Annotated in this window: 33 protein-coding genes and 1 riboswitch (1 of these 34 cut by a window edge); of the genes, 12 read left to right on the top strand and 21 right to left on the bottom strand. The window is 56.4% G+C overall.

What is annotated here, in order from left to right; all coding sequences use genetic code 11:
* The 7 genes from J2D75_RS04595 to ribD form a co-directional block, all read right to left on the bottom strand.
* Positions 1-386, bottom strand: partial view of a universal stress protein gene (locus J2D75_RS04595; protein WP_207853279.1) — the start only. The gene continues 451 nt to the left of window position 1, outside the view; only the first 386 of its 837 coding nucleotides appear in the window; the start codon lies at positions 384-386; the stop codon falls past the left edge of the window.
* Between the two features lie 18 nt (positions 387-404).
* Positions 405-2,999 (bottom strand): MMPL family transporter, encoded by a 2,595-nt coding sequence (locus J2D75_RS04600; protein ID WP_207853281.1) that lies wholly within the window; start codon positions 2,997-2,999, stop codon positions 405-407.
* Between the two features lie 120 nt (positions 3,000-3,119).
* Complete coding sequence (locus tag J2D75_RS04605; protein ID WP_207853283.1) at positions 3,120-4,130, bottom strand: flippase-like domain-containing protein; 1,011 nt, start codon at positions 4,128-4,130, stop codon at positions 3,120-3,122.
* Positions 4,131-4,185: 55 nt separating this feature from the next.
* A complete protein-coding gene (gene ribH / locus J2D75_RS04610; RefSeq protein WP_207853285.1) occupies positions 4,186-4,674 on the bottom strand; it encodes a 6,7-dimethyl-8-ribityllumazine synthase in 489 nt (162 codons plus the stop codon).
* A 31-nt stretch (positions 4,675-4,705) separates the two neighbouring features.
* Entirely contained in the window at positions 4,706-6,052 is a 1,347-nt protein-coding gene (gene ribB, locus J2D75_RS04615) for a 3,4-dihydroxy-2-butanone-4-phosphate synthase (RefSeq protein ID WP_408736739.1), read from the bottom strand.
* The gene (locus J2D75_RS04620; RefSeq protein WP_207853289.1) at positions 6,049-6,651 is read right to left on the bottom strand and encodes a riboflavin synthase; all 603 of its coding nucleotides are present in this window, start codon (positions 6,649-6,651) and stop codon (positions 6,049-6,051) included. The genes ribB and J2D75_RS04620 overlap by 4 nt, the downstream gene beginning before the upstream one ends.
* Positions 6,636-7,652, bottom strand: coding sequence for a bifunctional diaminohydroxyphosphoribosylaminopyrimidine deaminase/5-amino-6-(5-phosphoribosylamino)uracil reductase RibD (gene ribD, locus J2D75_RS04625; RefSeq protein WP_207853384.1), 1,017 nt, complete (start codon positions 7,650-7,652; stop codon positions 6,636-6,638). Before ribD ends, J2D75_RS04620 begins: the two co-directional genes overlap by 16 nt.
* Before the next feature lie 139 nt (positions 7,653-7,791).
* A riboswitch (FMN riboswitch) is annotated at positions 7,792-7,940 on the bottom strand.
* Positions 7,941-8,391: 451 nt separating this feature from the next.
* Here ribD and J2D75_RS04630 point away from each other — a divergent pair.
* The 3 genes from J2D75_RS04630 (at position 8,392) to J2D75_RS04640 (ending at position 12,015) form a co-directional block, all read left to right on the top strand.
* Entirely contained in the window at positions 8,392-9,735 is a 1,344-nt protein-coding gene (locus tag J2D75_RS04630) for an outer membrane beta-barrel protein (protein ID WP_207853291.1), read from the top strand.
* A gap of 276 nt (positions 9,736-10,011) precedes the next feature.
* Positions 10,012-10,683 (top strand): hypothetical protein, encoded by a 672-nt coding sequence (locus J2D75_RS04635; RefSeq protein WP_207853293.1) that lies wholly within the window; start codon positions 10,012-10,014, stop codon positions 10,681-10,683.
* Positions 10,684-10,848: 165 nt separating this feature from the next.
* A complete protein-coding gene (locus tag J2D75_RS04640) occupies positions 10,849-12,015 on the top strand; it encodes a nucleotide sugar dehydrogenase (RefSeq protein WP_207853295.1) in 1,167 nt (388 codons plus the stop codon).
* 58 nt (positions 12,016-12,073) lie between these two features.
* On the opposite strand, the gene J2D75_RS04645 is transcribed toward J2D75_RS04640, so the two are convergent.
* From J2D75_RS04645 to J2D75_RS04655, 3 genes are all read right to left on the bottom strand, one after another.
* Entirely contained in the window at positions 12,074-13,405 is a 1,332-nt protein-coding gene (locus J2D75_RS04645) for a lipopolysaccharide biosynthesis protein (RefSeq protein ID WP_207853297.1), read from the bottom strand.
* Entirely contained in the window at positions 13,402-14,259 is an 858-nt protein-coding gene (locus tag J2D75_RS04650; RefSeq protein ID WP_207853299.1) for a hypothetical protein, read from the bottom strand. The genes J2D75_RS04645 and J2D75_RS04650 overlap by 4 nt, the downstream gene beginning before the upstream one ends.
* A gap of 83 nt (positions 14,260-14,342) precedes the next feature.
* The gene (locus J2D75_RS04655; protein ID WP_243428488.1) at positions 14,343-15,170 is read right to left on the bottom strand and encodes a nucleoside/nucleotide kinase family protein; all 828 of its coding nucleotides are present in this window, start codon (positions 15,168-15,170) and stop codon (positions 14,343-14,345) included.
* A 71-nt stretch (positions 15,171-15,241) separates the two neighbouring features.
* Between J2D75_RS04655 and J2D75_RS04660 the strand changes: the two genes are divergently transcribed.
* From J2D75_RS04660 to J2D75_RS04670, 3 genes are all read left to right on the top strand, one after another.
* A complete protein-coding gene (locus tag J2D75_RS04660; protein ID WP_207853301.1) occupies positions 15,242-16,327 on the top strand; it encodes a glycosyltransferase in 1,086 nt (361 codons plus the stop codon).
* Positions 16,328-16,441: 114 nt separating this feature from the next.
* Positions 16,442-17,431: an aldo/keto reductase gene (locus J2D75_RS04665; protein WP_207853303.1), complete on the top strand. Its 990-nt coding sequence runs from the start codon at positions 16,442-16,444 to the stop codon at positions 17,429-17,431.
* A gap of 14 nt (positions 17,432-17,445) precedes the next feature.
* On the top strand, positions 17,446-18,186 hold the full coding sequence (locus J2D75_RS04670) for an SDR family oxidoreductase (RefSeq protein ID WP_207853304.1): 741 nt from the start codon (positions 17,446-17,448) through the stop codon (positions 18,184-18,186).
* A gap of 66 nt (positions 18,187-18,252) precedes the next feature.
* Here J2D75_RS04670 and J2D75_RS04675 read toward each other — a convergent pair whose 3' ends face one another.
* Both J2D75_RS04675 and J2D75_RS04680 read right to left on the bottom strand, forming a co-directional pair.
* A complete protein-coding gene (locus J2D75_RS04675; RefSeq protein ID WP_207853306.1) occupies positions 18,253-19,302 on the bottom strand; it encodes an NAD(P)-dependent alcohol dehydrogenase in 1,050 nt (349 codons plus the stop codon).
* Entirely contained in the window at positions 19,302-19,655 is a 354-nt protein-coding gene (locus J2D75_RS04680; protein ID WP_207853308.1) for a carboxymuconolactone decarboxylase family protein, read from the bottom strand. The genes J2D75_RS04675 and J2D75_RS04680 overlap by 1 nt, the downstream gene beginning before the upstream one ends.
* Positions 19,656-19,851: 196 nt before the next feature.
* Between J2D75_RS04680 and J2D75_RS04685 the strand changes: the two genes are divergently transcribed.
* Complete coding sequence (locus J2D75_RS04685) at positions 19,852-20,754, top strand: LysR family transcriptional regulator (RefSeq protein ID WP_207853310.1); 903 nt, start codon at positions 19,852-19,854, stop codon at positions 20,752-20,754.
* Between the two features lie 30 nt (positions 20,755-20,784).
* Here the strand turns inward: J2D75_RS04685 and J2D75_RS04690 are convergent, their stop codons facing one another.
* From J2D75_RS04690 to J2D75_RS04715, 6 genes are all read right to left on the bottom strand, one after another.
* Positions 20,785-21,735, bottom strand: coding sequence for an NAD-dependent epimerase/dehydratase family protein (locus J2D75_RS04690; RefSeq protein WP_207853312.1), 951 nt, complete (start codon positions 21,733-21,735; stop codon positions 20,785-20,787).
* Between the two features lie 4 nt (positions 21,736-21,739).
* The gene (locus J2D75_RS04695) at positions 21,740-23,401 is read right to left on the bottom strand and encodes an FAD-dependent oxidoreductase (RefSeq protein ID WP_207853314.1); all 1,662 of its coding nucleotides are present in this window, start codon (positions 23,399-23,401) and stop codon (positions 21,740-21,742) included.
* Positions 23,402-23,532: 131 nt separating this feature from the next.
* Positions 23,533-24,600: a linear amide C-N hydrolase gene (locus tag J2D75_RS04700; protein ID WP_243428489.1), complete on the bottom strand. Its 1,068-nt coding sequence runs from the start codon at positions 24,598-24,600 to the stop codon at positions 23,533-23,535.
* Between the two features lie 220 nt (positions 24,601-24,820).
* Positions 24,821-26,224: a carbohydrate porin gene (locus J2D75_RS04705; RefSeq protein WP_207853389.1), complete on the bottom strand. Its 1,404-nt coding sequence runs from the start codon at positions 26,222-26,224 to the stop codon at positions 24,821-24,823.
* Between the two features lie 664 nt (positions 26,225-26,888).
* The gene (locus J2D75_RS04710; protein ID WP_207853316.1) at positions 26,889-27,539 is read right to left on the bottom strand and encodes a TetR family transcriptional regulator; all 651 of its coding nucleotides are present in this window, start codon (positions 27,537-27,539) and stop codon (positions 26,889-26,891) included.
* A gap of 83 nt (positions 27,540-27,622) precedes the next feature.
* Positions 27,623-28,837 (bottom strand): DUF2075 domain-containing protein, encoded by a 1,215-nt coding sequence (locus tag J2D75_RS04715; protein ID WP_207853317.1) that lies wholly within the window; start codon positions 28,835-28,837, stop codon positions 27,623-27,625.
* A 132-nt stretch (positions 28,838-28,969) separates the two neighbouring features.
* Here J2D75_RS04715 and J2D75_RS04720 point away from each other — a divergent pair, with 132 nt between their 5' ends.
* A complete protein-coding gene (locus J2D75_RS04720; RefSeq protein ID WP_207853320.1) occupies positions 28,970-31,507 on the top strand; it encodes an excinuclease ABC subunit UvrA in 2,538 nt (845 codons plus the stop codon).
* Here J2D75_RS04720 and J2D75_RS04725 read toward each other — a convergent pair.
* On the bottom strand, positions 31,470-32,681 hold the full coding sequence (locus J2D75_RS04725; protein WP_207853321.1) for an acyl-CoA dehydrogenase family protein: 1,212 nt from the start codon (positions 32,679-32,681) through the stop codon (positions 31,470-31,472). The genes J2D75_RS04720 and J2D75_RS04725 overlap by 38 nt on opposite strands.
* Before the next feature lie 112 nt (positions 32,682-32,793).
* Here J2D75_RS04725 and J2D75_RS04730 point away from each other — a divergent pair, with 112 nt between their 5' ends.
* Together J2D75_RS04730 and J2D75_RS04735 are read left to right on the top strand one after the other, a co-directional pair.
* The gene (locus tag J2D75_RS04730; protein WP_207853323.1) at positions 32,794-33,165 is read left to right on the top strand and encodes a hypothetical protein; all 372 of its coding nucleotides are present in this window, start codon (positions 32,794-32,796) and stop codon (positions 33,163-33,165) included.
* A 123-nt stretch (positions 33,166-33,288) separates the two neighbouring features.
* Positions 33,289-33,648, top strand: coding sequence for a hypothetical protein (locus J2D75_RS04735; protein WP_207853325.1), 360 nt, complete (start codon positions 33,289-33,291; stop codon positions 33,646-33,648).
* Positions 33,649-33,738: 90 nt separating this feature from the next.
* Here J2D75_RS04735 and J2D75_RS04740 read toward each other — a convergent pair whose 3' ends face one another.
* Complete coding sequence (locus J2D75_RS04740) at positions 33,739-34,368, bottom strand: LysE family translocator (RefSeq protein ID WP_207853327.1); 630 nt, start codon at positions 34,366-34,368, stop codon at positions 33,739-33,741.
* Between the two features lie 351 nt (positions 34,369-34,719).
* Between J2D75_RS04740 and J2D75_RS04745 the strand changes: the two genes are divergently transcribed.
* Positions 34,720-38,073 carry an autotransporter outer membrane beta-barrel domain-containing protein gene (locus J2D75_RS04745; RefSeq protein WP_207853329.1) on the top strand — a complete coding sequence of 1,118 codons (3,354 nt, stop codon included), beginning with the start codon at positions 34,720-34,722 and terminating at the stop codon, positions 38,071-38,073.
* A 47-nt stretch (positions 38,074-38,120) separates the two neighbouring features.
* Here J2D75_RS04745 and J2D75_RS04750 read toward each other — a convergent pair whose 3' ends face one another.
* Positions 38,121-39,002, bottom strand: a complete 882-nt coding sequence (locus tag J2D75_RS04750) for a hypothetical protein (protein ID WP_207853331.1) — start codon at positions 39,000-39,002, stop codon at positions 38,121-38,123.
* A gap of 335 nt (positions 39,003-39,337) precedes the next feature.
* Here J2D75_RS04750 and J2D75_RS04755 point away from each other — a divergent pair.
* Positions 39,338-44,821 (top strand): MBG domain-containing protein (locus J2D75_RS04755; RefSeq protein WP_207853333.1); only part of this gene is annotated, 5,484 nt, incomplete at its 3' end.

Raw genomic sequence — 44,821 nt, forward strand, 5'->3', positions numbered from 1 at the left:
AACGCTTCGGCCACGGCGGCTTCATCTTTGGGGCGGGGACGGCTCAGCACCGTTATATCCGCCTCACTGGCCCCACGCGCGACAAGACTGCGCACATCTCCCACCTGTTCCGTCCAGAGGGTCTCCCGATTGGGAGTGACCGCCTGTGTCCACTCCCGCACGCTCTGGCGCAGGGTATCGGCCTGTGCCGACACAGTATGAGTGAAACGCTCATGCTCCGCCACACCGGGCATGCCTTCATCGGGCGAAAGATAATCCGGGTCACGCGCTGGCTGAACATGCAGGATACGGCTTTCAGCCGGGCCAAGTCGCTCTAAAAGCCCGGCCAGCGCCTCAAGTGTAAAAGGCGCTGTATCCACTCGATCCAGAACAGCCAGCAGGCGCATGGTAACCTCTCTGCAGTGTCAGACCTCGTCGCTGTCTCTCTTGGGCAGCAAGGCTGGCACGAAAACGAGTGTCGCAATGAGCGTACAGCCAAGCGAAAGCAACAGCAGGCGTCCCATACTGGCCGTGCCGGGGTGGTGCGACATGGCCAAAGACCCGAACGCCGTGCCGGTTGTCAGGGCGGAAAACAAGACAGCCCGGGCTGTAGGCGAAGCCAGCGGGAAATGCACGCCATCGCGCCAGTTCATGACAAAGTAGATATTGAACGAAACCCCCACCCCCAACAGCAGCGGCAGCGCAATGATATTGGCGAAGTTCAGTGTTTCAGGCAGCACCACAACAAGCACGACCGTCATCAGCGCGGAAAGCATCAGCGGAGCAAGCACAAGCCCCATATCCTTCACCCGGCGCAGGGCCAGCAGCAGGATGACGGCAATCATCGCCACAGCGGCCACAGCCGCCTGCTCGAAGGCACGGACAATGGAATTAGCGCTCTCGACAATATCCACCGCAGGCCCGGCAATTGCAGGTTCGAGTGTTTGCACGGCGGAAACAAAATGGTGCAGCGCCTCAGAGCTGGTCATCAACCCATTAGGATGCACCTCAACAAGCGCGCGTCCGTCTGGCAGCAGGTAATCATCAGCAATATCATGAGGAATATCGCTAATTTTGACTGGTGTCGCCTGCAACATGGTGCGGAGCTGATCCAACTCCGCAGGCAGGAAGCGCACCAGCGCCTGATTGGCGGCCAGAACAGAGTCATCCGACGCCTGAGACAGTTTAAGCAGTGCGGACTGGATACGGCGCAACGGGTCCTGTGCGGGCAGGCTGTCCAGCACCCCCGCCAGCGCTTTGGCCGTTGCCGCTGCTGAGGCCCGCAGCGCCTCGGCATCAGGCGCGGGTTTGGTCTGCTCCACCATAAGGGTAGGCAGCAGCATGGAAGCCGCATCCTGAATAAGCGGTAGTTTCTGATCCTGATCGACCGGCACGAACGACCCCAGCCACATGGCGTCATGCACCTGCGGCAGTTCCGCCAGCCTGTCGGCCTGCTGATGCGCATCATCCAGCGAAGCCGTCAGCAGTTCGGCGCTGTAAGGCGATGTCTGCGGATTGTCGATCAGCAACCGCAGCGCGCGCATGCCTTCGGAATGCGGGTTTTTGGTATGAAGCGGATCACCATCAAACTGTAGCCGCGGCACAAGAGCCAGCCCGATTACGGCAATAACCGCAAACGCAGCCAACAACACCTTGCGAAAGCGGCGGATCGCCACATCAACCGGCCGCATAAAAGTGTAGCCCATGCTCGGGCAGTTCAGCGGCGGGCGGCAGATTTTAAGCAAAGCAGGCAGCAGGCTGGTGGTACAGACAAACGCCACCATCATGCCTACACCGGCAATCAGGCCAAGCTGGGCCACGCCAAGAAAGGCTGTCGGGGTAAAGGCCAGAAACCCGGCCGAGGTGGCCAGAGCCGCCACCAGAATCTGGTGCCCGGTTTCCTCGCCTGTCATCCGCAGGGCTTCGAACATCCCCTGTGCGCCCGGTTCAGACGGATTTTGCGCCCGAAACCGCACCGAGAACTGGATGGCAAAATCAACGGCGATCCCGACGAACAGAATGGCAAACGCCACAGAAATGAGGTTGAGGGTACCCACGGCAACAGCAGCAAAACCAGTCGTGAGCAGCAGCCCCACCACCAGCGTAATGACAATCGGCACCACAACCCGCCATGAGCGCACAGCAAGCGTAAGCCACAGTGTTACCAGTGCCAGAGAACCAACCAGCCCTGCGACCATACCTTCCGCCACGGTGGCGAATTCTTCGTCATTAAGCTGAACATCGCCGGTCATCTGCACATGGGCATGACCGTTACGAACAAATTCAAGAGAGTTGATAGCCGCACGCATGGCATCGCTGGCCTCGCCCCCCGGCTGGAAGGAGCCGAAATCCAGATTCGGCTTGGTCACCACAAACTGGTAACGCCCGGCCAGATCGGACAACTGACCGCCCAGAAGCCTTTCCCATGACAGGGGAGACGGATGCCCGGCGGCCGCCTGCTCCAGCGTATTGGCAAAACCGGTCAGCGGAGCCTGAAACCCCGTAAGGTTGGCCTGCCCCTGCTTGATCCCTTCCGCAATCAGCGAAAGGGCGCCAAACAGCCCTCGGGCTGAAGGGTCCTGTGCCAGAGCCGCCAGAAAAGGCTGGGCTGCGATCGTATCATCCAGAATGGACGTAAGCGGTTTGACATCAAGGAACATCAGACCGTTACGAATCAGATAGGGATTGGCGTCCGGCCTGTGCGCAAAGGCAAAATGCTTGTGATCGGCCGAGAGTTTTTCCGCCAGAGCGCGGGCTGTCTCTGCCCCTTCCTCCGGCAGATCGGCCTCGATCACTGCAACCAGAAGGTTCTCCTTCTGCGGGAACAGGCGGCCCATCTCATCGGAACGCTGCTTCCACGCCAGCCGTGGAGAGAGCATTTTGCTGGTGTCGGTTGTAACACCCAGGCTGGTCATGCCCGCGTAAACGCTCGCACCCGAGAGAACAACAAACAACGCTACCACCGCCCAGGCGTGGCGGGCGCATAGCGTAATGAAACGGCCTATGAATGCGAACAGCATGATAAACGACGGAACCCTGTTCTAGATCTGGAGTGCAGGCTGTCGGGGCAGACACCGGAAACTGCTCTGGTTTGCCCAACCCCCTCGCCAGACGCAAGAGAGGATATGCACCGGCATGCTCTAAGAGCCTGATCGGGAGAGGCGTGAGCCGCCTGATCGGGCAGGCCGGGCCGACCAGGCATGCTCCAGCCATTGCCACAGAACGAGAGAAGGAAGCCCCCAGGCAATTTCGCGCAGACGCTTGATGAGAGAGAGCGCTATGGCCACCGGTGGCGCAATGCCAAACAGGCTACCCACAACAATATACCCCCCTTCGGACACACCCAGCCCGCCAGGCACGGCAAAACCGGCTGACTTGGCCGCCTGCCCCACGCCTTCAATCACAAAAGCCTGTGCCAGCGTGCATCCATGCCCCATGAAATGCAGGATAAGCCAAACCTCGAACGTACCCAGCACCCACGCCATAAGCTGCAGAATGATACCGGTAAAAGCGTTGTGCCCGCTTTTATAGAGGGACATGACCTCTGTATGCAGGCCGCGAATGCCATCCACGCCATTCCAGCCCAGATGGGCGGCAATCCGCACCAGGAGTTTTTCAATGAGGGCGACGGCCCCCAGCCACTGGCTGGCAAACACGCCCACGCCGATCACCAGCAGAACCACCGCACTTTCCATGAGGTGATCCGTCACGCTGGAGCGGTGCACAAGAAACAGGAGCAGGGTCAGCCCCGCACAGGTGAACAAGACCTGACTAAGCAGTTCGAGCGTCAGATCGCAGATAGTCGCAGCCGCCGCTCTGCGGCCCCCTATACTGCGCCGGGCCAGCAGGCGGCTGGACATGACCTCGCCCCCAACCTGCGCAACAGGCAGCAGGTTGTTAATGCCTTCACGCACGCAACGGAGCAGAAAAAAATCCTTCAGATGCAGGGCCGGGCCTGATGCCCCACCACACAGCACCCGCCATGCCTGAGCCGACAGGCCCACCTGCACCGCATGAAAGACAATAACGGCAACAATACCCCAGCCACAGCTGACAACCAGCGTCAGTATGGCCTGTGCGCCAAACTGAACCAGCATCCACACGGTAAGAGCCAGCCCGATCACACCAGCGGCACATGTTACCCGCTTCATGTCCTTCCCCTGCTCATCTGCCGCTTTTCAGCCGCCCAGCCTGACGCTGGAAACATTAACCCGCGCGAATGCTCCGCAGCAGGGCCAGAGACTCCACACAGGCGGCGGCGGCTTCACGGCCTTTATTGTGCACATCATCGGATGAACGAATCGTTGCCTGTTCTTCCGTATAGGTTGTCAGCACCCCAAACGCGATGGGCACTTCCGTGGCCAAGGACGCCTGCATAATACCCACTGTCGTGCCAAGGCTGATAAACTCGAAATGCGCCGTATCACCCTTAACAACACAGCCGAGGCAGATCACACCTTCATAACGTCCGCTTTTGGCCAGTGCCTGCGCCAGCAACGGCATTTCAAACGCGCCGGGCGCTGCCAGAATATCCGCATCCGCGATGGCAATATTATGTTCGGCCAGCCAGGCCACAGCACCATCGCGCAGGCCACCCGTAACGGGCTCATTAAACCGGCTGACAATCAGCGCCAGACGCGGTGCGGGAGAAAGTGCCGCCAGATCAGGCAGGGAAACAGGAGAACGGGTGCCCATTGTACTATCGTATCCTTAAAAACAAAAAACTTCAGACCAGCGCATCCTGATCGACAGATGTCGCGGCAAAACCATCCAGATGGTGGCCCATACGCTGCCGTTTGGCGCGCAGATACGCCTGATTGAACGCATTGGCCGGGATTTCCAGCCCGATTCTTTCGCGCACGACAAAGCCCCGCGCTTCCAGCGCACGCACCTTGGCTGGATTATTGGTCAGCAGGTTCAGCTCGCCAATCCCCAGACTACGCAAGATACCCGAAGCGGCATGCCAGTCCCGCGCATCCGTTGCAAAACCAAGGCGATGATTGGCATCAACCGTGTCCAGCCCGGCATCCTGCAATTCATAGGCGCGGATTTTATTGACAAGGCCAATGCCCCGCCCTTCATGCCCGCGCACATACACCAGAACCCCGCATTCCGCCTGCCCGATCGCACGCAGCGCCGCCTGAAGCTGGGAGCCGCAATCACACCGCAGCGAACCAAAGGCATCGCCCGTCACGCATTCCGAATGCAGGCGCACCATCGGCACGCTTCCGGTGCTGACATCGCCCTTAACAAGGGCCACGTGCTCCATGCCGTTCTTGTCACGAAACGCATGAATGCGCAGCTCATCACCACCATAGGCACTGGGCAGGGCAGCCTGAGCGAGATCAGGCAAGGCAGGCTCCACCACGCCAGCCGGGCTGCCCGGCAAAGGCGCCTGTGCAACCGGGTTGATACCCTGTGCACCAATCCATGCCGCCAGTTCCGCAATAGAAATAATGGGCATGTCGTGCAGACGCCCAAAAACCTCAAGCTGGGGACGGCGGGCCATCGTGCCGTCTTCGTTCAGGATTTCGCAGATAACGGCGGCAGGCTTCAGCCCCGCCAGCCGCAGCAGGTCGATCGAACCCTCGGTATGGCCAATGCGTTCCAGCACACCACCGGGGGCCGCACGCAGCGGAAAGATATGGCCGGGTGTCGCAATATCCTGTGCGCTGGCCGTCTCCGAGGCCGCCACCCTCACCGTATGGGAACGGTCTGCGGCGGAAATGCCGGTGCTCACCCCTTCGCGCGCCTCGATCGACACCGTAAAGGCCGTGCCGTGGCGGGCCGTGTTGTCATCCTGACGCACCATCATGGACAGGCCCAGACGTTCCACCTGCTCAGGCACAAGCGGCAGGCAGACCAGACCACGCGCATGGGTGATCATGAAGTTCATGGCTTCAGGCGTCATGAACTCCGCCGCCATAACCAGATCGCCTTCGTTCTCGCGATCCTCATCATCCACCATGATCACCATGCGCCCGTTACGCACCGCATCCAGCGCGCGCAACAGGGCCGCGGATGGCTGCCCTGCAACGGGCAGCGTGGCACGTTCGCCCGACTGGGCTGTCATTTTGTCCGGCATTGTGCCTCCACGTATTTTGCAATCACATCTACTTCGACATTCACACGATCCCCGTCAGACAGGGTGCCAAGTGTCGTATGTGTCCAGGTATGCGGGATGATCATCAGCCCGATATCAAACACGCCATCATGCTCCGCCCCCAGCGTGTTGAGGGTCAGGCTGATACCGTCCAGCGCGACAGAGCCTTTTTCCACCATGTAGCGGCGCAGGCTGGCGGGCACTTCAAACACGACCCGCCGCCCCTCGCCTTCGGGGGTGCTGCCTTTATAACGGGCCACGGCATCCACATGCCCCTGCACGATATGCCCCGAAAGCCGGGTGGAGGGTGTCACTGCCCGTTCCAGATTGACCCGGCTACCAGCTTCAAGCGCACCCAGCGTGGTACAGCCAAGTGTTTCCGCACTGACAAAAAACCGCACCGGGCCTGACTGTACTGCCGCAAGTGCAGTCAGGCAGACACCATTGAGCGCAATGCTTTCGCCCTCGGCCACGTTGGTCAGATCGCTTTCGACCTCCAGCACCAGCGCATGAGGCTGGCGCTCAAGCCCGACAACACGCCCGAGCGATTCGATTATACCAGAGAACATGCAGCCTCCTGCGTGCAGCGCGCCCACTCCGCAAACAGCGAAAGCGGCGTAACATCCTGCCGGGTTGAAACGGAAAAATGATCCTGCCCCTGCGTATCCTGACGAATGGTCAGCCAGTCATCCCACAGAGCGCTCCGGCGCAGGGTTTCAAGCAGGGTCGGGCCAGCCTCTACCAGAAGCCACAAAGCCTCGGTGCGGGCGAGCAGGTCTGGCAGGGCGGCACTGTCCGGGCAGAACTGCACATCAAATACCTGCTCACGACTGGCAAGCCAGTCTGCTGGCACATTGGCCTGTTGGCCGCACACCACCAGCAACCGCCGACGTTCAGGGTGATCTTCCACATGCCGGACTGTCAGATCGGGCCTGTCCGCCCGTGCTGTGCCTGTTCCGGTTATGATACCATCGGTCACACGCCGCAGGGCATGAGCGAACCGCAGGGAGTCCGGTGAAGTAAAGGTTGTCCGCCCAGCCGGGGGCAACATGGACCCCGCACTATCGAGCGCCTGTTTGACCGTAATCCACGGCCGCCCGCGCACGGCCTTGCTGACAAATGGCGCCAGCAACGCACGGCAGCGGTTCAACACACTTTCAGCATGCGCACTCTGGGCAAGCCAACGGACATCCAGCCCACGCTCCGCCAGAAAAGCCGCACCACCGCCCTGCACATGAGGATTGGGGTCCGCGCAGCCAATCCACACCGTGCGCACCGGCGTGGAAAGCAGAGCCTGCGTACAGGGAGGGGTACGGCCGGTGTGATTGCAGGGCTCAAGCGTAACAACAGCGGTATGAATACGCTCGACCACACCGAGTTGCCGGGCCTGTTCAACCGCCAGACGCTCGGCATGGGCCGCCCCTGCACGGTGGTGCGCGGCAATAACCAGCACCGTGCCGTTTGCATCCAGCAGCACGCAGCCTACCGCCGGGTTAGGGGCTGTACGCCCCATAAAGCGCCAGGCTTCAGACACGGCGAGGTCGAACGCGGCGCCTATAGCCGCCGGCATTTCATACGCCCATGAATGTTGAGTGCTGCTCACCCTGATTTCTCTCATCCATCCCATACACCGGACGGACTCAGGGCTTAACGAGAAAACACGCCCCCACCTCTCCCACGCAGGACGCGGGTCAGCCGGGAGAAATCCCTCGCGTTCTCTTTCATCCGGACTATCACCGTCGGCCCCGGAATTACACCGGATCTGCTGACCCCGCCGAAACGGGCGCTCGCGGGCTTACAACCTGATAAAAGGCTGCTTACCGCCGGTAGGGAGTTACACCCTGCCCTGAGAACGTCACCACCACCTTTGCAGTGATGCTGTTAATCAAGATGGGGGTAAGCGTCTTTCGTTGCAAGAGCTAAAATGACTGCGCTGTCAGCCCGCACCCGTGGCTGCCCCTCACGTTTTGGTGGGGCACGCCCCCCGACTGTTACTTGCATGCAATAGCCGGGCACTTTTTTACTTCAGCAACACAATACAGGATTTCTGTCGCATGATTGTCGCATTTCCGACACGATCTGACGCAGAAACAAAATAGACTGAAAAATTATTTTTCCTTTATATATAAACATTATTTCCGTTTTTTATTTGATTATAAACGCACTGAAAAACCATTCCCAACCGCGAAAACAGCCGTTCCGGCCGCTCATTTAATTGCACTTCGTAACAAAGCATATTACCGAATAATTACATTACCCAGCGTAATTAAACAGACATTCAATAAGTAATTATGAAGGATACTGACCGTATGGCCCTTACCCGCAGAAAACTGGCCGGTTTTTCCGCGCTTACCCTCGCATCCTTCGTCGCTTCACAGGCCGCCACACCGGCTCACGCCGAATGGCACCCGTTTGCGACAACCGCAACCAAGAGCAAGGGCTTTTCACACTGGCTGTCCGATATTACCCTGACCGGACTGATTGATGGTGGCATTATGGCCAACCCGGCCCGCCCCACTGATGGTTATAACTACGGCAACTTCTTTGCTGATCACGCCAATCAGGCACAGCTTAATCAGGTGGTGCTGACGCTGCAGAAAGCCAACACTGGCGATGCCAGCGAATATCAGGTTGGCTTCACCCTGCAGGGCATCTACGGTTCGGACTCGCGTTATTACCACCTTGTTGGCATCAGCGATCAGGAATGGAACGCCCGTTACCAGCTCATCCCCGCGCAGGCCCATGTTGATGTGCATCTGCCTTGGGCCACGGATGGCGGCCTGGACATGCAGGTCGGTATCCTTCAGGCCCCCATGGGCGTGGAAGTCATGGACCCGACGGCACGCCCCTTCTATACGCTGGCGTATACATCCCAGTATTCCGTGCCTTTCGAGCATGTGGGGGCCATGTTCAACTGGCATGTCAACAAGACTGTGGATGTCACCTTCGGGATCGATACCGGCAATCAGGTCACGTTTGGCTCATCTGACAACAACTCCCGTCCTGCCGGGTATTTCGGTATCAACCTCAACAACCTTCTGGGCGGCAAGCTGAAGATTGTTGAACTGAGCCGTGTCGGCCCGGAAAACCCCACGAGCACGGTAGCTGGTTATGGCTATACAGGCCGCGTGTCCAATCAGGCTGAACGCTTCTGGAACGACATCAACGCAACGCTGCAGGTCAATGACCGCCTGAGTGTAACGGCGGAGTTCAACTACCTGCATGATCAGGGCACGCGCACACCGTATGGTTCCAGCGGCCCCTTCAAATCGGCTGATGCCTGGAGCGTTGTAACCTTCCTGAGCTATGTCGTCAGCCCAAGCGTGACTTTCAACTATCGTGGCGAAATCTACCGCGATAACAACAACCTGATGGTCACGACCTTTACTGGCAACAACTCATATATGAACGCCATCGCGGGCCGTGGTTACACAACATACTCAAATGGTGGTCAGGCCAGTGATCGTGGCACCACTTATGGCGAACTAACGCTGGGCATCAACTACCACCCCGATCTGGGCAAGCATGTGCGCGTGTTCGCCCTACGGCCTGAAATCCGCTTTGACCGCTCACTCAACAATACCCACGTTTTCAACGGCGGTCGTAACAACGGCATGTTCACCTTTGGTGGCGATGCCATGATCGGCTTCTGATCTAACGCTCCCCGCCCTCTCTTTTCCTACCTTCACGGGTAAAGGCAAAGAGAGGGTGGCCATTTCAAACAGCGAAATCATTTAAAACAGCCTCTTGGGTTGCTATTACATGGCCCGGGTTCTGATCCGGGGCAGACTATTGCCCCGGCGCATGGCCTTCTCTACAATACAGAACGTTCATTTCTGTCTTTTTTTCCATATCTTATTTAACGATCTTTTAACCGGTTTTGGCGCGGAATAAACCATCGTCCGTCCCGGAAACTGGAGTCATGAACCATGTCGGCCACGTCATCCGCTCAACAGCCCACCCCAGTTTCCTGGCAGAAAACCAATGTCAGCCCGGATTCTGCCGGCAATAGTGCCGCCGCTGCTCATGACAGCGCCACCAGCTCTGACAAAAAAGCGGAAGTAGAGGCCGATACCATCGCCCTGTCCGCTGCGGCCCAGCATGCGCTCAGCAACAGCGCTGGCAGCACCTATTCAGACAGCAGCATTAATAACCTGAGCGCCATGCTTGATGCCGCAGCCTCTGTCATCAACAACGCATCCACCCCCTATGCCCAGAAGGTTGCGGCTTATGGCGCGGTGGAGCATCTGAAATATCTGCTCGTCAACTCTCCCTCCGCCAATGGGGCGGACAGCAACGTCAACATGTATTCGTCCCGGCTGGACAATATCGGCCTGCAGTTCCGTACCGCTACCGCCAACTACACGTATCAGGCAATGCTCCAGCACGACACATCCAGCTCGGATGCGGGTGCCCAGAGCAATTCCGACAACCAGAATCTTGCAGCCAGCACCATCACCACACTCGGCTCTACCGCCGATGACAGCAGCAACAGCTCGGCGCAGAACGCGCAGTCCAGCGCTGCCGCCGCCAGCGTAACCGGCAGTGTGCAGCACACGACCCATACGCACAAACACCATTCCGACATCAACAACGCCTAGGCCCGTAGCCCGTCCAGCGGTTAAAACCGCGTGGACGGATGCCTGACACTCCTGTATGCCCGAATTCTGTTACCAAAAGCCCGGAGCGGATGTTCCGGCTTTCGCTCGCCGTTATGCAACAGGCCGGGTGAAAGTGTCTTTCGGATACATGAAATGGGAAAGACAATGCAGATTGCCGTCGTCGGGCTTGGTTATGTCGGGCTTTCAAATGCCATTTTACTTGCACAGCACCATACTGTTACAGCGGTAGATATAGACGCGGAACGGGTGGCGAGCGTCAATCGCCGGGAATCCCCCATTATTGACGACAGGATTACCGAGTTCCTGAATGACCGCGCACTGTCCCTACAGGCCACAACAGACCTGAACGCCGCCTGCCATGATGCGGAGCTGGTCATTATCGCCACGCCCACAAATTACGACCCCCATACGAATTCTTTCGATACGTCCTCTGTGCAGGATGTGATCAAGCGCGTTCTGGCCATTAACCCTATTGCCACGCTGATTATCAAATCGACCATTCCGGTCGGGTTTGTGGATGAGCAGCGCCAGACCCATGCAACGGACAGGATTATTTTTTCCCCCGAGTTCCTGCGTGAAGGTCGCGCCCTGCACGACAACCTATATCCGTCACGCATCATCGTAGGGGATCACTCCGAGCGCGCCCGGCAATTCGCCCACCTGATGGCCGAAGGCGCTGCCAAAACCGATATTCCCGAACTGTTTACCGAACCAGCCGAGGCCGAAGCGATCAAGCTGTTCGCCAACACCTATCTGGCCATGCGGGTTGCCTTTTTCAACGAACTCGACAGCTATGCTCTTGCCCGCGGCATGAGCGCACGCCAGATCATCGAAGGCGTTTGCCTCGACCCACGGATCGGCCAGCATTACAACAATCCGTCTTTTGGCTACGGCGGCTACTGCCTGCCCAAGGACACCAAGCAGCTTCTGGCCAATTATACACAGGTACCGCAGAATCTCATCAGCGCCATTGTGGATGCCAACAGAACCCGCAAGGATTTTCTGGCAGATCATATTCTGGCAATGAACCCGCGCGTGGTGGGCATTTACCGTCTGGTCATGAAAGCATCCTCGGACAATTTCCGCCAAAGCTCCATTCAGGGCATTATGAAGCGGCTCAAAGCCAAGGGTATCGAAGTCATTGTCTATGAACCGACCATGACGGAAGACCTGTTCTTCGGCTCTCAGGTCATTCGTGATCCGGCCACGTTCAAGGCCCGCTCGGACGTAATTATTGCCAACCGCATCACCCCGGATCTGGGCGATGTCGCAAACAAGGTCTTTACCCGCGACCTGTTCGGCACCGACTGACCTACAGAGGTTCAGGCTCCTGAAGGCCCCCTCCCCTAAGCCCTGTCAGCGCAGGATATTAGCCCGCAGGCGGTGGCTTAGGGTATCCGCGTGCCTCTTTAGCAAATGCGGCGCGTGCGTGAATGGCAAAAAATGCCAGTAGCGTTGCAGAAAACAGCACGAGGCTATAGGCCGCTCCGATCGTACCCCAGACACGCACCATCAGAAACAGTACAGGCAGATTAACCAGCACGTTAAGCACCTGAAACCGGAACAGCGCATGCAAACGCCCGGTGACGACAAGAAATGGTTCAAGCGGCAGACCCAGAATGGTTAACAAAGCCCCGCAGACCAGCACCGGCAGCAGGTAGCCCCCACCACCGTGGATACCCAGCAGCAGATAAAGAACCTGATCACCAAACAGGCTAACCACCAAAAGCGCTGCACAGGCAAAAAGTAGGGCTGAAAAAAAGAGCTTTCTGATAACCCGGTGCATTTCCTCCATCCGCCCTTCTTCGCGCAGATGCACAAACTCGGGATAAAGGGCTGGCATGAACGTACGCATAGGCCGAACAAGGCCATTGGATATCTGGTCAGACACCTTGTAAATGGCGGCTTCCGTTGGCCCTATACTGCCGCCGATCAGCAAAATTGGCAGCTTTTTGGTTGCGGCCAGCAAAATCTTGTTCAGACTGGCCATAATGGTGAATGTCCATGCCCCTTGCATAAACGCAGGCGTGTGCAGGATTTGCCGCCAGCCGAAACAAGCAGGTTCATATTTTTTCAGGGCGTAAAACGTTGCGGCCATATCAGAAAAAAACAGCACAACCGAGGAAAGCAGCCAGACATACAGAAAATACGTCAGGCCCATATGGGCATAATACCCCACCATACTGGCCAGAATACGGAAAGATGCGGTCAGGCCATTACCAAATGTCAGATAGGTAAACTTGTTCAGAAGCCGGACCGTGCCAACACACCAGCCGGTTTTATCGAAAAACACAAACAGCAGGCAAATATCCATTACCGGATGCAGCGGCCCGGTCCAACCCAGCCACGAAGATAAACACCACAGCCCGCCTTCGCCGATCAGATAGCCAACAGCCCCACTCAAAAAATCAAGCCGCATACCAAAGCGTAGCACATGATACAGATCAGTCCGCCGCCCTTCACGGTAAGGGGCGGCCCCATAATGCAACACCGTTTGCCATGAGAGCAGGCTGGTAAGATCGGAAATGATCTCTATGTACGAAATAACCAGCAAAATCTGCCCAAATGTCGCAATACCAACAGCCTGCACCGTATACGGTATGTAGATAAAACTCGCTGCGGCGGCGATACCTTTTTCAAACAAAAGAACCGCTGCATTCCATGCAATCCGTGTCATCGGTGTTTTACTACGACTGCTCATAAAACCCCGTTCCGCTGGCCTATACCCGAGCGGAAGCAGGTTCTGCACAGGTGTTCAAGCAGGGTGCGTATTGTATCGGGTAACGGAAAAATATCTTTATGGTAAAGCAGAGTGCCAGAAAGGGCTGCTCGCACCAGTTCATCATGTTTTTTACCCATCAACCCATTAATAGCGCTCAAAAACCGCGCTGTCCGGTTTATATCCTCGGCAGGGTAGAGAATGCGCAGCGTATCAAAAAACGCCACATGACGGCTGATAATCTTGCGGAGTGCATGAAACCGGGCAGCCGTTAGCCCCGGACTATCAAGAAACGCAGGAATACGGGCAATTTCAGCATGGAGATACGCATTGATAGTCCATGCGTCACCAACCCGCGCCCGCTGCACCATGTGCGCACGCCACCGTGCAAAAAAGGCTGTCGCCAGAACGCTCATTCCTACTCCACACAAAAAAGCCCGACCGGCAGAAGCGTTTCTAAAAGCATCCTGTGCTTCGCCCATCAGGGTGGAGGTCGCCTCGTATAGAAATGGCCTTTTATGCGCTGGCGTATAAAGACAGAATGCAAACCCCATATGTTTGTAACGCGCCCGAATCTGCTTCAATACCGCCCGTTCAGGCTCGGGCAGATCGCGCAGGCCTATGAGCTGGCGGGCCAAACCTGCCATTACGGATGACTGCGGCCCCTGTTGCCAAAGCTGGCGACTGAGGTTCAGGCATTCGGCAAACTGGGTCTGGCTAAAACCACCGGGGAAATGATCGGGCAAGGCAATGTGTTCATCAACAACATCATTGACCGCAATCGCAGCCAATAGCGCATCAAGCGTCTCGTGTGGAAACTGAACCCGAACAGACATGACCTGAACCCGCAACCAGAAAGCGCCTCATGCCTGCATGAGCAGAAGCGCCCGAACGCTGGTAGAAACGTAAAGGCAGAAAGTCAATGACACCCACCGGCTGAAGACCGCCCCCCTCCGGGCTGATAAGCCTCCAGCACGGCGCTCACATGGTAGCGGGCTGTTTCCAGAACCTCTTGTAAGGGCTGGGTTGCATCCAGCTCCACCACAGGCGCACCGTTAAAGGACAGGCGCGGCACATCCGCCACCTTCTGGCGCAGGGTCTCGGGCCTGTGGTCAGGTTTACGCGCAAGGGCCGTGGCAAGGTCAATATTAAGCCGCAGCACCAGATCGGGCCTGAAACCAGCCATCCACACATAAACCGCCTGCTCAAGCCGGGTCAGCAGCCGCACAAGCCCATGTTTTGGCTGCCGCGCCACCAGTCCGGGGCCATCCATCGGGCCGGGGACCACCGCCTGCGGGTAGCGGTCAGTCAGGATGACATAACCCCGCTTATGCAGCCCGCGCATACGCACAAACCGAAGTAACCGCCGCATGGAGAGCAGAAAAATGATCAGAGCCGCTCCCGGCCCCACACCCTGCCCCTGACGGCTCTGCACCGCTTTGCCCGCTATTGCCTTATCTGCCCTGCGGCCAATCAGCGGCATACGGGCGATCGCCCGCCCCCAGCTTCCTGTCTGCTTACCCAGATGGCAAAAACGCGTGGGCTGGCGGGTGTTCATCCAGTCAAACAGAGTAGCGCCCAATGTAGTCTTGCCACTTCCATCGGAGCCAACCAACGCAATGACAGGCACACGCCGCCCCGGTAGCGGGGTGTACGCCCCGCCCACTTCAACCGGCTTGCCGTATTCCGCCATTATTGCTGTCCTAGCCTCTGCATCCGATACAACCTCTGACTGATCAGCAAACATGGGATTACTCCCGCCACGTTGCAACGCACACTCACACCTGCTTAAATCGCATGGCGGAGGCATAAGCGGGCATGGACATACAGTATCTTGTCACCTCGCTGGAAGGCGGCGGGGGTACATTCTCTCTCCCCCGCATATTGCGTATACTCGAACAGGCTGGCGACCATGTGCAACTAAGCGCATGCGAACCGCGCGATGGCCGGGGCGGCGCATACCTGCGGGATAATGGATTTACCTTTACCCTGCTGGCCAACAGAAAACGCAGTAAGCTTATCTATCTGGCAGCATTCGTCCGGCTGGTGGGGCGTACCCGTCCAGATATCATCTGGACATCACTGAGCGTTGCCAGTCTTATCGGCCAGATTGCAGGACGGTTATGGGGCATACCCGTTGTATCCTGGCTGAATAATGCCAATGCCAAACCTTATACAAAGCTATGCCGTAACCTGACTGACCTGTGGATTGCGGACTCCCCCTCCGTGCGGGATTATCTGCACCAGCAGCTTGGCATTCCCCTGGCGCGGATCATGGTCTGGCCCCTTTACTGCGCCACCACGCCACAGGCCCTGCCCCACTACTGGAACGGCATGGGCCGCCTGCATTTAGGGAGCCTTGGCCGCCTGAACACGCAAAAAAACTACGAACCCCTGATCCGGGGTATCGCGCGTTTTATCGCAAACGCACCGCAGCAGCGCCAGCGGTTACAGGTTTCAATCGCGGGGGATGGACCACTTCGCCCCAGCCTGCAAAGCCTGATCGAGCAGTTGAACCTGACCGACTGCATAACGCTGGTTGGCCATCAGAACGACCCGGATGCCTTTCTCCTGACGCTGGATGCCTATATCCAGCCCTCGCTCTACGAAGGCATGTGCCTTGCCGCACATGAAGCCATGGCTATGGGTCTGCCGGTTATTGCCACACCGGTTGGTGAGCTTGCGCACAGCATTATCCGCAATCAAACTGGATTTATCATTACTCAGCCAGCAGACGAGAGTATTGCTGAAATTCTGGCGGATATTTTTGCCAATCCCGGCAGGCTCGAACACTATGGTCGCGCTGGCCGTACACTGGTGCGCTCAAAGTTCAGTGTCGAAAACTTTAATGCCGCCGGGCATGCCGTCCTTGAACGGATCAGGACGCTGCTCCCGCATTCATGAATATGGAATATAGCTTCATACAGATTACACCCCATTATCAATGGATGGGGTGAGCATTTATGATCGCTGGGTCGCGGCATTTTTTGCCGATGCGCCATAAAAGGATCATGCACAATGCAGACAAGAACACTTGGCCGGAATGGTCTGGAAGTGTCAGCCATCGGTTTTGGCTGCATGGGGCTAAACTTCGGCTATGGTCAGGTTCTGGATACGCAGGACAGTATCGCCCTGATCCGCAAGGCTGTTGACCTTGGCGTTACTTTTTTTGATACAGCCGAGGTTTATGGCCCCTATACGAACGAGGAAATAGTAGGCGAGGCGCTTCGCCCAGTTCGTAAAAACGTGGTCATTGCCACCAAATTCGGCATGAATATCGTCGATGGCCGCATGCAGGGGCTGAACAGCCGCCCCGAACAGATCCGTGCTGTGTGCGATGCGTCACTCAAGCGGCTTGGGGTTGAGGTCATTGACCTGTTTTACCAGCACCGGGTTGATCCCGCCGTGCCGATTGAAGATGTGGCTGGCGCGGTCAAAGACCTGATTGCCCAAGGCAAAGTGCGCCATTTTGGCCTGTCGGAGCCCGGCGCACAAACCGTACGCCGCGCACATGCCGTCCAGCCCGTAACCGCGTTGCAGAATGAATACTCATTATGGACCCGTGGCCCGGAAACAAACGGCATTCTGCAAGCCTGTGAGGAACTGGGCATTGGTTTTGTGCCTTACAGCCCTCTGGGTAAAGGCTTTCTAACAGGCGCTATGAAAAGGGACACCCCACTGGCCGAAGGCGATTTTCGCAGGATTCTGCCTCGCTTCACGCCCGAAGCCATGCAGAAAAATCAGGCCCTGCTTGATCTGCTGATCCGTCTGGCCAATGAAAAACAGGCTACACCAGCCCAGATCGCCCTTGCATGGCTGTTAGCCCAGCAACCATGGATCGTTCCTATTCCCGGCACCACAAAAACAGCCCGACTGGAAGAAAACCTCGGGGCGGTCAATGTCGTGCTGACGCCAGATGACCTGACGATGCTACGCAAGGCTCTGGCCGCCATCGACATTGAGGGCGAACGCTACCCGCCCGAATTTCTTGCCATCACAGGTCGATAAAAGCAGTTCGTATCATGCGCGATAATATTGCAGGAAAAGTCGTTGTCATTACCGGTGCCAGTAGCGGGCTGGGGGCGGCAACCGCCCGCCATCTGGCGGAACATGGCGCCAGACTGGTTCTGGGCGCACGCAGGCTGGAGCGGCTGAAAAGCCTAGCATGGGATATTAACCTGCCCCCGAATGCCGTGCTCAGAACCGATGTCACCAGTCCCGATCAGGTACAGAACCTTATCAACACTGCCATAAATCTGCACGGCCGGATTGACGTGCTGATCAATAACGCCGGTATCATGCCACACTCCTTACTGGAGCAGGCCCGCCTTGATGACTGGAACCGGGCTATAGACATCAACCTCAAAGGGGTTCTGCACGGCATCGCTGCTGCCATAGAGCCAATGAAGCAGCAAAAATCTGGTCATATTATCAATGTTTCTTCTGTCGCCGGACACAAGGTCCGCCCCGGAAGCGCCGTATATGCCGCAACAAAAGCCGCCGTACTCATGCTGTCCGAAGGGCTGCGGCAGGAGGTCAAGGCGTATAATATCCGCACGACCGTTCTCTCACCCGGAGCCGTGCAGTCCGAGCTCCCCCAGAGCGTTACAGACCCGAACATGGCCAGTGCGATAGCAGATTTTTACGAAAACTATGCCATTCCAGCAGACAGCTTCGCTCGCGCTGTGGCTTTTGCCATCAACCAGCCTGATGATGTGGATATCAACGAAATCCAGTTCCGCCCAACGCGACAGGATTTCTGAACCATACGAAAAAAAACCCGCAGCATCCTCCGTTAAGGTGGTGGCTGCGGGGATGATAGTAGCTGGTTACGCAGCCTGCAAACTCGCCATATCAATGACAAAGCGATAATGGACATCCGCTTTTTCCATGCGGGTAAAGGCATGGTTGATTTCATCCATACAGATCATTTCAACATCGGGCAGAATGTTCTTGCGCGCACAGAAATCAAGCAGCTCCTGTGTCTGTTTCAACCCGCCAATGGGTGAGCCCGCTATCCGACGCCGCCCCAGCAGCAACGGCACGGTTGAAGGTGCTGCAATCGGCCCGACCTGCCCGACAATCACCAATGTACCATCCACATCCAGCAGCGGCATATAAGGGTTGATGTCATGATCAACTGGCACAGTGTCGATAATCAGATCAAAAGCATTGGCGGAACGGGCCATAGCCTCGGGGTCTGAGGAAACCAGCAGGCTATCCGCCCCGAGTTCCAGCGCATCGTGCTTTTTGCTGTCGCTCCGGCTCAGCACCGTAACACTGGCCCCCATAGCCGCCGCCAGCTTGACCGCCATATGCCCCAGCCCACCAAGACCGATGACACCAACCCGGCTACCCGGCCCCACATTCCATGTCCGCAGGGGCGAATAGGTGGTAATGCCCGCGCATAACAGCGGAGCCGCCTTGCTGATATCAAGGCCTGTGGGCACCTTGAGCGCAAACTCCTCACGCACCACCAGATGCTTGGAATACCCGCCCAGCGTATACTCCTTGGTTACGCGGTCAAAGCCGCCATAGGTGCCGGTATTACCTTCCCGGCAGAGCTGTTCCTCTCCCTTGTGGCACTGGTCGCACTGCTGGCAGCTATCCACCATACAGCCCACCGCCACAATATCCCCCACCTTGTGGCGGGTAACGTCCGGCCCGGCTTCAATAACCCGGCCAATGATTTCATGTCCCGGAATGGCGGGGTACAGTGTCCAACCCCAGTCATTTCTGGCCCAGTGGAGGTCGGAATGACAGACGCCACAATAGAGAATTTCCATCACCACATCGTTCGGCCGGGCTTCGCGCCGGTCGAAATGAGCGGGTGCCAGTTCGGCCTCGGCCGATGTGCAGGCAAATCCAATGGTACGCATTATTGATCCGTCCCTTGCTGGTCTTCTGACACACCACGGCGCTGTATAACCCCCCGCAACGCACCCAGCGCTGTGGAGGCTGCTGGCCAGCCAGCATAGAACGCCAGATGGGTTATCAGGTCTTTCAGTTCATTCAGAGCCACACCATTATTGAGGGCTTTCTCAAGATGGGGCGGCAGTTCATTCACCCGGTAAAGCGCCACCAGAGCAGAAACCGTGATCATGCTTTTATCACGAGGCGACAGACCGGGCCGTTCCCAGATTTCATCAAACAGAACCCGGTCTGTCAAATCCGCGAAGGCGGGAGCAACATCGCCAAAAGTCTGCTGCCCGATGGTTGAGCACGCCTTCATACCGCGCTCCGCCCATAATGATCAAAACACTCAGTCACACGTGTCTGAACACGACCACACCGCCTGGTCCGCATAACCACACTCCATAATTTTACCGGCCAGCAGCCCTGCCAACCGCACTGGAAAAAATGTAGGTCTGCCAGATTAACGCGATTAGATGCTATAAATGGCATGAAGCCATATCAGGAGTTCATGAATGCGACGCGAGGATCTGGTTGATCTCAACGCTTTTCTGGCGGTCGCGGAGGAGTGCAATTTCACCCGTGCCGCAGCCCGGCTGGGTACATCGCAATCCTCCCTCAGCCACACGATCCGCAGGCTGGAAGCCCGGCTGGGCGTGCGCCTGCTCACCCGCACCACACGCAATGTATCCGTAACCGAAGCCGGGCAGAAACTGGTCGATACCCTGCGCCCCGCACTGGAAAGCATTGATGATCAACTGGCGTCCCTCAGCGCCCTGCGAGAAAAACCGGCGGGCACCATCCGCATCACCACATCCGATCATGCAGCCCGCACGCTTTTGTGGCCAACTCTCAAACGTCTACTACCCGACTACCCGGATGTGCATGTCGAACTCAGCATCGATTCAACCCTGACAGACATTGTATCAGATCGCTTTGATGCCGGAGTAAGGCTGGGGGAAGCCATTGCCAAGGATATGGTGGCCGTACGGATCGGGCCAGACCTGCGCATGGCGGCTGTGGCCTCGCCTGCTTATTTTGCCCGTAATCCGCCGCCCCTCAGCCCAGATGATCTGGCCCGGCATAAATGTATCAACCTGCGTTTTCTCACCACCGGGGGGCTCTATGCGTGGGAGTTGGAAAAAGATGGGCGCGAAATCCGCGCACGGGTGGAAGGGCAGCTAACGTTCAATAACACCGACATGATTATTCAGGCGGCCCTTGCCGGTTTCGGCATTGCTTTTCTAATGGAAGACCACATGGAACCCTATCTGGGCACTGGGCAGCTTGTGCGCGTGCTGGAAGACTGGTGCCCCCCCTTTGCCGGGTATCATCTTTATTACACCAGCCGCCGCGAACCCTCCGCCGCCTTCAGCCTACTGGTGGAAGCCCTGCGTTACCGCCAGCCTGCGGAATAATGCTGCTCCACAGCCAGTACACGGCGATCATTATGGCCAGTTTTCAAAAGCCGCGACAACACGCAGGCTTTCCTCAAGATTCTGCCAACGCAACCCCAGCTCACGCTCGGCCTTTTCAGACACCAGTGTAATGTCCTGCCGCAACAGGCCCAGCAACCCCGGAGAAATAAACGGCGGCAACGCGACAGAAACAGGCAGCTTGCCTAGAATCATTTCACCTATTTTGAGAGCCGGCGCCACAACGCGACTTTCAATTTTTAACGCCCTCTCCCCGATACGCCGCACAGGCACCGCGCCGAGAGCTTTGGCAAAACTGATGAAATAATCATTCCATGTCGGTGGATTATTCATTGCCAGATTAAAGGTCTCGCCTTCGCAGGTAGGCGCGCGGATAGCAGCAATCACGGCCGCGGCAACATCATCAACATGCACAAGATTGGCAATACCATCCCCTGCCGCGCCAAGGTCACCCAGCCGTCGGGCTTTAAGCAACTGCGCAATCCGGCTCGACCAAGCGGGACTGCCCGGGCCATAAATACAACCGGGCCGCAGAATGACGCGCCGTGCGTAAGAGGCCATCTGGCGCTCTATCTCCACCTTAGCGCTGGCGTAGGCCCCTATATCGCCACGCAATGCCGCCTGTTCATCCACCAAGCCGCAACTGCTGCCATAAACAGCCATGGAACTAAAATGCACGATAAGCGGCTCACGCGCCTGTGCCGCACGCAGCAGAGCCTGCGCGGAATCCCGCATGACAGTCGGATCAGAACCAATACAGTTTACGACAACATCAAAACCAGAAATATGTTTTTCCAATGCACCTGCATCAGTCGCATCAAGGCAGAGGCTCTCATACCCCGTGGCAGAAGACATCCTCCGCACACCTGCTGTTGGCTGTATATCCTCGCAGCAGGCCAGAGCGCCCATCAGCTTTCTGCCAACATACCCGCCAGCCCCGAGAACAAGAACAGTGCGTTTCATCTTTCTAGGTTCCTGAAAAATCGCGTGAGTGCAGATGATCAGCCAGACGCAGCGACAGCGCCACAATCGTCAGTGTAGGATTGGCCTGACTGGAGGTGGGAAACACACCTGAACCCGCCAGATAAAGATTGGCAACACCATGCACACGACAGTCAGAATTGGTGACACTTGTGCGGGGCGATGCGCCCATGCGCACCGTGCCGATATGGTGCCCGCCATAAGCCCCGTAGCGCACCATTTCCTTTTCCACACTCTGCGGGTCATACTCAAAAGAACCAACACCAGACTGGGCAATATCCTGTTTGAGCAAAGCCAGAGAACGTTGAACTGTATGCACATCCTGTTGCATATAACGCCAGTCTATTGAGATCCGCGGCATGCCAAGCGGGTCTTTTTCCTGCGCAAGCCCAACCCGGCTCGTGGGATCAGGCATTTGCTCGGCGTGAAAATCAACGCTGTAAAGACCAGCCCGAGACTTGATGACAACAGAGGGGAATTTGCGGGCGGCCAGCTTTCTGTCACGCAGCATATGCCAGGCAAACCCCATGATGTCAGGCACGCCCAGCGCAACATTTTGCAGATGCTTAGCCCAGTTTTTTAAGCTTGCCGGGTCTTCCTCAAACAGTCTTTTAGCATATTCGTACGCAATAAAGGGCTTGGCACAATAAAGGGCTGAAAGAATACCATTGCCGTGGCGGGGGTCTGTAATACGCGGATGGTGCAGGCGGGCGACAAAACTGCCTACCTGCTCCCTTTCCTGCACCTCCGGCCTGAGCGCCAGCCGTCTGCGGCAATACACGCCCTCATCGGCCATGTCGTAACCATTCCAGATAGACGCAGGCGGAATGGAAAAGCGAACACCCCCCATAGTCCCTGCAATGTGGCACATATAATAACGCCCCACGACATCATGCTGGTTTCCGATACCCTGAGCATGCACATCCCGATTGGCCAGCAGCAGGCGCACCGTTTCCAGCCCCCCCGTGCACAGCACAAAGCACGATGCCCTGACAGAAAAACCATTCCCGGCAAGCGTTCTGGCCTCAAGCCCAGTAACGCGGTTACCATCTTCAGACAGCACGATACGGGTCAGGTTTGCGTGCAGCAGAACCTGTATAGTCGGGCCGGAAAGCTTGTCGTGATAACGAACATGGAAGTCAGTCGGACAACTAAAACGCTCCATCGTGTCCGTGGTAAAATGGCGCTGATCAAAACCGGGGATCATCGGCTTCAAAGGCCGGTCAAAGGCCGTCTCGCTGTGGTAATCAAACACGCCTGCCTCGCACAGACGGTTTGCCTGCGGGTAATAACGGGCAATCTCGTCATACCCTATCGGCCAGCCGCTATGGGGGACATATGATCTGGCTTCAAAATCCAATGGATCATACGGCACACACCGTCCACCCCAGATTGTGGTGGTGCCGCCAAAGCGTCTCTGCCTGTAGCTATCCGCCGGGCTATGCAGGGCCGGGTTGACCACATGCCCTTCATACAGAGCCTGTGTAGCTGGCTCCTCCTTTTCCCCTCCGGATTCCAGCAGCAGAACTTTGCAGCCGGAGCGTGAGAGAGCCAGAGCCAGACTGATCCCTGCCGCACCGGCACCAACCAAACAGAAATCTGCCTGAATAACCGTTGCATCAGGCAGGGCTCTGGCATCTGAAATCATGGCTTATCGTTCTTTTCTCTTGCCAGCAGGCCGCCAAAACTGGCTGACTGTTGCGTAAATATATTAATAAAATATCTCACTGTCTGAAGATAGAGAGTCTTTTTTAACGAATTACAGACATGCCCGGCATTTTATTGCCCAAGGAAAGCAAAGGGGGCGGTGTCCTTGAACTGGGCATTAGCCATCCCGGCATAAATATGTGTCTGATCTGGCCCCAGTTCGAGCTTTTTAACCCGCCCTGTCTGCTCGGAAAAATCGAGTTTTTTCAGATCAACCCAGAACACATTGGGGGTCAGGGCTGATTCAAAGAAATAGAGCATGCGCTTCTGGTCCGCAACCGTGCGCCAGCGGGTGGATGAAATATTCGGCTCATTAGGCGTGCTGATCCCATAAGGCACGGACACATTACGGATCACGCTAAAAACACTGGCGATAGCTTCTACCGCAGATTCGCTTTTGGGAATGGCATTGACGTAAAAAGCGGCGCGCGCAAAACGATCCGCCGCACGGTTCGTGCCCGGCAGCATAACCGTGCCGCCAATCTGGCTCCAATATTCATATAATGCCAGTTGCTTGTCGAAACTCGGCGAATTCGTCATCACCTGATAGCTGGGGCTATGGTGGATAACCTGCTTGCCGTCGATATATTCTATAATAGCGCTATCGCCTGAAGCATCTGAAAGAGAAAGATGTAGGGCAGCCAGACGGTTTTCACCCGGAACCTGAGCTGTTACAATGGTAAACGGCTCTTTTTCCAGAACTTTGACCGCTTCACTGACTGTCGCAAAATTATCCAGCACGTACTGTGCCCAAGCCGCAAGCGACAGCCCCGGCGTCTTACCATCGTAATGAGGGTAGGACGATTCAGCCAGCCAGAGCACATTGGCCACAAGCCCGGCCTCGTTCATACCATCGGTGGTGGAAATATCGTAGCCTGAAGCAATCACGCTGCCGTATTTGGAAACCCATTCGACCGAATGCGGCCCAGCGGCCCCCGAGCGTTTCATACCGCGCGGGAACACCCATAGATTGGTGCCTACATCGGTTTTCCAGTCCATGGAGCGTGCGGTAATCACCTCATCATGTGCGCCATGATAGACAAAGCGTGTGCAGGCATCCGCCACACCGGAATACTGCAGGCCAAACGGCATGCTCATGGCAACACACGCCATCATGAGCGAACGCATTCTGAACTTCATGCCAGCTTCCCTTTCATAGCCGCCCCGGCGCAAAACTGCGCCAGTCGGCCCACACCCTCTGGCATACCATTACCGGAAGCCGGGCCGCTGTCATGTTGTCACAGGTTACCCCACCACAACAACGGACAATCACACTCAGCCAGAGGGCTGCGCCGCATCCCCCACATGCACCCGCGGCCCGCAACCGTAAACACAGATGCGTGATCAGGGATAACGCCCATCAGAAATTGGTGGTGAACTGCCCACCAATGACTGCGGCATCACCAAAGGTTGTCGTTGCACCGGGGCGTTGCAGATACTGAAAATCAGCCTGGAGCGTTGTCGCACGCATAAGATGGAAGCTGTAAAAAGCCTCATAGACATTCTCCCAGTTCTGCACACCCCAGACCTGCCCCCATTGATTGGGCAGATAGGGCTGCCCCAATGCGAGCGACGATTCCTGCTGGCGGGTTACAGTGCGGCTCATGTCCATGTGCTGGAACATGATCCCGATCTGGTCTCCGCTACGCCGCCATGCCTCGCCGGTTTCAACCAGACCGATCCATTCATGATCGCGCATGGCCACAACATTGCCCTGTGAATACCCAGCCCCACCCAAAGCAATCAGACCATCAGCCAGACCCGGGCCATTGCGGACGAGCATCTGGTCAAACATGAACCAGGCTGTCCACATGCCTGAGTGGTAACGCCGAGGCAGGCCGGTTTCCTGAAAGGAATTCCCGTTAATATCGGCATAAAGATCAGGGTAGCTGGAATTGTCATACCACGCGCCAATCTTGTAATTGCCACGCAACCGGTCATGACCAAAAGACGGCATCCAGCCCAGCTCAACCTGCGATGACAGTTTACCAAGCCCGCTCTGGGCTATGGACCAGCCAGAAATACCGCCATTATAGTCATGCGGAGACACCACAAAAACACCACCCATGACATAGGTCTGCTCTGTCGGGCGCACGCGCAGCACACCGCCAAGATTACCCGATGGCCAGTCCTTGCCCCCCGGCACGTATTTGCCCGGCGCGAAATTGCTGCATATGGAAACATTCATGAACGAACAGGCAATATAATCGAACCCGAAAAAACTGCCTGTCGGAATATAGCCTAGCGAGAGAATGACCCGGTCATCCAGAAAAGCTTTTTCAGCGTACATCGACACCAGATGCGCCACGACATTGCCGCGCGCACCATAGATTTCTTCCGGATTGGTGACGGAATCCCCCAGCGTATGACTAAAACTGCGCCCATGACCGTTAATAACGATCATATGTGTCCACAGTCCCTTGACCCCGGCCAGTTGCTGCCAGTCAATATCCAATGCTGCCGCCACCTGCCCGGCCAGCACATTGTCGCGCGTGCGGCCGCCGGTAACGTTGGCCATATATTCTTCATTAAGCGCGACATTGACGTAAAAGCCGTGCTTGATCAGCCATGGCTGCAAGCCGCCCCAGTCTCCAAACAGATGGGGGTTGCCATTCAGCGTTGGCACAATAGGCCCGACTGCAAAACTACCAATACCCTCCATGGCGAATGCCCGAGACTGATAGGAAGCGGGCTCCGCCGCGAACTGGGATGTCTCACTCTGCGCCATAGCCTTAAAGTTAAGAGCCATGAAACAGGCAATCATGCAGAGAAAAACGCAGATTAGTCTGTTCAGGAAAGTCTGACGTCCGCTTCGCATGCAGGGTCCTTTATCGTGGGGCGGTGGGCAAATAACTGAAACAACCAGCCTCTCAGCCAGCTGAAAAACCGAACTTGGCGTTCAGGAATGGAGAAAAAACGCGCGCAGGCTCCTCATCCCTCGTAATGGGGACAGGATGGCAGGGTATGGCGCAGGCTCCGCGAGCGGGGCATGCTGGTGCAGCGCGATAATCAAGAGGTTCAGAACGCGGTTCTGGATTTACGCAGGACAGACATCAGACGGAATGCTGGCCCAACAGCGCCTGCCATACCGCTTTTGCCTATAACCATTAAACTGCTGCGTAACATTTTCTGTGATAACACAAAATCTCTCTTGATAGGATGGTGGACACACTGAACAGTGCGCAGGAAACAACCACAAAAGAAGAATACATGAAAACAGATAACGTCACAACCTCCACAAAAAGACATTCACTGTGACATAAAAGCCGCCATCATTTTAACCACCGTCAAACAGTGGAAAAATAATCATGCCATCGTTAATGCCCGATGAAAAATAAACCATTTTTACGGAATTTTTTCTTAACAATACTCAAATCAGATTATTTATTTTTATATCGAAACATAATACTGGCAGATTCTACGCCGCTTCAGGCTGCCAGCACCATTGGCAACACATCGGAAACAAGGCGACAGGACAGTTCGGCTTCGTCCTGTTTTGAAAGCGCATACCGGCGCATCATCAACAGTGGCAGGGTGATCGCCCCCATGACCATCATCAATGTCAGTTCCGGTGAGCCGCCATGCCGCAACAGCCCGCCTGCCTGTGCTTCGCGCAGCAGGGGCAGCATGGCATCCTGATAAGGTTCCCAGACAGCACGCAGGATATAGTCCTGACGCTCTCCCGGCAGGCTGAGTTCATCAGCGAGAAATTTTGACAGCTCTGGAATATCACAGTGGGCGGTAATAAAGCGTGTCAGACCTTCGCGCACCCGCTCCTCGGTCGAGCCGGATGCCCCGTGTAATGCTTCGATAGAACGGCGCGCGGCCCCCAACCGCTGTGCGATTTCATCCACCACAGCTTTCCATAGCGCAAATTTTGAGCCGAACTGGTGGGAAATAAGTGCAGGATCAACCCCTGCCCCATCCGCGATCTCCCGCAGGCCGGTACCTTCATAGCCCTTGCGTGAAAAGCCGTGCAGCGCAGCGCCAAGAATGGCCTCGCGCGCGGCGGGGGTTCCCTTCGCAGGCCGACCACGGCGGCGGCCACCCGCAGGGAGCGCGTTATGTTTAACCGGCACGTAACAGCCCCCGTTGAGTTCAACGCAGTAAACCTAGCATCAGCCCCCAACTCTTTCCATGCAGGCCGAACGGCAAAAACCCTTCAGCCCCCACGAGCCTGCCACAGCGCCAACAGGCGCTGCCTCAGGGCCGGGCGGCTGGCATATAGATACAGTCCCTTTGTTGGGCGCGTCATCAAGACATTCAAAGCATTGAGCATGATCTGCTCGCTGAGTGCTGCGGGGTTCTCGATACCTGCCTTGCCTGCAAACGCCGCACTATCCTCATAGCACGAGGTATCAAGTATAATCCGGTCGGTTTTCGCATCGTAATCTACGCTCGGGCCAAGGATCAGGCCCACGTAATTCAGGTCAAACCCCTGAACGGTATAAACCGACCCGACTTCATCAATCGTATCCGCCCGCTCGGCCCAAGGCAGCCTGGCTTCGGGTAGGGAGCGATCCCAGCGCAGGTGAAAACGTCCTTCGGTAATGAAATGATCCTGCCCATTGAGCACATAAGGGTAATCATATGTTGCCAGCATCCTGCACAACCCGACCTCCGCCTCGTGCTGGCGTATGGTCTCATACAGGGTCTGGGCATCCTCAAAAATACGGAAGTCAAAAGGCTGCGGCGCGGGCAATGGTAAAAGCCTGCACTGGCAGAATGCTTCAATCCAGTGCGATACATCCGCATGGGCACACATACGGAACTGGGTTGTGAGCCGGTATGTAACAACCTGCCTTTCACCCAAAAGATGGTGCAGGGATTGCTCACTCCAGAAGCTTTTAAACTTCAACACCTGCCGAGGATCGAACACCATCACCACAACACGGCTTGCGCGCAGAATTTCCTCAAGCTGGTTATCTTGCAAAAAACGGTTGTAGGCATCCCTGCGGCTAAGCAGCAGGTGGGCTTCATCCACAAAAACAATGTCCGTTACGTGCCCTGTCTTGCGTGATTGATTGATAAAGGTGGTCGGCCGTTCATAATCCCGCTTGCGCAGACCCGGCACATCTTCGGCAATGCGCCGGTAGAGCTTGATCATTTCAGGATGATTGACAAGAAAACGCAGGCTTGGAGCTGCCTGCCCGCCTCCGCCACCTACACCTGCCTGCTGCCGCAAGCGGGCAAAAGCCGCATTCATCACCACGCTTTTGCCCGTGCCAGCATCGCCCTGCAACACAAGCACCGCCCCCTTACCCTGCTCATGATCCTGACAAAAAGCCACGATCTTACAAACCAGTTTCTCCTGCTCAGCCGTCAGCGCCCGATCAGGCGCAAGCTTGAGGTCGGCTCGGTTGTCTGAAACGGACATGGGCGAAAAACACTCCCTCCGGGGTTGATTGACGGCTCTTGCCACCCGCGCCACATTTATTCAACGCTCAAAGACTTTATACCCGCCTACCTGCAAGCCAAGGAGAACCCCCATGCCCGACAAGACCTCCGCATGACCGTGCAGCAGCCACCGACAGCGCCGGATAAGGGGGGCTTTGTGCATGTACGGGGTGCGCGCGAGCATAACCTGCGTGATGTCAGCGTGGATATCCCGCGTGACCGGCTGGTGGTTTTTACGGGGGTTTCGGGGTCGGGCAAGTCTTCTCTGGCATTTGGCACACTCTACGCCGAGGCCCAGAGGCGCTACCTTGAATCCGTCTCGCCCTATGCACGCCGCCTTTTTCAACAGATGCCTGTACCCGAGGTGGATCGGATCGACGGTCTGCCCCCTGCCATAGCGCTCCAGCAACAGCGTGGCGGCGGCTCTGAGCGCTCGACTGTTGGCTCTATCACCACGCTGTCCAACCATTTACGCATGCTCTATTCGCGCGCGGGCACATACCCGCCCGGTGCCCCACGGCTGGAGGCCGAAGCCTTCTCCCCCAACACCCCCATGGGGGCCTGCCCGCGCTGCCACGGACTCGGCCGCATTCATGATGTGACAGAGCGCAGTCTTGTACCCGATCCATCGCTCAGCATCCGCCAACGCGCGGTTGCTGCATGGCCTACCGCATGGCAGGGGCAGAACCTACGCGACATTCTCATTACCAAAGGTGTGGATGTCGATACCCCCTGGCAAGACCTGCCCAAAGCCACCCGGGACTGGATTCTTTTTACCGAAGACACCCCGACTTACCCGGTCTATCCGGGGCTGACACATGCTCAGGTAGTGCAGGCCATAGCCCGTGGGGTCGAACCCTCCTATCAGGGCACATTCAGCGGAGCCCGGCGTTATGTGCTCCAGACCTTTGCCCATTCACAAAGTGCGCGCATGCGCCAGCGGGCTGAGCAGTTCATGCAATCAAGCGACTGCCCGCAATGTCATGGCCAGCGCCTGAATAGCGCGGCTTTAGCCGTCACTTTCGCTGGGCGCACAATCGCGCAGATGACGGCCCTCCCGCTTGAAGACGTGGCGCAAACCCTCCGGCACGGCACGGACAGCACCGCGCAGGACGCCGTGGCCATTGCTGCCCGGCGCATTGCCGAGGACATGGCCGCACGCATTGATGTGCTGCTGGGTCTTGGGCTGGGTTACCTTCAGATGGCGCGCGGTGTGCAGACCCTTTCGCCCGGTGAATACCAGCGGCTTCGACTTGGCACACAAATCCGCTCCAACCTGTTTGGCGTGGTTTATGTGCTGGATGAACCATCAGCCGGGCTGCATCCGGCTGATACCAACGCCCTGCTGGCTGCGCTGCAGAAGCTGCGCGATGCGGGCAATTCGCTTTTTCTTGTCGAACATAATCTGGATCTGATCCGTCAGGCGCAATGGGTTGTTGATGTCGGGCCGGGTGCTGGCACACATGGCGGTACCATTCTGTATTCCGGCCCGCTGGAAGGACTGCGCACCGTCAGCGCATCACGCACACGCGGTTATGTTTTTGCCTCGGATACGCGCACCCACTCCGTCCCCCGCACACCCGGTGGCTGGTTGCGGCTAGAAGGAATTGAATGGAACAACCTGCATGGGCTGGACATTGCCTTTCCACTCGGCGTGCTAAGCGCCGTCACCGGGGTATCTGGCTCGGGCAAATCCTCTCTGGTCAGTCAGGTACTGACACAGCTTGCAACCAAAGCCGTAGGCCAGAAAGGCCCTGAACACGACGAGAACGATACGGACACACCCGGCCCGGCCACCAGTGAGCCGCAGGGCCATATTGCGGCCGGGCTTGAAGGGATCAAACGCGTTGCTGTCATAGACCAAAAGCCCATAGGCCGCACGCCTCGCTCCAACCTTGCCACCTATACCGGCCTGTTCGATACGGTGCGCAAGCTCTTTGCCGCGACCGATCTGGCGCAGGAGCGAGGTTACGATGCGGGATATTTCTCCTTTAATGTGGCCAAAGGGCGCTGCCCAACCTGCGAGGGAGAAGGCTCGACCATGGTGGAACTGCTGTTTCTGCCCAGTGTTTATGCCCCCTGCCCCACCTGCCACGGCGCACGCTACAAGGCGGATATTCTGGAAGTGCTCTATCGCGGGCGTTCAATCGCAGATGTTCTGGCCATGAATGTGGAAGAAGCGGCCACATTTTTTGCCGACGAAACCGGCCCTGCGCAGTCACTTTCAACCCTGCTGCGGGGTGGCCTTGGCCACCTGCGTCTGGGCCAGCCCGCCACCGAACTGTCAGGAGGTGAGGCACAGCGTATCAAGCTGGCAACCGAACTGCAAAAACAGCGCCGGGGCCATACGCTCTACATTCTGGATGAGCCGACAACAGGCCTGCACCCTTCAGATGCTGACCGGCTGATGGAGCATTTGCAGGAACTGGTGGACGCGGGCAATACCGTTATTGTTGCCGAACACGACATGCGCCTTGTGGCGGGGGTAGATTGGGTCATCGACCTTGGCCCCGGCGCGGGTAACAAAGGCGGACGGGTTGTCGCGCAGGGCACTCCTGCGGACATTGCCCGCAATCCCACGAGCGTAACGGCGCCCTTTCTGGCCCGTCATATCAACGATACAAAGAGGCCTCCGGCTGCCAGCCCGTAAGGAGATGATGGCCAATTTCCTCATGTTTCCAATCAACCGGATCATGGAGCGAGAGCGTACGCGCATCCCGCCAGTAACGATCAAAGCCGATGGCGCGGCCTGCCCCCCGTGCGCCCATGCTGGCCATACTATCGGACGAAGCACGCAGGCTCACCCGGCTAGCCACAGAGCGGGCGGCATAGACCGCCATAGCAACCTGCGCACGCGAAATCGCGCCTGCGGCCCGCAGGTCAAGCCTGTTGGCCGCATCACGCACAAGAGCCACCGCTCCGGCCAGCTCTGCACCGATCTCACCAAACAGGCGCCGTGTCATCGGATCATCACTAGCCCTTTGGCCTTGTACTGAAATCCACGGCCGCGCCTGACTGCTTACAAAATCCGCGGCATGGCGAAGGGCTGCCACCCCTATCCCGACAAGAATGACTGAAAAACCATTCTGATACCGCAGAGACGCCCAGTCAGGCGGAGACTGGTTTTCTTTCGGCACCACCAACCCGGGGATGGTGCGCACATGATCGAGTATAACGGTACCGGAATCCGTGGCCCGCTGCCCCATAGCGTTCCAGTCTTCCTGTATAGTCAGGCCCGGTGCATCGCGCGGTATCAGATCAAAACGCATGGCGTGACAGGCGGCATCGTAAGAAGTAACAGCAATCAGATCCGCCCCAATCGCTCCGGTAGCGTAAATCTTGCGCCCGCTCAGGCTATGGCCACCCTGAACGGGCGTGGCAATGACATGACCGAACTCATCCGCCCGCGCCCCCGGCTCCGCAATGGCCTGACCGATGATAAGACACCGTGACACAATATCCTGCCCCAGCCTGTGGCAGGTAGCGTCATCCGCAAAGGTAAAGAGTTCACGCACCAGATCATCATGAACCTTGCATATCTGCGCGACCGATGGATCGGCTATGGCGAGACGAAACAGCACTTCCTGCGATTGGGCCTGTGTCAGCCCCCAGCCACCATGAGTGGTCGGTATGGCCGCCGCCATGAGGCCGCAGGCTTTCAGCGCGTTTATGGTGGCCACGGGGTAGCGCCCAACACGGTCAGCCTCCGCCGCCCCCTGAGCCACCACTCGGTCGATCACCTCATACAAAGTATCAATCCGCTGTCGTAGCGGTTCGGGCCAGACATAGGCCGGAACCAGCGCACCCAAAACGGAAGTATCCATGCCTTCGCCCTCAACATCAGGGAATAGAAACCTATTTATTCATCATATGTTGATTTTATGAAAGGCCCATGCTTAAAGAAATCACCGCCTGCCATCACAGCGAAAACAGGGAATGATCGTACGTAACTTCGCATTCTATGCCGACATGCCCGATGACATGCGCTACCTGCGCAAACCTGGCGGACAGCCGACATGGATCGAGCAGGATATGGTTTTTCTTCTCCCTCCCAGGCTCAAGGATTTTCGGAAAAACCTGTTCCATGTCCGGCGCGCTGAAAAAACAGAAAGTGCGCTTTACGCCTCGCTTTTTCAGGTAAAATGTATTGTAGCAGGTCAGGAAGACACAACCGGCTTTGACGGGCCTTACGATGTCTTCCCCTTTTACGAAAAAGTCTTTCGGCGCAGGCGCCAATACCGCGATTACTATGTGCTTTTTCTTTTTCGGCACAAAACCGATTACCAGAAATACATGCGGCTCTGCTAGGCGCAGACATTATGCTTTGAAAGAGAAGGTAGCTCTTTGTTATTAAAGCTCACGCTCTTGTCAAAGAATTTATTCAGTATATACATAAGACATCAACTGTGCATTTATGTATGGACTGTAACAATGTCTTCACATTTTTTTATTAAATCTGTCAGTTCTATTTGTGCTCTTTCTTCTTTGTTTTTTCTTTCAGGTTGCACAAACTGGGTAAAACCCGGTGCCGGGCCTGCTGAACTAAACGCAGCAACCACCCATTGCGATGCTGTATCTTATGCAACATTGCCAGTTAATACCGTTTCAGACGTACAGTTTGGCGCCAACTACGGTGACCGTGATAAGTGCGAAAAATATAGTTCCAATGGCTGCGTCAAAAGAGACGGTCGTTATTATTCCATCATTCACACGTCTCATGACACAAACAGTTATGGCCGCTCAGCCATCTTCCGTGACTGCATGATCCAGAACGGTTGGCATGATGAGTAAGGATGATCTGTACAGGTAAAGCTAGTCATAGTACTTCACACGTTATCTGAAGTGCAGGGAACCTGATATTTTCAGGCACCCTGCCATGTTTTACGTGGGCTTAGCCTTGAGCAGAAGGGCGGCAAAACCGACAAAAATCGCACCTGTAATACGGTTAAACACCCGCTTAATGGCTGGCCGCGCCAGATAGCGCGAAAGCGAATGTCCGCCAGCGGCATAAATCACATACCAAAAGCACTCAACCGCCGCGAAACTGGCAACCAGAATCATGAATTGCGGCACCTGAGCCGCTGCCGGATTAACAAACTGCGGCAGAAAAGCTGCCGCAAAAAGCAGCAGTTTTGGATTGCTGATACCAATCATAAAACCGCCGCGGAACAGAACCCTCGCTGGCAGTATAGCCGGGAGCACTTGGCCGCCGACATCAAGCGGCGTTACATCGCTTCGCCATGCCTTGATGCCCAGATAAAGCAGATACACCACACCTGCATAGCGCAATGCCGCGAATGCGCCGGGCAGCGCCAGCAATAGCGTGCTCAGCCCAGCAGCCGAAGCAATCAGCACCGTTACCAGTGCACACAGGCACCCGGCCATGGCCGCAATGCTGCGCTTCATCCCCATCTCGACGCTCCGTGACAGGATATGCAGCATATTGGGGCCGGGCGTGCCAGACAGCAAAAAGACGGCCGCGACAAAAAGCCACCATGTGTGAAGTGTCATGAGACCGTTTTCTCCTGCCCTTGTTCGTTGGCGACCATACCGGACAGCCTGTGGTTTTCACAACCTCTCGCGGACAGGCAAGCCCGCAGGCTTTACCAACAACCGCCCCAAAAATATTTCATGTAACAATCACACTGAAAACCATCACACGTAGCCGCACAACAAAACAGTCACCCAAAAAGACTCTATAAATTTTTAACAGACCACATAATGAAAGAAAAGATTAACAATACCCTCTCAATTTAACTGCTAAATGACGGCATCTTCAGGTTTATCTCCCTCCCTGTTGTGCCTTCCACGCAACCATCTGGCGGCTTCAGCCGCGCATTACAGACAAGAAAACAATCCAGCATGAAAAAACTGATTGCCGTTTCCGTTGTCAGCGTTCTCGTTATTGCGGAAGACGCTGCCGCCAAATCGACGTCAGGCGGGTCGTTCGAAATTGCCGCAGGCACCGTAACCACCCCACAGACACTCGGAGCCAATAAGAAAGGCATCATCGACCAAGGGGCCACGCTGACCAGCAGCAGCGCGATAACGGTAACAATTACCGGCAGCGCAACACTGACCAATAACGGCACGCTATCAGAAACCGGCAGCTCGCGGGCCGTGCGCATAACCGGAACAGGGATAGACGTAAACCTGAACAACGCGGCCGGGGCCAGTATTACCGCAGCCGGAGATGACACCATACAGTCGAAAGCGGATGCCTCCGTCAATATTACCAACGCAGGCAGCATTACCTCAGGCACCACCAGCACTGCCGGAGGTCAGGCCATAGACCTGAACAACGTTGTCAGTAAAACCAACACGATCACCAACCTCGCGACCGGCACCATAACCGCTTACGGTTCGGATGCTCTGCGTCCTGGCGCCAACGGCACCATTACGAATGCCGGCATTATTCAGGCGATCAATTCCGTGGATAACACCTCGGGCAATGATGCGATCGATGCACAGACAAACAGCGGCGTAACAATCAGTAATAGTGGCACAATCAGCAGCGCCCGGCACGGTATAACCGGCGGCAATACGGATGTTTCCACCTCCGGCGCCTATGTCATGAACATTACCAACCAGTCAGGTGGCACCATTATTGGTAACAATGGCGCGGGTATCAATATTGACGGCTTCAATGCCAATGAAGTCGTAACCATCAACAATAGCGGCACGCTCTCCGGCAACGGCATAACGGGCGATGGGGATGGCGTCGATGTTGACGGCGTTGTCGTCCTGACCAACAGCAGCACTGGCCAGATCATTTCCACTCAGGCGAATGGCGATACGAGCGAAGGGGTGACGGTAGGCGGCGGCACAATCGACAATTACGGTTTGATTGAAGGTCAAAACCCCGGTGGCGCATCGCACGGTATTACGCTGGCCGGTGTGGACAAAGACCCGACTACAGGCACGGCAATCCCGATCGAAGGAATTTATACGGACTCAACCATCCACAATTACAGCGGCGGTACAATCAAGGGTGATACCGGTTCGGGCATAGCCATTACCGGCGGAGCCACCACCCATACGGTTACGATTGATAATGATGCGGGCGCCACAATTGAAGGCGGCGGCAGCGATGCGGCAATCTCAACCGGTGTGACCACCACCACCATCAACAATGCCGGGATTATCCGCGCCAATGGCTCCGGCAAGGCCGTTGATTTTGGCACCGGAGCGAACAATGTACTCAGCATCACTGGCGGCAATGCCCAGATTATTGGCGATATTGACGGCGGCACAGGCAACAGTACCCTCATCATCAACCCCGGCACGGGTAACAGATTCAGCTACGGTGGCGCGATTTCGGGCTTTTCCCTGATCGAACTCGGCTCAGGCACAATCGCCCTGTCTGGCACCAATAATTATAGCGGCTCCACCAGACTGACCGCCGGCACGCTCAGCCTTGGCAGCAACAGCGCTCTGGGCACAAGCACGCTTGAAATGGCCGCCAACACGACACTCTCCTTCGCATCCAGCGGGCTGACCCTTGCCAACGCCATTTCCCTCGATGGTGATCCGACAATCGATGTTGCAAGCGGCACCGACACACTGGCAGGCACACTCAGCGATGGCAGCGCCCCCGGTGATCTGGTCAAGACCGGCGCAGGCACGCTCGTGCTGACCGGCGCCAACACCTATACCGGTGGCACCGAAGTAGCAGATGGCACCCTACAGGTTGACGGTAGCCTTACCAGCGCCGTCACGGTTGATAGCAGCGGCACGCTCTCAGGCGTGGGGCAAGTTGGCACCACCACGGTTTCAGGCATGCTGGCCCCCGGCGATACAGGAACCGGCACCCTGACGGTCAATGGCAACCTGACGCTGGGTTCAGGCTCCACCTATGCGCTCAACATCACACCGGATACGGCGCAAAGTCTGGTTTCCGTTACCGGAACCGCAGCCCTGCAGGGAGGCACGATTGATGTAACCGGCACTGGCAGCAACTGGCATAATCCCGTTGTGTTGCTACAGGCTGGCCAGGGAGTAAGCGGCACCTTTGGCACACTTGTCACCAACCTTGCTTATCTTTCCCCCATACTGACTTACAATGCGGATGATGTCTCGCTGTCTTTCCGCCGTAACGGCGTTGCTTTTACCGATGTCGGCATCACGCGCAACGAAGCCGCCGCAGGCAGCGGGCTGGCAGCCCTGTCATCCGGCACGCTGTATGATGCACTGGTAACAACCAGCACCACAACAGCCCGCACAGCGCTGAACACGCTTTCTGGCGAAATTCATGCCTCGGCCCGCACCGCCCTGATTCAGGACAGCCTGTATGTGCGCGATGCCATAACGGAACGCCTGCGGGCGGCTGACTGTATGCCCGGAGCAGGCAGCGGCCTGAAAACCGCCCATATCAGCAGCACCTGCCATACCGATGAAGCCGGTGTGTGGATGCAGGGCTACGGGGCGTTCAGTCACAACAGAGGCGATGGCAATGCAAGCGCCCTGACCGACAATGCCGGAGGCTTCATGCTGGGGGTCGATACGCCTCTGGCGGGCTGGCATATCGGGGTGGCGGCTGGATACGGGCATTCATCCTTCAGTTCCGGCTCTGTTGCCTCATGGGGGCATAGCGACAATGTCAGCATTGGGCCTTATGCTGGCACACACTGGGGGCGTCTGGGCCTGCGTATGGGGGTGACCTATACTTTTGACATGCTTTCAACCAGCCGCAATGTGGCCCTACCCGGCTATGCCGCGCGGCTGAACACCAGCTACAATGGTGGCACCACACAAGCTTTTGGGGATCTGGGCTACCGACTGAACATGGGGCCGCTCTGGGCTGAACCTTTTGCCAATGTGGCATGGGTTAATGTCCATACAGGACATTTTAACGAGCGTGGCAACAGCGAAGCATCCCTGACCGGTGATGCCGCTTCTGCCGCGACAACCTTTGCCACCTTTGGCTCCCGGCTGGCCGGGCAGGTGCGGGCTGGCCATCTGATCCTGACACCGCAAGCCACACTTGCCTACCGTCACGGTTTTGGCACACTGCGCCCGACAGCACGACAGTCCTTTACTGGTGGCAATGTTTTTGAAGTTGCGGGAACACCCGTGACACAAGATGCCGCACTGATCAAAACCGGCCTGCAGGCCAGATTGACCGACCGGATCATGATCAGCACCGATTATGTTGGCCAGTTCTCCACGGGCTATACCTCCAACGGCGTTACGGGCAGCCTTAAAATCAGTTTCTGAAACCCACCCCCGGAAAGCCTGCATACAGGGCTTTCCGGGCTACTGCGTCAGGCTGCGGCACACGCCATGTCATACTGGCGGCAGGCTTCAACATAGGCCGTAGAGACATGGGCAAATTTGCAGGCCTGCCACTGATGGTAATCGCGTACAAGCCGAGCTGAGATCCAACCTGACTTTCCTGTTTTACCGAAATCGTTTTCTAACTCGACCTTTTTCAGAAGCCGCGCAACATTTCCGCGTGAAACGCCATAACGCTGCGCCATGGCGCTCGCACTATCGAGGGCAATCTCTATCCGCTGAGCACCGTCTGCGGGCGATACTGTCACTGACCGGGTCATTTCATTCAGAATGGAAATACCCACTGTCGTACTGACAAGCTGCGCAATGGATTGCGGTGGAGCACTCAAAAAACTATCCTGCAGCATCAGGCCTGCAAAAACTGGATGCATGTAATTCAGGATTTCTGGGGTTGTGCGCGTAACCTCACTCCTGCCTGCCCCATCAATCTGGTCAAGTGCTTGCAGGTTAACACTGAGATAGACATGAAACATCTGCTCGGAAAAAGCGCTCATTCTATAAGCGCGCACTCGACCATCCTGACTGGGAATGGCTTCTATATAACCAAAATTCTGAATCTCCTTAAGGTAGCTCGTAACCGTATTGGGGCTAACCATGCTGCTCTGTTCAACCAGACTGTACAGATTGGTTGCGGTCAGGGGCGGGGCAGATGGATCAACCCGATGCTGAAAATGCAGTAAAAGAGCGGCATGCGTTAAAATCCATCGTCGCACATCAGCCACATAGCGCACTTCACGCGGCATCTGCTTGTGGATACGCAGCAATGCCTGATTACAGAAAGTCAGACAGTTCATAAACTGCGGCAACGCTGCGAGAGCCTTAGCCTCATAAACTGGTATATCGTTTACCATACCCACCTTTGTCCTCACCACCCCATGCAATGACACAGACAGTTTTCTTCTGCCCCGGACATCATGTTTGTCGCATTTTTGGGGATATCGCAAAATCCACCTTGATACGATGCAAAAACCAATCAATAATGCCGAAAATTTTACGACACAAAATATAATATAAAAAAATTATCCACCAAATAGTGTGGCAAAAAATTAAAGTGACGATCATTGAATTTAATATATTATTTTTTAATAATGCCTTTTTCTGATTACTTTTACCTTGTCTAATTTTCCAGTTTATTCTGGATAACCCCCTCATCCACATCCAACCCCACAGAACTAAAGACTGACTGATGCCCCTGACCCCCCGCATGCTTCTCCTTGGCGTAACCGCTCTCACCCCCAGTTTTGCCTGGGCGCAAGCCCTGCCCACGGGCGGCGCCTATGTAGCCGGATCGGGCAGTATCAATACGGCGGGGGCCACCACCACCATCGACCAGTCCTCCGCACGCGGGGTGATCAACTGGCAGGGCTTCTCCATCGGCGCAGGTGGGGCGGTTCAGTTCAACAACGGCAGCGGGGCCACCCTCAACCGGGTAACGGGTGATCAGCTCTCCTCCCTGCAGGGGCATCTGGGGGCTACCGGCACGGTGTTTCTCATCAACCCCAATGGGGTGGTGGTCGGCCCCGGCGGCACGGTGGTGACAGGCGGCAGCTTTGTGGCCTCAACCCGCGATACGCCTAATAGCGCCTTCATGAAGGGCGGCAACGTCACCCTGTCCGGCACGTCTGCGGGCACTGTCACCAATGCGGGCAAGATCACCAGCACCAACGGTAATGTGGTGCTGGTGGGGGCGGCTGTCAGCAACAGCGGCACAATCAGTGCCGCCGGTGGCACGGCCGCTCTGGTGGCGGGTAATCAGGTGGTGCTGAGCGAGGCGGATGGCCCGGCGGGCATCTATGTGGTGGCCGACAGCAAGGCTAAGGGCAACGCAACCAATACCGGGCAGATCAAGGCCGCCGCCGCCACACTGGCCTCAGCCGGGGGCAATGTTTACGCGCTGGCGGGCAACCGCGAAGGGCTGGTGCAGGCCACCGGCACCACAACGGTAAACGGACAGGTCTGGCTGAGTGCCCCCCACGGCACCGTAACGGTGGAAAGCACCACGCTGAGTGCCACCAATGCCGATGGCTCTGGCGGTGTCATCCGCGCCAATGGTGAGGCCGTAAGCCTTGGCGGCAAGGCCGTGCTGACTGCCTCGGCCAGCAAGAATGGCCGCAAGGGCGGGCAGATATTGATCGGCACCGACAGCGTGGGCGGCACCAATCTGGCCCGCCACACCACCGTGGCCTCGGGGGCGACCCTGAAAGCCACCGGTAAGGGCACGGGGGCTGGCGGCACAATCGAGACCTCGGCGCACACACTGGCAATAGGGGCTGCGACCGTCAGGGCCGGGCTGGGCGGAAGCTGGCTGCTCGACCCTGACAACCTGACAATCGACAGTGCTGCCGCCTCCACCATCAATGCCGCCCTGAACAGCGGCGTCAATGTCACCGAGCAGACATCGGCCACCACCGCATCGAACATCAACGGAGCGGGAACAAGCAGTTCGGGCATTGGGGATATTGTGCTTAACACCGCCCTGAACTGGAACAGCACCGCCAGCCTGATCCTGTCCGCCTATCACTCCATCACTCTCAATGCCGATATTACCGTGAATGGCGCAGGCACGCTGACCCTGACCACAAACAACGGCATCGGTGGCTCCAGCACCGGGGACGGAGCGGTGAACTTTGGCGGCTCCACCATCCAGTTCACCAGTTCTGCCCTGACCGCCGCCAATACCGCCAGCAGCAGCCCCCTGACCATCGATGGTCATGGCTACACGTTAATTACCACTGCAAACGAATTACAAAACGCCGTTGGCACATCAGGCTACTACGCTCTGGCCAAACCGCTCGATATGAGCAGCATCAGTAACTTCACGCCTCTGGCGCAAGATGGCTTTAGCGGCACCTTCAACGGGCTGGGCAATACCATTTCAAACCTTACTATTAATGACAGTACGGATTTGCGTGTGGGGCTGTTCAGCTACATCGTAACTTCAGGCGTCATCAGTCATGTGGGCCTGATTGGGGGAACTGTTACTGACAACTTCAGTAACCCTTATGGCTCTGTCGGCGAACTGGTAGGGTTTAACGCCAACGGAACGATCACCGATGCATATGCTACAGGGAACGTCATCGGCACGAATCCCGCTGCCTATATCGGTGGACTGGTGGGGTTGAATTACTCAACAATCACGGACTCATACGCGACAGGAAACGTCACCAGCACAAAAACCTACAACTATACCATAAATTACTACAGCTATTTAGGCGGGCTTGTAGGCTATAACGGTTACGGTGGAATAATCACCAACGCATATGCAACAGGTAATGTCGCCAACACAAACAGCAATAACCCCTATATAGTCGGGGGACTTGCAGGCAATAATAGCGGTACAATCTCCAATACATACAGTAGCGGATACGTCAGCAGCACAAACTACGCTTATAGAGGTACAGGCGGACTGGTGGGAACGAACAGCTCTCACATAAGCAACAGCTATTGGGATACCACCACCAGTGGACAAAGCAACGGCGGCAGCGATTATCCCACTGGACTAACCACGGCCCAACTGGCAGCAGCCCTCCCCACCGGCTTTGACACGACCATATGGGGCAACCTGAACAACCAGACCACGCCTTACCTGTTAGGCGTGCCCGCCAACCAGCAGGTCCTGTCCGGGAGCAATACGACATTTGGCACCAACGCAGGCACGCCCGTTACAATCATTCTGAACGCTGCGGGTCTGTCAGCCATCAACAGCAATCTGGCGGGCAATTATGGATTAGCCGCCGATATTGATGCCAGCAGCTTGGGCAATACCAGCCCGATTGGAGAAAATACGCCCTTTACCGGCATCTTCTATGGTGCTGGCCATACCATTGCCAATCTGACCATAGCTGATGCAACAGACCAATATGTCGGTCTGTTCGGACAATTGGGCGCTGGCGCAAAAATTGAAGACATCGGCCTGACCCAGGAAGCGATCAGCAGCACTTATGCAAATGGTACCTCAGTCGGTGGGCTGGTCGGCTACAATAATGGCGGCACGCTCTCGGCTGTTTACACGACCGGCACAGTCTCCGGACCTCAGTCTGCCGCCTCTACAACCAGCGTCGGTGGTCTGGTCGGGCAGAATGGCAATGTCGGGGCTAGTGGCAACACCATTACCAGCTCCTACTCCACTACCGCCGTATCGGGCGGTGATACGACATATATGGGCGGGTTAGTCGGCTGGAATTCAGGCACCATCACGTCTTCTTTTGCTTCGGGTGCCGTAAGCAGCAGCAATATTGGCAATACCTATAATTTTATCGGCGGATTGGTAGGGTGGAACGCTTCTGGCACCATTAAAACATCATACGCCACAGGCAATGTTTCAGGCGGCAATCTGGCAGGCGGACTGGTTGGCCAGAATCATTATGGCCATATTGAAGAAACATATGCGGCGGGAAACGTCACGGGCAATAACACGACCACCAATAGTGGCGGGCTTGTCGGTCATGATGACGTTAATGATCCCTCTCAACTGATCCTCGACAGTTATTCCACCGGGTCTGTTAATTCACTTACAGGACAGGTTGGGGGGCTTATCGGTGGCCTCAATAACGAAGCCTCTTCTACTTACGCAGACAGCCAATATTTCAGTCATGATTATTTTGATGTGACGACAACCGGGCAAAACGGCAATGCTAACCTAAACCTGGGCAATGGCGTTACTGGCCTGACCACAACACAATGGTCGCAGGGTTCAACCAGCCGTTTCAGCAATTCGGCTGACTGGGTTGCGGGATCGCCTTACCCCCTACTGGCGGCACTGCCATATGTTGTTATTACCGCTTCCGGAACCCAGATTTATGGCCAGAGCACGCCAAGCGTTATCATTACATCCATTCTCGATCAGTCGGGTAACAATGCGGCAAGCCTAACCGACACCCGTTCGCTGACATGGACTGCACCCGGCGTAAATTCGACCAGCAATGTCCACAGTTCCTCAGACCTGATCGGGCGTGGAGCAACCGCGACAGGCTATCAGGTCACCTACGCTGGCACTGACACTATTACCCCTGCCGCGCTCACCATCACGGCAAATAGCCAGACCGGCACTTACGGGCAGGCCACCACACTGAATAATTCAGCCTATACCGCCAACGGTCTGGTTAATGGCGATAAAGTCTCCAGCGCCACCCTTGCCACTAATGCCACCCGCCAGAGCAGTGTCGGCACCTACGCCATTACAGCCAGCGATGCACACGGCACCGGGCTAGAAAACTACACCATTACCTATACGACCGGCACCTACACTATTACTCCGGCAGCCCTGAGCATTACCGCTCTCGACCAGACCGGCACCTATGGGCAAAACCCAACGTTCAATAATACAGCTTTTAAAACCAACGGTCTGGTTAATGGAGATGCCGTTTCCAGTATCAGCCTCGCCACCACGGCAGACCGTCAGAGTAGTGTCGGCGCCTATGCCATGACAGCCAGCGACGCACGCGGCACCGGGCTAGGAAACTATGCCATTACCTACACGACCGGCAGTTACTACACTATTACTCCGGCAGCCCTGACCATTACCGCTCTCGACCAGACGGGCACCTATGGGCAGAACCCAACGCTCAATAATACCGCCTTTAAAACCAACGGCTTGGTCAATGGAAATTCCGTTTCCAGTGTCAGCCTCGCCACCATAGCAGACCGCCAGAGCAATGTCGGTGCCTACGCCATTACAGCCAGCGATGCACACGGCACCGGGCTAGGAAACTATGCCATTACCTATACGACCGGTGCCTACACCATTACTCCGGCAGCCCTGAGCATTACCGCTCTCGACCAGACCGGTATCTATGGGCAGACCCCAACGCTCAATAATGCCGCCTTTAAAACCAACGGTCTGGTCAATGGAGATTCCGTTTCCAGTATCAGCCTCGCCACCATAGCAGACCGCCAGAGCAATGTCGGTGCCTACGCCATCACAGCCAGCGATGCACACGGCACCGGGCTAGGAAACTATGCCATTACCTACACGACCGGTGCCTACACTATCACTCCGGCTGCTCTAAGCATTACCGCTCTCGACCAGACCGGCATCTATGGGCAGAACCCAACGTTCAATAATACAGCCTTTAAAACCAACGGTCTGGTCAATGGAGATGCCGTTTCCAGTATCAGCCTTGCCACCACAGCAGACCGCCAGAGTAGTGTCGGTGCCTATGCCATGACAGCCAGCGACGCACGCGGCACCGGGCTAGGAAACTATGCCATTACCTACACGACCGGTAGTTACTACACTATTACTCCGGCAGCCCTGAGCATTACCGCTCTCGACCAGACCGGCACCTATGGGCAGAACCCAACGCTCAATAATACTGCCTTTAAAACTAACGGTCTGATCAATGGAGATGCCGTTTCCAGTGTCAGCCTCGCCACCACGGCAGATCGTCAGAGCAGTGTCGGCGCCTATGCCATCACAGCCAGCAATGCCAAAGGCACGGGGCTAAACAATTATGCGATCACCTATCAGAACGGCCTCTATAACATCACCCGGATCAAGACCATTCCCATCTTCTGGCCCATGGCATCATTAAACGGCAATGGCCCCGCCCCATCGGGGGTGACAAGTCCCACAACAGCAGAAGCCGGAGACACCCCGGATCTGACACTGACAAATGCCTACAAACCCCTGACTCTGCCTGATGGCACAGCCGCCGCCACCACCAACACA

The organism is Acetobacter suratthaniensis, assembly GCF_017377745.1.
In the GTDB taxonomy this organism is placed as follows: Bacteria; Pseudomonadota; Alphaproteobacteria; order Acetobacterales; family Acetobacteraceae; genus Acetobacter; species Acetobacter suratthaniensis.

What these genes read in the sequence shown, in the direction of transcription:
- J2D75_RS04670 (WP_207853304.1), top strand. Translation starts at nt 17,446, where the DNA reads ATGCGCGATAATATTGCAGGAAAAGTCGTTGTCATTACCGGTGCCAGT.
- J2D75_RS04640 (WP_207853295.1), top strand. Translation starts at nt 10,849, where the DNA reads ATGCAGATTGCCGTCGTCGGGCTTGGTTATGTCGGGCTTTCAAATGCC.
- J2D75_RS04750 (WP_207853331.1), bottom strand. Translation starts at nt 39,002, where the DNA reads ATGGTAAACGATATACCAGTTTATGAGGCTAAGGCTCTCGCAGCGTTG.
- ribB (WP_408736739.1), bottom strand. Translation starts at nt 6,052, where the DNA reads ATGACAGCCCAGTCGGGCGAACGTGCCACGCTGCCCGTTGCAGGGCAG.
- J2D75_RS04675 (WP_207853306.1), bottom strand. Translation starts at nt 19,302, where the DNA reads ATGCGTACCATTGGATTTGCCTGCACATCGGCCGAGGCCGAACTGGCA.
- J2D75_RS04650 (WP_207853299.1), bottom strand. Translation starts at nt 14,259, where the DNA reads ATGTCTGTTCGGGTTCAGTTTCCACACGAGACGCTTGATGCGCTATTG.
- ribD (WP_207853384.1), bottom strand. Translation starts at nt 7,652, where the DNA reads ATGCCGGCGGCTATAGGCGCCGCGTTCGACCTCGCCGTGTCTGAAGCC.
- J2D75_RS04735 (WP_207853325.1), top strand. Translation starts at nt 33,289, where the DNA reads ATGTCTTCACATTTTTTTATTAAATCTGTCAGTTCTATTTGTGCTCTT.
- J2D75_RS04695 (WP_207853314.1), bottom strand. Translation starts at nt 23,401, where the DNA reads ATGATTTCAGATGCCAGAGCCCTGCCTGATGCAACGGTTATTCAGGCA.
- J2D75_RS04715 (WP_207853317.1), bottom strand. Translation starts at nt 28,837, where the DNA reads ATGTCCGTTTCAGACAACCGAGCCGACCTCAAGCTTGCGCCTGATCGG.
- J2D75_RS04630 (WP_207853291.1), top strand. Translation starts at nt 8,392, where the DNA reads ATGGCCCTTACCCGCAGAAAACTGGCCGGTTTTTCCGCGCTTACCCTC.
- J2D75_RS04620 (WP_207853289.1), bottom strand. Translation starts at nt 6,651, where the DNA reads ATGTTCTCTGGTATAATCGAATCGCTCGGGCGTGTTGTCGGGCTTGAG.
- J2D75_RS04705 (WP_207853389.1), bottom strand. Translation starts at nt 26,224, where the DNA reads ATGATTGCCTGTTTCATGGCTCTTAACTTTAAGGCTATGGCGCAGAGT.
- J2D75_RS04725 (WP_207853321.1), bottom strand. Translation starts at nt 32,681, where the DNA reads ATGGATACTTCCGTTTTGGGTGCGCTGGTTCCGGCCTATGTCTGGCCC.
- J2D75_RS04645 (WP_207853297.1), bottom strand. Translation starts at nt 13,405, where the DNA reads ATGAGCAGTCGTAGTAAAACACCGATGACACGGATTGCATGGAATGCA.
- J2D75_RS04605 (WP_207853283.1), bottom strand. Translation starts at nt 4,130, where the DNA reads ATGAAGCGGGTAACATGTGCCGCTGGTGTGATCGGGCTGGCTCTTACC.
- J2D75_RS04635 (WP_207853293.1), top strand. Translation starts at nt 10,012, where the DNA reads ATGTCGGCCACGTCATCCGCTCAACAGCCCACCCCAGTTTCCTGGCAG.
- J2D75_RS04665 (WP_207853303.1), top strand. Translation starts at nt 16,442, where the DNA reads ATGCAGACAAGAACACTTGGCCGGAATGGTCTGGAAGTGTCAGCCATC.
- J2D75_RS04730 (WP_207853323.1), top strand. Translation starts at nt 32,794, where the DNA reads ATGATCGTACGTAACTTCGCATTCTATGCCGACATGCCCGATGACATG.
- J2D75_RS04600 (WP_207853281.1), bottom strand. Translation starts at nt 2,999, where the DNA reads ATGCTGTTCGCATTCATAGGCCGTTTCATTACGCTATGCGCCCGCCAC.
- J2D75_RS04720 (WP_207853320.1), top strand. Translation starts at nt 28,970, where the DNA reads ATGACCGTGCAGCAGCCACCGACAGCGCCGGATAAGGGGGGCTTTGTG.
- J2D75_RS04745 (WP_207853329.1), top strand. Translation starts at nt 34,720, where the DNA reads ATGAAAAAACTGATTGCCGTTTCCGTTGTCAGCGTTCTCGTTATTGCG.
- J2D75_RS04680 (WP_207853308.1), bottom strand. Translation starts at nt 19,655, where the DNA reads ATGAAGGCGTGCTCAACCATCGGGCAGCAGACTTTTGGCGATGTTGCT.
- J2D75_RS04655 (WP_243428488.1), bottom strand. Translation starts at nt 15,170, where the DNA reads ATGTTTGCTGATCAGTCAGAGGTTGTATCGGATGCAGAGGCTAGGACA.
- J2D75_RS04660 (WP_207853301.1), top strand. Translation starts at nt 15,242, where the DNA reads ATGGACATACAGTATCTTGTCACCTCGCTGGAAGGCGGCGGGGGTACA.
- J2D75_RS04690 (WP_207853312.1), bottom strand. Translation starts at nt 21,735, where the DNA reads ATGAAACGCACTGTTCTTGTTCTCGGGGCTGGCGGGTATGTTGGCAGA.
- J2D75_RS04740 (WP_207853327.1), bottom strand. Translation starts at nt 34,368, where the DNA reads ATGACACTTCACACATGGTGGCTTTTTGTCGCGGCCGTCTTTTTGCTG.
- J2D75_RS04700 (WP_243428489.1), bottom strand. Translation starts at nt 24,600, where the DNA reads ATGAAGTTCAGAATGCGTTCGCTCATGATGGCGTGTGTTGCCATGAGC.
- ribH (WP_207853285.1), bottom strand. Translation starts at nt 4,674, where the DNA reads ATGGGCACCCGTTCTCCTGTTTCCCTGCCTGATCTGGCGGCACTTTCT.
- J2D75_RS04685 (WP_207853310.1), top strand. Translation starts at nt 19,852, where the DNA reads ATGCGACGCGAGGATCTGGTTGATCTCAACGCTTTTCTGGCGGTCGCG.